The 57,671-nt window shown below is 66.0% G+C and carries 46 protein-coding genes (1 of these 46 running past the window's edge); 23 read left to right on the plus strand and 23 right to left on the minus strand.

Features of this window, described 5'->3' with window-relative positions; genetic code table 11:
- The 4 genes from WAL33_RS11055 to WAL33_RS11070 form a co-directional block, all read left to right on the plus strand.
- Nucleotides 1-338, plus strand: a 338-nt coding sequence (locus tag WAL33_RS11055) for a DUF305 domain-containing protein (RefSeq protein WP_422181342.1), incomplete at its 5' end; no start/stop codon positions are given.
- Nucleotide 339: 1 nt separating this feature from the next.
- Nucleotides 340-1,785 carry a YncE family protein gene (locus WAL33_RS11060; RefSeq protein ID WP_422181344.1) on the plus strand — a complete coding sequence of 482 codons (1,446 nt, stop codon included), beginning with the start codon at nucleotides 340-342 and terminating at the stop codon, nucleotides 1,783-1,785.
- Between the two features lie 30 nt (nucleotides 1,786-1,815).
- The gene (locus WAL33_RS11065; RefSeq protein ID WP_422181453.1) at nucleotides 1,816-2,334 is read left to right on the plus strand and encodes a sigma-70 family RNA polymerase sigma factor; all 519 of its coding nucleotides are present in this window, start codon (nucleotides 1,816-1,818) and stop codon (nucleotides 2,332-2,334) included.
- Complete coding sequence (locus WAL33_RS11070) at nucleotides 2,331-3,107, plus strand: anti-sigma factor family protein (protein WP_422181346.1); 777 nt, start codon at nucleotides 2,331-2,333, stop codon at nucleotides 3,105-3,107. The genes WAL33_RS11065 and WAL33_RS11070 overlap by 4 nt, the downstream gene beginning before the upstream one ends.
- 789 nt (nucleotides 3,108-3,896) lie before the next feature.
- Here WAL33_RS11070 and WAL33_RS11075 read toward each other — a convergent pair.
- A complete protein-coding gene (locus tag WAL33_RS11075; protein ID WP_422181348.1) occupies nucleotides 3,897-4,118 on the minus strand; it encodes a hypothetical protein in 222 nt (73 codons plus the stop codon).
- On the opposite strand from WAL33_RS11075, the gene WAL33_RS11080 reads away from it, so the two are divergent.
- The 6 genes from WAL33_RS11080 to WAL33_RS11105 all read left to right on the plus strand — a co-directional run bounded on the left by WAL33_RS11080 (nucleotide 4,111) and on the right by WAL33_RS11105 (nucleotide 10,961).
- Nucleotides 4,111-7,125 (plus strand): autotransporter outer membrane beta-barrel domain-containing protein, encoded by a 3,015-nt coding sequence (locus tag WAL33_RS11080; RefSeq protein ID WP_422181350.1) that lies wholly within the window; start codon nucleotides 4,111-4,113, stop codon nucleotides 7,123-7,125. The two genes, WAL33_RS11075 and WAL33_RS11080, sit on opposite strands and share 8 nt — an antisense overlap.
- A gap of 74 nt (nucleotides 7,126-7,199) precedes the next feature.
- The gene (locus WAL33_RS11085) at nucleotides 7,200-7,667 is read left to right on the plus strand and encodes an invasion associated locus B family protein (RefSeq protein ID WP_422181352.1); all 468 of its coding nucleotides are present in this window, start codon (nucleotides 7,200-7,202) and stop codon (nucleotides 7,665-7,667) included.
- Between the two features lie 8 nt (nucleotides 7,668-7,675).
- On the plus strand, nucleotides 7,676-8,620 hold the full coding sequence (locus WAL33_RS11090; RefSeq protein ID WP_422181354.1) for a tetratricopeptide repeat protein: 945 nt from the start codon (nucleotides 7,676-7,678) through the stop codon (nucleotides 8,618-8,620).
- Nucleotides 8,621-8,634: 14 nt separating this feature from the next.
- The gene (locus WAL33_RS11095) at nucleotides 8,635-9,762 is read left to right on the plus strand and encodes a tetratricopeptide repeat protein (RefSeq protein ID WP_422181455.1); all 1,128 of its coding nucleotides are present in this window, start codon (nucleotides 8,635-8,637) and stop codon (nucleotides 9,760-9,762) included.
- A gap of 143 nt (nucleotides 9,763-9,905) precedes the next feature.
- Nucleotides 9,906-10,346, plus strand: a complete 441-nt coding sequence (locus WAL33_RS11100) for a VOC family protein (protein WP_422181356.1) — start codon at nucleotides 9,906-9,908, stop codon at nucleotides 10,344-10,346.
- Nucleotides 10,347-10,487: 141 nt separating this feature from the next.
- Nucleotides 10,488-10,961 (plus strand): GatB/YqeY domain-containing protein, encoded by a 474-nt coding sequence (locus WAL33_RS11105; RefSeq protein ID WP_422181358.1) that lies wholly within the window; start codon nucleotides 10,488-10,490, stop codon nucleotides 10,959-10,961.
- Between the two features lie 237 nt (nucleotides 10,962-11,198).
- Here the strand turns inward: WAL33_RS11105 and WAL33_RS11110 are convergent, their stop codons facing one another.
- Nucleotides 11,199-12,104: a cupin domain-containing protein gene (locus tag WAL33_RS11110; RefSeq protein WP_422181360.1), complete on the minus strand. Its 906-nt coding sequence runs from the start codon at nucleotides 12,102-12,104 to the stop codon at nucleotides 11,199-11,201.
- Nucleotides 12,105-12,194: 90 nt separating this feature from the next.
- Between WAL33_RS11110 and WAL33_RS11115 the strand changes: the two genes are divergently transcribed.
- The gene (locus tag WAL33_RS11115; RefSeq protein ID WP_422181362.1) at nucleotides 12,195-12,938 is read left to right on the plus strand and encodes an SDR family oxidoreductase; all 744 of its coding nucleotides are present in this window, start codon (nucleotides 12,195-12,197) and stop codon (nucleotides 12,936-12,938) included.
- A 431-nt stretch (nucleotides 12,939-13,369) separates the two neighbouring features.
- Here WAL33_RS11115 and WAL33_RS11120 read toward each other — a convergent pair whose 3' ends face one another.
- Nucleotides 13,370-15,040 carry a carboxylesterase/lipase family protein gene (locus WAL33_RS11120; RefSeq protein WP_422181364.1) on the minus strand — a complete coding sequence of 557 codons (1,671 nt, stop codon included), beginning with the start codon at nucleotides 15,038-15,040 and terminating at the stop codon, nucleotides 13,370-13,372.
- Nucleotides 15,041-15,633: 593 nt separating this feature from the next.
- Between WAL33_RS11120 and WAL33_RS11125 the strand changes: the two genes are divergently transcribed.
- The 3 genes from WAL33_RS11125 to WAL33_RS11135 all read left to right on the plus strand — a co-directional run bounded on the left by WAL33_RS11125 (nucleotide 15,634) and on the right by WAL33_RS11135 (nucleotide 20,736).
- Entirely contained in the window at nucleotides 15,634-17,874 is a 2,241-nt protein-coding gene (locus tag WAL33_RS11125; protein ID WP_422181366.1) for a glycoside hydrolase family 3 C-terminal domain-containing protein, read from the plus strand.
- A gap of 274 nt (nucleotides 17,875-18,148) precedes the next feature.
- Nucleotides 18,149-19,093, plus strand: a complete 945-nt coding sequence (locus tag WAL33_RS11130; RefSeq protein ID WP_422181368.1) for a LysR family transcriptional regulator — start codon at nucleotides 18,149-18,151, stop codon at nucleotides 19,091-19,093.
- A 104-nt stretch (nucleotides 19,094-19,197) separates the two neighbouring features.
- Complete coding sequence (locus tag WAL33_RS11135; RefSeq protein WP_422181370.1) at nucleotides 19,198-20,736, plus strand: DUF6351 family protein; 1,539 nt, start codon at nucleotides 19,198-19,200, stop codon at nucleotides 20,734-20,736.
- A 113-nt stretch (nucleotides 20,737-20,849) separates the two neighbouring features.
- Here WAL33_RS11135 and WAL33_RS11140 read toward each other — a convergent pair whose 3' ends face one another.
- The 9 genes from WAL33_RS11140 to bdcA form a co-directional block, all read right to left on the minus strand.
- Nucleotides 20,850-22,049 (minus strand): alpha/beta hydrolase, encoded by a 1,200-nt coding sequence (locus tag WAL33_RS11140; RefSeq protein WP_422181372.1) that lies wholly within the window; start codon nucleotides 22,047-22,049, stop codon nucleotides 20,850-20,852.
- Between the two features lie 99 nt (nucleotides 22,050-22,148).
- Nucleotides 22,149-24,401 carry a beta-glucosidase gene (locus WAL33_RS11145; protein ID WP_422181374.1) on the minus strand — a complete coding sequence of 751 codons (2,253 nt, stop codon included), beginning with the start codon at nucleotides 24,399-24,401 and terminating at the stop codon, nucleotides 22,149-22,151.
- Between the two features lie 30 nt (nucleotides 24,402-24,431).
- Nucleotides 24,432-26,027, minus strand: a complete 1,596-nt coding sequence (locus tag WAL33_RS11150; protein ID WP_422181376.1) for a carboxylesterase/lipase family protein — start codon at nucleotides 26,025-26,027, stop codon at nucleotides 24,432-24,434.
- A gap of 84 nt (nucleotides 26,028-26,111) precedes the next feature.
- Entirely contained in the window at nucleotides 26,112-28,982 is a 2,871-nt protein-coding gene (locus WAL33_RS11155) for a TonB-dependent receptor domain-containing protein (RefSeq protein WP_422181378.1), read from the minus strand.
- 421 nt (nucleotides 28,983-29,403) lie between these two features.
- Nucleotides 29,404-31,386 carry a 3-hydroxybutyrate oligomer hydrolase family protein gene (locus WAL33_RS11160; RefSeq protein ID WP_422181380.1) on the minus strand — a complete coding sequence of 661 codons (1,983 nt, stop codon included), beginning with the start codon at nucleotides 31,384-31,386 and terminating at the stop codon, nucleotides 29,404-29,406.
- Nucleotides 31,376-31,702, minus strand: a complete 327-nt coding sequence (locus WAL33_RS11165; RefSeq protein ID WP_422181382.1) for an AtuA-related protein — start codon at nucleotides 31,700-31,702, stop codon at nucleotides 31,376-31,378. Before WAL33_RS11165 ends, WAL33_RS11160 begins: the two co-directional genes overlap by 11 nt.
- On the minus strand, nucleotides 31,699-33,054 hold the full coding sequence (locus WAL33_RS11170; RefSeq protein ID WP_422181385.1) for an acyclic terpene utilization AtuA family protein: 1,356 nt from the start codon (nucleotides 33,052-33,054) through the stop codon (nucleotides 31,699-31,701). Before WAL33_RS11170 ends, WAL33_RS11165 begins: the two co-directional genes overlap by 4 nt.
- A complete protein-coding gene (locus WAL33_RS11175) occupies nucleotides 33,054-34,352 on the minus strand; it encodes a CitMHS family transporter (RefSeq protein WP_422181387.1) in 1,299 nt (432 codons plus the stop codon). The genes WAL33_RS11170 and WAL33_RS11175 overlap by 1 nt, the downstream gene beginning before the upstream one ends.
- 432 nt (nucleotides 34,353-34,784) lie before the next feature.
- Complete coding sequence (gene bdcA, locus WAL33_RS11180; RefSeq protein WP_422181389.1) at nucleotides 34,785-35,498, minus strand: SDR family oxidoreductase; 714 nt, start codon at nucleotides 35,496-35,498, stop codon at nucleotides 34,785-34,787.
- A gap of 154 nt (nucleotides 35,499-35,652) precedes the next feature.
- On the opposite strand from bdcA, the gene WAL33_RS11185 reads away from it, so the two are divergent.
- The gene (locus WAL33_RS11185) at nucleotides 35,653-36,150 is read left to right on the plus strand and encodes a TetR/AcrR family transcriptional regulator (protein ID WP_422181391.1); all 498 of its coding nucleotides are present in this window, start codon (nucleotides 35,653-35,655) and stop codon (nucleotides 36,148-36,150) included.
- A gap of 300 nt (nucleotides 36,151-36,450) precedes the next feature.
- On the opposite strand, the gene WAL33_RS11190 is transcribed toward WAL33_RS11185, so the two are convergent.
- The 5 genes from WAL33_RS11190 to WAL33_RS11210 form a co-directional block, all read right to left on the minus strand.
- On the minus strand, nucleotides 36,451-38,754 hold the full coding sequence (locus tag WAL33_RS11190) for a TonB-dependent receptor domain-containing protein (RefSeq protein WP_422181393.1): 2,304 nt from the start codon (nucleotides 38,752-38,754) through the stop codon (nucleotides 36,451-36,453).
- Between the two features lie 137 nt (nucleotides 38,755-38,891).
- Nucleotides 38,892-39,881 carry a FecR family protein gene (locus WAL33_RS11195; protein ID WP_422181395.1) on the minus strand — a complete coding sequence of 330 codons (990 nt, stop codon included), beginning with the start codon at nucleotides 39,879-39,881 and terminating at the stop codon, nucleotides 38,892-38,894.
- Nucleotides 39,882-39,993: 112 nt separating this feature from the next.
- A complete protein-coding gene (locus WAL33_RS11200; RefSeq protein ID WP_422181397.1) occupies nucleotides 39,994-40,521 on the minus strand; it encodes an RNA polymerase sigma factor in 528 nt (175 codons plus the stop codon).
- Between the two features lie 167 nt (nucleotides 40,522-40,688).
- Nucleotides 40,689-41,879: an LptF/LptG family permease gene (locus WAL33_RS11205; protein WP_422181399.1), complete on the minus strand. Its 1,191-nt coding sequence runs from the start codon at nucleotides 41,877-41,879 to the stop codon at nucleotides 40,689-40,691.
- An 18-nt stretch (nucleotides 41,880-41,897) separates the two neighbouring features.
- A complete protein-coding gene (locus WAL33_RS11210; protein ID WP_422181401.1) occupies nucleotides 41,898-43,148 on the minus strand; it encodes a glycosyltransferase family 4 protein in 1,251 nt (416 codons plus the stop codon).
- Nucleotides 43,149-43,337: 189 nt separating this feature from the next.
- Between WAL33_RS11210 and WAL33_RS11215 the strand changes: the two genes are divergently transcribed.
- Genes WAL33_RS11215 through WAL33_RS11225 form a run of 3 tightly spaced genes read left to right on the plus strand, consistent with a single transcriptional unit; the run spans nucleotide 43,338 to nucleotide 46,313 of the window.
- Nucleotides 43,338-44,513 (plus strand): glycosyltransferase, encoded by a 1,176-nt coding sequence (locus WAL33_RS11215; RefSeq protein WP_422181403.1) that lies wholly within the window; start codon nucleotides 43,338-43,340, stop codon nucleotides 44,511-44,513.
- Between the two features lie 14 nt (nucleotides 44,514-44,527).
- On the plus strand, nucleotides 44,528-45,451 hold the full coding sequence (locus WAL33_RS11220; RefSeq protein ID WP_422181405.1) for a hypothetical protein: 924 nt from the start codon (nucleotides 44,528-44,530) through the stop codon (nucleotides 45,449-45,451).
- The gene (locus WAL33_RS11225; protein WP_422181407.1) at nucleotides 45,444-46,313 is read left to right on the plus strand and encodes a glucosamine inositolphosphorylceramide transferase family protein; all 870 of its coding nucleotides are present in this window, start codon (nucleotides 45,444-45,446) and stop codon (nucleotides 46,311-46,313) included. Before WAL33_RS11220 ends, WAL33_RS11225 begins: the two co-directional genes overlap by 8 nt.
- A gap of 400 nt (nucleotides 46,314-46,713) precedes the next feature.
- On the opposite strand, the gene WAL33_RS11230 is transcribed toward WAL33_RS11225, so the two are convergent.
- The 4 genes from WAL33_RS11230 to WAL33_RS11245 all read right to left on the minus strand — a co-directional run bounded on the left by WAL33_RS11230 (nucleotide 46,714) and on the right by WAL33_RS11245 (nucleotide 51,837).
- Nucleotides 46,714-48,480, minus strand: a complete 1,767-nt coding sequence (locus tag WAL33_RS11230) for an oleate hydratase (RefSeq protein ID WP_422181409.1) — start codon at nucleotides 48,478-48,480, stop codon at nucleotides 46,714-46,716.
- Between the two features lie 78 nt (nucleotides 48,481-48,558).
- On the minus strand, nucleotides 48,559-49,587 hold the full coding sequence (gene adhP / locus WAL33_RS11235; protein WP_422181411.1) for an alcohol dehydrogenase AdhP: 1,029 nt from the start codon (nucleotides 49,585-49,587) through the stop codon (nucleotides 48,559-48,561).
- A 60-nt stretch (nucleotides 49,588-49,647) separates the two neighbouring features.
- The gene (locus WAL33_RS11240; protein WP_422181413.1) at nucleotides 49,648-51,039 is read right to left on the minus strand and encodes an NAD-dependent succinate-semialdehyde dehydrogenase; all 1,392 of its coding nucleotides are present in this window, start codon (nucleotides 51,037-51,039) and stop codon (nucleotides 49,648-49,650) included.
- 408 nt (nucleotides 51,040-51,447) lie between these two features.
- A complete protein-coding gene (locus tag WAL33_RS11245) occupies nucleotides 51,448-51,837 on the minus strand; it encodes a hypothetical protein (RefSeq protein ID WP_422181415.1) in 390 nt (129 codons plus the stop codon).
- Between the two features lie 396 nt (nucleotides 51,838-52,233).
- On the opposite strand from WAL33_RS11245, the gene WAL33_RS11250 reads away from it, so the two are divergent.
- Nucleotides 52,234-53,220 carry a helix-turn-helix domain-containing protein gene (locus tag WAL33_RS11250; RefSeq protein ID WP_422181417.1) on the plus strand — a complete coding sequence of 329 codons (987 nt, stop codon included), beginning with the start codon at nucleotides 52,234-52,236 and terminating at the stop codon, nucleotides 53,218-53,220.
- Nucleotides 53,210-53,584: a hypothetical protein gene (locus WAL33_RS11255; RefSeq protein WP_422181419.1), complete on the plus strand. Its 375-nt coding sequence runs from the start codon at nucleotides 53,210-53,212 to the stop codon at nucleotides 53,582-53,584. The genes WAL33_RS11250 and WAL33_RS11255 overlap by 11 nt, the downstream gene beginning before the upstream one ends.
- A gap of 90 nt (nucleotides 53,585-53,674) precedes the next feature.
- Here the strand turns inward: WAL33_RS11255 and WAL33_RS11260 are convergent, their stop codons facing one another.
- The gene (locus tag WAL33_RS11260; RefSeq protein ID WP_422181421.1) at nucleotides 53,675-53,872 is read right to left on the minus strand and encodes a hypothetical protein; all 198 of its coding nucleotides are present in this window, start codon (nucleotides 53,870-53,872) and stop codon (nucleotides 53,675-53,677) included.
- Complete coding sequence (locus WAL33_RS11265) at nucleotides 53,835-55,154, minus strand: hypothetical protein (RefSeq protein WP_422181423.1); 1,320 nt, start codon at nucleotides 55,152-55,154, stop codon at nucleotides 53,835-53,837. The genes WAL33_RS11260 and WAL33_RS11265 overlap by 38 nt, the downstream gene beginning before the upstream one ends.
- 619 nt (nucleotides 55,155-55,773) lie before the next feature.
- Here WAL33_RS11265 and WAL33_RS11270 point away from each other — a divergent pair.
- The 3 genes in view from WAL33_RS11270 to WAL33_RS11280 are tightly spaced (at most 10 nt apart) and all read left to right on the plus strand, a layout consistent with a single transcriptional unit that may run on beyond the window.
- Entirely contained in the window at nucleotides 55,774-56,208 is a 435-nt protein-coding gene (locus WAL33_RS11270; protein ID WP_422181425.1) for a multiubiquitin domain-containing protein, read from the plus strand.
- Nucleotides 56,209-56,211: 3 nt separating this feature from the next.
- Complete coding sequence (locus WAL33_RS11275) at nucleotides 56,212-56,598, plus strand: E2/UBC family protein (RefSeq protein ID WP_422181427.1); 387 nt, start codon at nucleotides 56,212-56,214, stop codon at nucleotides 56,596-56,598.
- Nucleotides 56,599-56,608: 10 nt separating this feature from the next.
- Nucleotides 56,609-57,671 carry the 5' portion of a ThiF family adenylyltransferase gene (locus WAL33_RS11280; RefSeq protein ID WP_422181429.1) on the plus strand. Its footprint extends 314 nt past the window's final position, so the window shows 1,063 of its 1,377 coding nt (coding positions 1-1,063); it begins with the start codon at nucleotides 56,609-56,611; its stop codon lies beyond the right edge, outside the window.

Genomic DNA, 57,671 nt, shown 5'->3' on the forward strand with positions numbered 1-57,671 from the left:
CCACGCCGCACAAGGCGTTCATGAGCGCCAACGAGGCGGCCATGATCAAGATGATGGCGGACATGGACATCAAGCCGTCAGGCGACGTGGACCGTGACTTCGTGAACATGATGATCCCCCACCATCAGGGCGGCATCGACATGGCCATCGCCCAGCTGCGCTACGGCAAGAACGAGCAACTGCGCCGGCTGGCCCAGGAGATCATCGTCGCCCAGCAGCAGGAGATCGCGGCCATGCGCCTGGCCGTGGGCCAGCCCCTGCCGCCTTCCAGTCCCTCCCCGACGACACCGGCCCCGCACCGCTCGACGACCGCTGCGCATCATGGCCAGGAGCACTGAGATGAAGATCGCCCTCCTGCTGGGCTCGGCCCTGGCGCTCTTGGCCGTCATGCCTGCAACCGCCGGCCAGCCGCCCAGAAAGGCTCACGACCCGGACATCGCCATCTCGAGTCGCGATCGCGTCTACGCCGCCGAGCAGTTCTCCAACACCGTCTCGGTGACCGATCCCGTCGACAACCGCCTGCTGGGCTTCATCAAGCTGGGCGATCCGGCGCCGGGCAATCTCAGTCCGCTGTACAGGGGCCAACTGCTCGTCCACGGCCTTGGCGCCTCGCCCGACCACAAGACCTTGGCCGTGGTGTCGATCGGCTCGAACGCCGTCACCTTCATCGATACGGCCACCAACACCGTCAAGCACACCACCTATGTCGGGCGCTCGCCCCACGAGGTGTTCTTCACGCCCGACGGCAAGGAGGTCTGGGTCACGGTGCGGGGCGAAGACTACGTCTCGGTGATCGACGCGCGGACCTATGCCGAGACCGCTCGGATCGTCACGCCCGCCGGCCCCGGCATGACGATCTTCTCGCCGGACGGCCGCTACGGCTATGTGTGCTCGTCATTCAATCCCGAGACCGTGGTCATTGAGGTCGCCACCCGCCAGATCGTCGGGCGCGTGACGCAACCAAGTCCCTTCTGCCCCAATATCGCCGCGACGCCGGACGGCGCGCAGGTGTGGTTCACACTTAAGGACGTCGGCAAGGCCGTCGCCTTCGACGCACGTCCGCCGTTCACCGTGCTAAAGACCTTGGATATCGGTCCGATCACAAACCATGTGAACTTCGTCCGCACCGCCAAGGGCCAGTTCGCCTACGTCACCGTCGGGGGCAAGAACGAGGTGCAGGTGTTTCGAACCGACGATTTCACCAAGGTGGCGACCATCCCCGTCGGCAAATTGCCGCACGGCCTGTGGCCTTCGGGGGATGGCGCGCGGATCTATGTCGGGTTGGAGAACGCAGACGCGGTCGCCGTGATCGATACGGCGACCAACAAGGTCGTCGCCACCGTGCCGATCGGCCAGGCTCCGCAAGCGCTGAGCTACGTGCCCGACGCGGTTCCGGAAGGGCCCGGAACACAGAACCTGCAGCCGCTCGGCAAGGGCGGCGCCAGCGCGCATCTGGTGCTGGGTCCCACCGGCGGAGGCGGCGAGGAGCCCACCAGTGTGAGCCTGTTCGATCAGGGGCTGCTGCAGGTGCTGCAGGCGTCGGTCACGGGCCTCACGCCCAAGCAAGCCTATGTCCTGGCCTTGGCGCGACAGGCTGACGGCTCTGGTCCGCTCGAACCGCTCGCCAGCTTCATGACCAATCCGGCCGGCGCGGCGATCGTCAATGCGATCGGGCCCATCCGCCAGGTCGTGCAGGCGGCGAGCACGACGGATAGGCGCTATCTGGTGATCGCGCCAGGAACCGCCGACCAGCTCGGCGAGCCCGTTCAGGTTCAGGCCCGCTAGGGTGCGCCCCGGAGCTCCCCCGTGGACGACATGATCCGCCTGATCGAGCCATCAATCCCGAGCCTGCGACGCTATGCGCGCTCGCTGGTCCAGGACGCCGCCGAGGCTGACGACCTCGTGCAGGACTGCCTGGAACGGGCGGTCGGGCGCTGGAGCCAGCGCCGCGAGGCCAGCGACGCGCGCAGTTGGCTCTTCTCGATCCTGCATAGTCTGGCGGTCAGCCGTTGGCGCCGGTTGGGCCGTCGCGGGCGAGAGGTGTCCTTGGACGAGCTCGACGAGGCGGAACTGGCCGAGCGCGCCACCCAGCAGGATGGGGTCAACCAGAGCGACATCCTCAGGTCCCTCGCGGCCTTGCCGCGGGACTACCGATCGGTGCTCCTGTTGGTCGGGGTCGAGGATCTGTCCTACGCCCAGGCCGCCAAGGTGCTGGACGTGCCGATCGGGACGGTAATGTCGCGACTGTCGCGCGGTCGCGCGCGCCTCGCCCAGATCATGGCCGATGGTTCGGCCACCCAAGTTCGAACGCCGCATCTGCGGAGGATCAAATGAGCGCCCCGCGCCCCATCAGCGAAGACGACCTGCAGGCCTATGTCGATGAGGCTCTGTCCTCGACGCGTCGCGAGGAGGTGGAAGCCTATCTCGCCGCGCACCCCGAAGAAGCCAGGCGCATCGGGGGCTATGTCGCCGATCGCGCCGCCTTGCGCGCCGCCCTGGGGGCGATCGCGGAGGAACCGATCCCGCCGGAGCTAGGCTTGCGCGCCTTGATCGAGGCTCGTCGCACACGCCAAGCCTACTGGCGCCCCGCCATCGCCGCGGCGGCCGTGCTGGTGATCGGCGGACTGGCCGGATGGACAGCCAGGGGCGTCGTCGCCCCGCCGATCAACGGAGTCGGCGCCCTGTCGCGCGAGGCGGCCGACAACTACCGGGTCTATGCTTCGGATGCGCATCGGCCGGTCGAGATCGGTCCCGCCCAAAAGGCCGAGCTGGTGCGTTGGGTCTCCAACCGTGTCAGCAGCTCGGTCGAGGTTCCGGATCTCCAGGCGGCGGGTTATCGCTTCATCGGCGGTCGCCTTGTCTCCACGCCGCACGGCCCAGCGGCCCTGTTCATCTATGACGACGCCCAAGGCCTCAGGCTGGCGGTAATGGTCCGCCCCATGCGGCTGGAGAAAAACACCGCCATGTCCGAACACGCGGAGGACGGGCTTAGCGGCGTCTCGTGGGCTACGGATGGGATCGGCTACAGCTTGGTGGGCCCGACGCCCTCGGCGATGCTCCACCCCCTTGCCGACGATGTCCGACGCCAAGTCGAGCGCCATCTGTGATGCGGCGATCTCGGACGAGCATCCACAGCCATCAGGTTACGATCGGCAAACCGCCAGTCGATCGCAGATGGGATATTCGATGGATCACAATGAGTTAGACAACGTCCACGCTTCACGTCACGGCGTGCTCGCCACGGGTCTGAGCCTGATGGCGATCATCGCGAATTGGCCAGGGCTTCGCTGACGTTGGTGAAATCGTCGCTCTGTGTGCTCACCTCCACCGCATCGCTGCCGTGGGTCGCGCTGGTGGTGACGACGGTGAAGGCGGGCATGGGAGACTCTCGCAGGTGGGCGCCCAGCTAGCCCCGTTCGTTCAAGAACGGGACCACAGCCGTCCAAGCAACCGGGCTGAGCCCGCCGTACCTATCTGCGCCAGTTGCAGACATTGGCACGCTTCCACGAAGGCGACATTCAAGGCTGCGAGAGAGAGCATCGCCCCTTGCGGCCTTCACCAGTCCTAAATGGTCTCGCCATCCATTTCCCCGCCGCAGTTCGGGGCGCGGCGGCACTAGCTGATTTCCGAAAAATCGCGCCGGAGATGCGGGACCGTACAGATATCGTGAGACGCCTTCGGTGAAACCGTCTCACCGATCCGCGCTTAAACAGACTTCAGGACACGCCCGCCTTCAGGTCGAAATCTGTCGTTAAGGATCTTGTGGTTCCCATCGGGCATGGTGGGCGACCCAAATCTTGGCGCGCGCGCCTGCCCCTTGCCCTTCGCGGGAAACAGCCAAGCTCGGCGCCCTTTCGGGCGGGACGATAGGAACGCCTGCTTATGACGCCCCCCGCTCACATCTGCCGTTCCGCCGCCTTCCACCGGGTGCTCCTGGCGGGCACATCCGTGATGGTGTTGAACGTCGCGCTGCCGGCCATGGCGCAGACGACGACGATCAGCTCGGCGAGCACGACCTCGCAGACGATCGCATCGGGCGCCAGTCTGTCGATCACCTCGACAGGCAGCGTCGCGCCGACGGGGGCCGACGGCGTCGTGATGGCCAGCAACGTGTCCATCGGATCGATCTGGAACGACGGCGCGATCACCGTCGGTTCATCGAACAACGGCCTATACGGCCTAAACAACAACACGATCACGGGGATCACCAACACCGGGACGATCAGCGGCGGCGTCCGCGGCGTCCGCCTGGACGGCGCGCATGTGGGCACGATCAGCAACAGCGACACGGGCACCATTCAGGGCTCAAGCTACGCCATGCTGTTGCGCGCCAACACTACCGTCACCTCGGTCAGCAACGCCGGCTTGATCTTCAGCAGCGGCGGCTACGCCCTGTATCTCGAGACCGCCGGCTCGTCGGTCGGCACGCTCACCAACAGCGGCACGATCACCGGCGGCAACGGCGTCTACCTGGCCGGCGGCACGGTCGGCACGCTCACCAACAGCGGCCTGATCCGCGGCACCGCGACAGGCGGCACCGACGCCGCCGTCTATATCAACGCCTCGGCCGGCGCGATCAACTTCATCAACACCGGCACGATCGTCGGCGCGATCCGCAGCCAGCGCACCGGCGGCCTCACCATCACGGGCGGCTCGGGCTCCACCTACGGCACGCTGATGGGGACGACCAGCTCGACCCCCTCCACCATCGTGTCGCTCGGCGGGGTGACCTTCGCCGGCAACACCTACCTCGCCGACAACGTCACGGCGCAGGCGGGGGCGGGCACGGTCACCAACACCGGCGTCCTGATGACGCAGCGCGCGACGCAGGTCACCGGATCCTACAGCCAGTCGGGGGCGGCGCAGCTGGTCGTGCTGGTGACCTCCGGCGCCGCCTACGGCTCGCTGACCGCGTCGAGCGGGGTGACGCTGACCAACGGAACCATCGTCATGCAGGCCGCCCCGGCCGGCACGATCACGGCGGGCACCTACACGATCGTCAGCGGCAGCGTCACCGGCACCGACTATACCGGCGTCTCGGTCACCGCGACCGGCTTCACCGCGACCACCGCCACCACCATCGTCGGCTCCACCAACAAGCTGGTCGTCACCCTGGCCACGGTGGTTTCGCCGCCACCGCCGCCGCCGGCGACGAACACTGTCGATAACAGCCAGCCATATTTCACCTTCGCCGACTCAGCGGGCAGCGGCCAGACCGTCACCTTCAGTGGCGGCACGCTGCAGGTGGCGCAGAACACCACGACCGGACAGGATTTCGTGGTGCTGGCGACCGGCGGGGTCATCGACACCAATCGGAGCCAACTGGTCCTGAGCGGCAATGTCACCAACGCCGGCACGTTGCAGATCACGGGCGGCGGCCAGGTCGTCTCGAGCGGCGTCATCACCGGCGGCACGATCACGGTGGCCAACACCCAGCTCAGCCTCAATGGCACGCTCAACGGCGCCCTGCGGATCGGGTCGGACGCCACCCTTCGCGGCGTCGGCACGGTCAACGGCCCGGCCGCGATCGCCGGCACGCTGGCGCCCGGCAATTCGCCGGGAACCCTGATCTTCACCAATCCGGTCGACCTCACCGACACCGCCGTCCTGTCCATTGACATCGACGGCATGGGAACAGGGGCTGGCGCGGGCAACTACTCGCGCGTCATCGTCCGAGGCGCGCCGATCACGGTGGCCGGCACGCTGCGGCCGGTCCTGCGCGGCATCACCGGCGCCGCCAGCAACAGCTTCACGCCGGCGCTGGGCGATCGGTTCAACATCATTCACGCCGACGGCGGCGTGACGGGCGCTTTCTCGACCCTTGACCAGCCCGCCAGCGGCATGGCGGGCGGCACGCGGTTCGACGTGCTCTATCGCTCCAGCGACCTGGACCTGGTCGTGACGCCCGCCGCCTATGGCGACCTGGCGGCGCTTGGCCTGGGACAGACCTCCAACCAGCGCGCCGCCGGCCGCGCGCTCGACGCCCGACGTCCGGCGGCGGTGGAGATCGTCCAGGCCGGATCGTCGTTCGGCGCCCTCTACGGCCTGTCGCCCCAACAGATCGGTCCGGCCCTGGACCAGGTGGCCGGCGCGGTGCACGGCGAGTCCCTGCTGGCCGGCATGTCGGTGCAACGCCAGTTCTCGGCCATCCTCGACGACCGACTTTCGACCCTCCGCAATGGGCGGGTCGGTGATCTGCAGCAGGCCAGCCGGGCGGGCCTGGGCGGGGTGCAGTATGCCTCGAACGGCGAGCGCCTGCCCGCGTCGTCGGCCTTGGCGGCCCAGGATCGGCCGGTCTCCAGCGTTCGCGCCTGGGGCCAGGTCTTTGGCCGCATCGACGAGCAGGACGACGACGGCAACGCCTCGGAGGCCCACAACCGTCTCGGCGGCGCCGTGGCCGGCGCCGACGTGGCGCTGGACGGCGGAGCCGTGCTGGGCGCGGCCCTGGGCTTTGGCCACAGCGAACTGCGGACCAAGGCCGCGTCGCAGGCCCAGCTGGATGTCGTGAACCTGTCGCTCTACGCCTCGGCCCGTTTCGGTTCGGCCTTCATCGACGGCCAGGCCAACGGCGGCTGGACTCAGACGCAGTCGCGTCGCCGGATCGAATTCGGCGGTCTTGACCGCACGGCCACCGACACCTCTGACGGCTGGAATGGCGGCGCCTCGATCCGGACGGGCTTCGTGCACCAGGCCGCCACCTACAGCGTCGAGCCGTCGATCGGCCTGCGCTACGACCACATCGATCGAAACGCCGTGGGTGAAAGCGGCGGCGAGGACCTGGCCCTGCGGGCGACGGCCACCGACATCGACGCGCTGCGCTCGACCGCGATGGTCCGCATCCAGCGGGAGATGATGATCGGGACCACCACCGTCGCGCCGCGCCTGCGGCTGGGCTGGGCCCACGAACTGGGCGACCGCCATGCGGTCAGCACCAACAGCTTCCAGAGCGGCGGCGCGGCCTTCCTGGTGCAGAGCAACCGCCTGGACCGTAATCGCCTGCTGACCGGCTTCGACGTCTCGGCGACAGTGTCGGACAAACTGCGCTTCTACGTCGATTACGGCTTTGAACTGGGCGAGAACATCCAAAGCAATACACTTGCGGCTGGCCTGCGCTACACTTGGTAGGACGCGGTCCCGCCGCACTTGAAAGGCTTGTGATGCTCGCATCAACTGCGAAGGCAGCCCCAACCTTGCTGGCCATGATGCTTGTCCTTGCCGGCGGCGGCCCGGCCTTCGCGGCGCAGGACAAGCCAGACCAGGCCGCCGGCCCGCTGTGGAGCAAGCAATGCACCCGCGACGGCGCGGGGCGCGAGGTCTGCTATGTCGAGCAATATGCCATCGCCGGGAACACGGTGCTGCTGAACGTCAGCATGGCGTTCGCGGGGCAGGGCGGCAGGGCGCGGCTCATCATGACGGCGCCGCTCGGCGTCCAGCTGATCCCGGGACTGGTCATGACCATCGACGGGGGCAAACCCGTGACCCTGCCGTTCGAGAGCTGCCATGCCGGCGGCTGCCGCATGATCGTGGAGCTCGACGAGCAGAGCCTCGACCAGATCCGGCGCGGCGCCAGCATGACGGTGCGATTCGTCGCCGCCGACGGCAAGGCGCTCGACATCCCGGTTCCGCTGAAAGGGCTGGCGGCCGCCCTGAAGCAGCTCCAGTCGTAGGACGCCGCATGGTCCGCAAGCCGCCCCGGCCAGCTCCCGGCTCCCAGCCCGAGGCAGGACGGCCCGAGGTCGTTCCGGTGGAAACGGCCATCGACCTGGCCTACCGTCACTGGGAGGCCGGCCAGGCGCAGCAGGCCGAGACGCTGTGCCGGCGGGTGCTGGAAGTTTGGCCCGGCCAGGCCGACGTCCTCCATCTGCTGGGCTTGATGGCCCATGCCTACGGCCAGCACGACGCGGCGGTGGACTATCTGAAGCAGGCCTGCGCGGCGCCCGGCGCGCCGGCCAGCTATTTCAATAACCTCGGTGAGATCTGCCGCCAGCTGCACCGCCTGGCGGAGGCGGAGCAGGCCGCCCGCCGGGCTGCGGCGCTCGACGATTCCTCCCCGGCCGTCTGGAGCAATCTCGGCATCATCCTGCAGGAGGCCGGAAGCCTCGAGGAAAGTGCGCAATGCCTGCGGCGCGTGCTGGCCTTGGCGCCCGATTTCGCCGAGGGGCACAACAATCTCGGCAACACCCTGCGCCTGCTGACCCTGCTGGACGACGCCGCCGACTGCTACCGGCAGGCGATCCATCTCAATCCTGTCTATACCGACGCGCTCAGCAATCTCGGCAGGCTGACAGGCCAGCAGGGTCAGGCCGACGAGGGGCTGGCTCTGCTTCGCCGCGCGATCGAGATCGATCCTCATATGGGCGACGCCTACGCCTACGCCGCGATGCTGGAGGGCGACCGCGAGCGCTGGCCGCAGGCGCTGGGCTGGCTGGAGGCGCTGCGCGACTTCGCCCCGGATCACCCCAGGCTGCCGCTCGGTCTTTCCAGGGTCCTGCGTGAGCTCGGCCGGCTCGACGAAGCGCTGGCGATGGCCGACGCCGTCCTCGCGGCGGTCCCGGGCAATGCGGCCGCGCTGGAGGCCCGCGAACTGGCCCTGCAGGCGCAGGGACGAGCGGGTCAGTGACGGCCGAGGCCGAGGTGCAGGCTCTGCTGGCGGCGGGGCAGCCCGAACAGGCTGAGGCCCGCGCCCGGCAGGCAATCGCCGCGGGGGGCGCTGTTGCCGCCTGCTGGCAGGGGCTGGCCGTGGCGCTGCGCATCCAGGGGCGTATCGAGGAGGCTCTGCAGGTCTATGACCAGCTAGTCGACACCCTGCCCGGCAATCTCACTTTCCGCTTCGAACGCGGTGAACTGCTGCTGCTGCTGGGCGACTTCGAACGCGGCTGGCGGGACTACCATCACCGCTACGGCATGCCGCATACGGTCCAGCTCGAGCGGCGGGTGCAACGGCCGCGCTGGGACGGGCGGCCGATGCCGGGCCGGACCCTGCTGATCCATGACGAACAGGGTTTTGGCGACACCTTCCAGTTCATGCGCATGGTCGCGTGGGCGAAGGACCGCAGCCAGGCTCGCATCGTGCTGCAGATCAATGCCGACCAGGCCGCCTTCGCCCAGCGCCTCGCCGGGGTGGACGAGATCGTGTTGCGCGACGCCCTGCCGCCGCCCTTCGACAGCCATTGCGAGATGATGAGCCTGCCGATGGTCATGGGCCTGCAGCTCACCGACCTGCCGGGCCGCATCCCCTACCTCCGCGCGGACGCCGTTCGGCTGAAGCGATGGCGCAAACGGCTGGCCGGACTGCCCCGGCCGCTGGTCGGCCTTGTCTGGGCCGGGCGGCCGACCCACCTCAACGACGCCAACCGGTCCCTCCCCCTCGCCGCGCTGGCGCCCCTGGCCATGCCAGGCGTAACCTTCCTCGCCCTGCAGAAGGGACCGGCGGAGGCGCAGGCGGGCGCGCCGCCGCCCGGCATGCGGATCGAGCGCTTCGGCGACGAGATCGCCGATTTCGAGGACACCGCAGCCATACTGAGCCTTGCCGACCTGCTGATCTCGGTCGACAGCGCGCCGGTGCATCTGGCCGGCGCCCTCGGACGTCCGGCCTGGGTCATGCTGCCCCGCGTGCCCGACTGGCGCTGGTTGCTGGGCCGCGACGACTCTCCCTGGTATCCGAGCCTGCGCCTGTTCCGCCAGCCGGCCCGCGGCGACTGGTCTTCGGTCACGGCCGCCATCGCCGCCGAGCTCGCGGGGATGGCCCGACCGCCGCGCTGATCGCTGGCGCACCGCATGCGTCCGATGCGCCATAAGCAGACTCTCCTATCGGTCCAGAAATACGACATTCGTTTCACGAAGAGATCGGAGATTGTCTGGACCGCCCTTTGGCGCCCATGCTGCCTCTTCGTCGAGGAGGCGCCATGGCCAGAGTTGTTGGGATCGACCATCTCGCCATCCGGGTGAGCGACTTCGAGGTTTCGCGTCGCTTCTACGACCGATTGCTGACCTTCCTGGGTTTCGTGCGCGAGTGGGAGTTTGACCGCACGGTCGGATGGAACAACGGCGTGACCATGTTCTGGATCACCGAGGCAGACGCCGAAGGCCGCGCCCGGCCCCATCGCACCGGCGACATCGGTTACCATCACTACGCCTTCGAGCTCGGCGCCCGCGAGGAGGTGGACGAGCTCGGAGCCTTTCTCCAGCAGGAGAACGTCACCGTGGTTGACCCACCAGCCGCCTATCCAAGCTACGGCGAGGGCTATTACGCTGTCTTCTTCCTTGACCCGGACGGGCTCAAGCTCGAGGGCATGTACTTTCTGGAAAAGGTGAAACGCCACGGTCGTCCACCGCAAGGCATCTAGGCACAAGCACGCCCTGGCGCTCCTCGCCGGCGACTCCAGGGGTCCAGCGCGCCAGGAGCTGCCCTTGGCGTGCCTCCAGGATGTTGACGTTGCCACCCAGTACGGCGCAATCGAGGCGCAGTGAACTGGAAGGACGACGACATGGCTTTGCTCGACGAGCTCAAAGCTGACCAACTCGCCGCGCGCAAGCTGAGCGACCGTCTGAAGGCTGACCTGCTGACCACATTGATCGGCGAAGCTACGCAGATCACGACCGAAGAATTCAAGCGCGGCGTGACGGAAGTCACTGACGAAAAGGTCGTCGCAACCGTCGCTAAGTTCTTGAAAAACATGAAGCTGACGCTGGAGAACCTCGCGACCGAACGCGCGCGCCTGATCGAAGCGGGAGGCGATGCGTCGAAGGTGGATGAGCGGACCAGGGCGGCTGAAACGGAACTGGCGATACTGACCTCGTATGGCCCAAAGCAGATGACGGAAGCGCAACTGCGCGAGGTCATCAGCGACTTCAGGGCCAAGAACCCCGACGCCAACGTCGGAACGATCATGGCCCACCTGAAGACTAGCTTCGGCGGCCAGTATGACGGCAAGGCGGCCAGCGCGTTGGCCAAGGCTTAAATTGAGGACGACTTCGCAGTCTCGCGGCGGGACCCGGAGCGAGGCTGCGTCATTGGTGGACAATTGCTGAGAAGCCCGTCGCGATCATGGGGCGGACTCAGCGACCCAAGTTTCGATCCCCCCTCGCGGCCATAACCATTGGCGCACCTTCGGAAACTGGACGTTCAGCTCCTTGATCGAGAAGCCGCGCTGCCCTTTGGCAGCCATGGCGCATGGTCCTTCCCTCGTTGAGGGGCATCAGACTTTGCGTTGCTCGCGCGCATAGAGGATCGGCGGCGTGCCAACCGAGCGAGCGAAGGCGACGCTGAAGGTGCTGGCCGAGCTGTACCCGACCCGCTCGGCGACCTGAGCCACGCTAACCTTCTCGCGGCGCAGCAGATCCTTGGCCAGCGCCATGCGCCAGCCCAGCAGGTATTCCATGGGCGCGACGCCCACCTCTTGCCGAAACCGTTCGAAGAGGGTCGACCGGGACAGCGCCGCCTGTCGCGCCAGTTCGACTACCGTCCAGGCGTGGGTCGGCCGGTCGTGGATCAGCCGCAGCGCGACGGCGAGATGATCATCGGCCAGTCCTCGCAGCAGGCCCGGCGACGCCGTGGGGCCGGCCGAGGAGCGGAGGGCCTCGATCAGCAGCACCTCCAGCAGGCGCGTCAGGACCACGTCGCGACCAGGCCGGTCGGCGCGGGTCTCGTCGTTCACCTGTTCGACCAGGGTGGTCAGCCGTCCCTGTCCCCGCACGTGCACCAGTTGCGGCAGGAGCGAGACCAACAGCTTGGCGTCGGCGGCGACGAAGGCGCAGTGGCCCACCAGCATGCGCACGTCCGGCGAGGCGTCGAGGCCGCCGAGCCGGAACACGCCCGGGCTGACCTCGGTCCGCTGCGTCTCGAAGCCTTCCAGCGGCGGTTCAAGACTGGAGGTCGAAAAGTCGAAGGCCGCGGGCACCAGAACGAAATCACCCTGTTCGAGCGTGACCGGCGCCTGACCAGCGACCCACAGGCGGCAGGCGCCTTCCAGCATCGCGCAATAGAACGGCCGGCCGTCGTCGTCCGAGCGGCGCACGGCCCAGGGGCCCGAGGCGATGACCAGCTTGGAGAACGAGGCGCTGGGCTGCAGTAGGCCAACGACTTGGGTAAGAGGGTCGGACATTCGGACTTACGCCAATGAGATCTGGACTTAGGCTTGTAGCAGGTCCGCTCTTGCCCTCCTACCTGTCTGTCTCCCCCCAAAGGAGCTGTCATGAACACCATTCTCATCACCGGATGCTCGTCAGGCTTCGGCCTCGAGACTGCCCTCTATTTCCTCGAGCGTGACTGGACGGTCATCGCCACCATGCGCACGCCGAACCCGGACATCCTGCCCGCGTCGGAGCGGCTCAAAATCCTACCGCTCGACGTCACCGACCCGGGCAGCATCGCGCGCGCCGTCGACGCGGCCGGACCGATCGACGTCCTGGTCAACAATGCCGGCGTCGGCCTGCTCAACGCCGTGGAGGGCATCTCCATGGACCAGGCGCGCGAGGTGTTCGAGACCAACACGCTCGGGACCATCGCCATGACCCAGGCCTTCCTGCCGCAGTTTCGGGAGCGACGCGCGGGCGTGGTCGTCAACGTCACGTCTACGGTGACGCTGCGACCGCTGCATCTGCTATCGGTCTACACCGCCAGCAAGGCGGCGGTGAACGCCTTCACCGAGTCGCTGGCCCTGGAGCTGGAACCGTTCGGCGTACGAGCACGGCTGGTCCTGCCGGGGTTGGCGCCCGATACCGCATTCGGCGCAAACGCTCGCGCCCGCATGGGCATGGCCATTCCCGAGCCCTATGCCGAGATAGCGGCTCAGGTCTTCGCCGGGTTTGAATCGCCGGGGGAGGTCACGCGGCCGACGGACGTCGCCGAAGCGGTTTGGCGGGCGGCGACCGATCCCTCTTCGCCTATGCGTCTCCCTGCCGGCGCCGACGCGGTCGCGTGGGCTGCAGCTATCTAAGTCGCTTTTGTGAGGTCAGCGGTCGTTCTCATGCGAGTAACGACCGCTTCCCAGCCCTCCCGGACGGTCCACAAGTCCGGTTCATCGGCAACGCTGCGCCAAGAGCGGACATTGGACTGCCTCCAGGAACGCGATGTTCGGCGCGCGGCGATTCGAGACACCAACTCCTGCGGAGGCGTTGGCGGCACGCCTCTTGATCGGCGGCTCCTAGGCCATTCGCGCCTCGCAGCGCCACCGCTATGTCCCGCCCTCTGCCGAGGGTCGTCTTGCTGGCCACGAGCGTTGGGACGCCTTTCTCGGCGTCATCGTCCGCGCGTCGGTCACGCAGGCGGACTCCTGCTCGCCGTGCGCTCGTCGTTTGTCGAGAGCGCGACCGGAGTGGCAGTTGCTGAAGGCGGGGGCGTCGTGTCGACGCCCCCGCCTTCAGGCGATCACCGTGGCTTGGGCAGCGTCGCCAGTTCGGTATCGATTTGGTTCAGCTTCGCTTCCGTGAGCTGCTGCGGCAGATAGGCTTGAAGCGCCGCGAGCGTCAGGCCGCGCGCCATATTGATCTGGGGGCCGCTAACCACGTCCAGGATGTGGCGATCCAGCACCGCACGGGCCGCGGGATCATCAAGCAGCGCGCCAAGCGGTGTCGTCAGGCTATTGTAGCGCCCCGACGCCCGCGCCGCCGCCAGTCGAGCCACGCCCTTGTCGATCTCCTCGCCCCATGGGTCCTTCTGCGGCACGGCGGCGCCTTGCGCCGAAAAATCCATCAGCGCATCGGTCGCCGGATCATATTTGGGCCACGCAGGCAGACCAGCGCCGTTGGGATCGCCTGTCTTGGCGAAGTTGACGACATAGGCGCTGATGGTCTTGCCGACGGCGTCATCCTTGGGCGTGGTCTGGGCGCCGTATTTGATGGCGGCGTTGTCGAAGAAGAAAGGAACGTCGGTCGCGTGCTGCGCGCCGGGCTGACCGACGGATTCAGCGACATAGGAGAAGCGGTAATGCCAGACCGGCACGCCCTGTTTTGCGATCCTGGCCGCAGCGCTGCGTGCGCCGGCGATCATGAAGCCGCTCTTGCCTCCCATGTCGGCGCTGGTGGCGCCGATCACCATCGGGACATGCGTGAACCGTCCCGAGGCGTAGGCCTGCCCCTGATCGACGACGATCTTTCCATCGCGAACCGGCCCGCTAAAGGTTTTCGGCCCTGGCTTGGGCTGGAACAGTTGGATCATGCTGAGGTCATCGGTGACCTGCTCGGCGCTGAGAGCCCGCAGCTTTTCCATGGCCTTGGGGTCGTCGGGCGACACACCATTGGCTTTGGCGAAATTGGACAGGATCTGCTCGGCGTCCGCGAGCGATGGGTTCTCGCTGGTCTCGGCATTGCCGCCGGAGAGCACCATCGCCTTCTGGAAGAGTCCGCGCGCGAGCGGCGTCGTGACCAGGGTGTGGACCGAAAGCCCGCCCGCGCTTTCGCCGATGATGGTCACGTTCGAGGGATCACCGCCGAATGCGGCGATGTTGCGCTGAACCCACTTTAGCGCGGCGATCTGGTCGAGCATGCCATAATTTCCCAGCAGACCGTGATCCGGGTCCTGCTTGGTCAATTGGGGCAGAGCGAAGGTGCCGAAGCGACCGAGGCGATAGTTGAAGCTGACAAACAGCACGCCCTGCTTGGCGAGATTGGCGCCCGAGTAGGTGGGCGGCGAGGCGCCCCCATTGACGAAGCCGCCGCCATAGATCCAGACGACGACCGGCAACTTCGCCTTAGCCTCCGTGGGCTTCCAGACGTTCGCATACAGGCAGTCTTCGGCGGGGGTCGTACCAAGCGGCGCCGCATCGCCACCGAACGGCTTCTGCATGCAGTCGGCGCTATACGCGGTGGCCGGACGAACATCCGTCCAAGGCGCCGGCGGCTGCGGCGCGCGCCAGCGCAGCGCGCCGACGGGAGGTGCGGCGAACGGTATGCCTTTCCAGCTGGCCACGCCCTCCTCCAGCGTTCCGCTGATCTTTCCTTGCTCGACACTGATCACGGCCGAGGGAGCCTGGGCCAGGGCGGAAATCGGCGCACAGGTCAACGCCGCGACCATCAGAGTCTTGGAGGCAAGAGACTTCATTTTGTCTTCCTTATTCATAAGAGCCGCCGAAGGCCCTTCCTTTCGGCCGCGAGGCGGCGTCGCCAGTGCGCCGCCAGGCAAAAGCCGACGAGCGCGGTGTCTTAAGCATCGAAGCGCACAACCTTCAGAGCCCGGGCCCATCGTCACCCGATGGAACAGCCGCCCAAGCCCCCGTTAGGTAGCGTAGAGGCATTCGATCTAGAAAAACAATATACGACCACCCCATAACTTCGAGATATTTATCAGATGTTTGATATATTCAGATTTCCGATAGACCAATAAAGAATTTAGATTTGCCGTAAGCTTCTGCGGGCGGCACAATGAATGCGCGCGGGAGGTTGGGCAGACTTAGAGAGGGCGTGACATGCGCGGCGTAGGCGGCAGGACGGTGCGTCATGCGCCGATTACCTGGTGGGCCGCCGAACGGCTCGGGGACGCGCCCCTCTCCCACGCCGCGCCTTGACGTGGCGGCAACCCGTCTCACGCCCGCGCCGTGTAAAGATCGCTACCGACCCCGGCCTCTGGCCAACGCATCGTCACGCAAGGAGCCGGTCGAGCTTCAGCGTCAAAGTCGCATATTGAGGAGAGAAACAATGAGTCGTCGCACCACCCTGGGGATCGCGCTCGCCGCGAGCCTCACGGCGCTAATGGTCGCCGCTGGGCTAGGAACCGCCGCCGCGGCTGAAGATGCCCGCCCCTGGATGAAAGCGACGCTCACTCCCGAGCAGCGCGTTGCGGTGCTGTTGCCGCAAATGACCCAGGACGAGAAGCTGACGGTCGTGTTCGGGCAGTTCGCGACGGATTTCCCTTTCCGCAATAACCACAAGGCGCCGGCCGACGCGCGCGCGGGCTCAGCCGGCTACGTCCCGGGCGTCCCGCGACTGGGTATCCCAGCGCAATGGCAGACGGACGCGGGGATCGGCGTCGCCACCCAAGGCGGGGCCGCCCGCAAACGCGAGCGCACCGCTCTGCCCTCCAATCTCGCCATCGCCGCGAGCTGGGATCCTGATCTTGGCTTCCGGGGAGGCGCGATGATCGGCGCGGAAGCTCGCGCATCGGGCTTCAACGTCATGCTGGCGGGCGGCGTGAATCTGGCGCGCGAGCCCCGCAATGGCCGGAACTTTGAGTACGGTGGTGAGGATCCCTTGCTCGCGGGCGCTCTCGTCGGCGCGCAAATCGCCGGGGTGCAGTCCAACCACATCGTCTCAACGGTCAAGCATTTCGCGTTCAACGATCAGGAGACGGATCGCAACGCCGGCAACTCGGTGATCGACCCCGTCGCGGCGCGTCAGTCCGATCTCCTCGCCTTCGAACTGGCGATCGAACATGGCGATCCAGGCTCGGTCATGTGCGCGTATAATCGCGTCAACGGGCCGTTCGCCTGTGAAAGCCCATGGCTGCTGCGCGATGTGCTGCGCCAAGACTGGGGCTTCAAGGGCTTCGTGATGTCCGATTGGGGCGCGGTCCATTCGACCGCCCCGGCCATCGCTGCGGGCCTCGATCAAGAGTCGGGGTTCCCTTTCGACGAAAAGCCCTATCTGGGCGAAGAGCTGAAGAAGGCGCTGGCTGACGGAACCGTCACGACCGCGCAACTCGACACGATGGTGTCGCGGATCCTCTACGCGATGTTCCGCCATGGGCTGTTCGATCACCCCGTCACCAGCGCGCCGATGGACCTGCCCGAGGACACCCTCGCCAAGCACGCCGTCATCAGCCGGACGGCGGCGGAAGACAGCATCGTGCTCCTGAAAAATGAGCGTGGGTTGCTGCCGTTGGCGCCCAGCACCAAGCATATCGTGGTTATCGGCGGCCATGCGGACAAGGGCGTGATCGCCGGCGGCGGGTCGTCACTGGTTTATCCTCGCGGCGGCAACGCGGTCCCTGATGCCGAGCCCAAGTTCTGGCCCGGCCCGCAGATGTTCTATCCGTCCCCGCCGCTTGCGGCGCTTCGGCGACAAATGCCTTCGGCGCGGATTGAATATATCGATGGCCGCGACGCGGCCGCGGCGGCTGAGAAGGCAAAGTCGGCCGACATTGCTATCGTCTTCGCCACGCAATGGGCTGGCGAGGCTTTCGACGTCTCGTTGTCGCTGAAGGACGGACAGGACGCCTTGATCGAGGCGGTCGCCGCCGCCAACCCGCGCACCGTCGTGGTTCTCGAGACGGGCGGCGCGGTTCTGACACCTTGGTCAGGGAAGATCGCGGGACTCTTGGAAGCCTGGTTCCCTGGCACCGAGGGTGGGCAAGCGATCGCAAACGTGCTGACCGGCGAAGTGAACCCATCGGGCCGCCTGCCGATCACCTTCCCCGCCGCTCTCGACCAGCTTCCGCATCCCGAAGACCCCGCAAAGGGCGACGTGCGGTACACCGAGGGCGCGGCCGTCGGCTACAAGTGGTACGAGTTGAAGAAAGCCCAACCCGCGTTCGCCTTCGGCCATGGCCTCTCCTACTCGGACTTCGGCTATTCGAATCTGACGGTCAAAGCGGGGGCGGACGTCATCGTCGCGCGCTTCGATGTGAAGAACCGTAGCCGGGTCAAAGGCAAGGCCGTCGCGCAGGTCTACGCAGCCGGCGCTGGTTGGGAGGCTCCTCGCCGCCTGGCCGGCTTTCGCAAGACCGAGGTTGCGCCGGGTAGATCCCAGTCCGTGTCTGTGACGATCGATCCCCGCCTGCTCGCGACGTTCGACGACAAGGCGCGTTGCTGGCGGATGTCGCCCGGAAGCTATCAATTCGAGCTCGGAGGATCTTCCTCCGATACGCAAGCCACGACGAAGCTGACGATCTCACCCAGCCAAGTCCGCAGTCTGAAGGGACTTTGCGGGGTCGGGACCTAAGAAGCGCCCAGGGTGTCAGTCGCGCAATCAGGATCAATGCGTTCAGCACTCGATCCTGACACCCGGTCGGCCTGAAGCTAGCGTCACGCTCCGACCTTGGGCGTGGCGCTAGCAAGGGGGCGCGGCGATGATCACGGCATAAGGCGACCGTCATTATATCCAGCCGAACAGACGATGCCGTGACCCGACTGCGCAATGCTGACTAGACGGCCGCCGAACCTTCCAGTTCAATCGTCCCGTACCGGCCCAAAAGACGCCGGACGGGGGAAACAAGATGGACCATCGCGATACGCGATTGCTCAATGGCCTACGGATCACGTTCAGTCAGGTCCGGGGCTTTGTCACGGTCGCTTCGACCAACAGCTTCACGAGGGCCGCCGAGGTCCTCAATCTCTCCCAGCCAGCGCTAACGGGCCGCATCCAACAGTTGGAGGAGAGCCTGGAACTGCGCCTGTTCGATCGCAACACCCGCTCAGTCGAACTGACCGACGCGGGGCGAGAGTTGCTGCCGGTCTTCATGCAACTGGTCAACGATCTCGAGGGCGCGGTCATCAACGCTCGGGACCAGGCTGTGCGAACCGGTGGGACGGTCCGACTGGCCTGCCTGCCATCCTGCGCCGCAACGGTTCTCCCCGGGCTCATCCGCGCCTTCAGAGCCGATCGCCCCGACACCACGTTCGTTGTCGAAGACGCCCTGGATACGCAGGTCCGGGCGCGCGTGCGGGAGGGCGAGGTCGATTTCGGGATCTGCGCGCGCGGCGATAACGACCCTGACCTCGATTTCGAGGATCTCTTCCAGGACAATCTTCAGGTGGTGTTCCGGCCCGGCCATCCCCTTGCCAAGGTTGACCAGATCACCGTGCATGAGCTCATGAGTCATCCTTTGATCCTGACCAACCGCGCCAGCAGCGTGAGGATGGTGGTCGAACGCGCTTTCGCCGCTAACGGACTCGGTGTCACGCCAGCATGCGAAACGAGTTACATGTCCACCGCCGTCGCGCTTGTGCGAGCGGGTCTAGGCGTGGCGATCCTGCCGTCTACGGCGCTAGAGGCGAGAGACGCTGAGGTCTGCGCTAGAGTGATCGACGATCCAGGTTTCGCCCGCACGCTGGTTCTCGCCCGACGTCGCGGCGTGCCGATGCGCCGGATCGCGGTCGCTTTCGTCGACAGCATCCGTCAGGCGCATCTGGGGAGATCGCCGTTTCCGATCGCCTCATAAGAAGTCTCGAATGGCGGCCGCCAGGAAGGCGCGGTCGAATGGCCCCTCGTGCTTCGGGAGGCGCTGTGACTCATCCAAGTTCATGGATTTCCGCGACCGCGCTCGTGCTCGCCGCCGGAATTTTGACGCCTGTCGATGCGAGCGCCGCGACCCGTTGCGAGACGCTTGCAAAGGCCTTTACCGGCGGGGACAGCGTCGCCACCGCACGCGAGATGGACGGCGCCTGTCGGCTCCAGGCCGTCACACGGCCCCGGCCAGACTCGGAGATCGGCATTTCCGTCTGGCTGCCGGCCGATCGCTGGAATGGACGCCTCTTGGTGCTTGGCAACGGCGGCTATAGCTCGGCCCTGCCGGAACCGGCCATGAACGCCTATCTCAAGCGCGGCTATGTCGTGGCCGCGACCGACACTGGGCACAAGGGCGACGATCCCGACTTCGCGGCCCAGCGTCCGACATCGATTGACGATTGGGCGCGCCGCTCGGTGCACGAAACCGCCGTGCGCGCCAAGCGCGTGTCGTCGGCATTCTATGGCCGCCCAGTCTCCTTCGCCTATTTCCAGGGCTGCTCGACCGGCGGCCACCAGGCCTTCATGGAGGCTCAACGCTACCCTGGAGATTTCGACGGCATCGTCGCGGGCGCGCCCGGCTTCAATCGAACGCGTCTGAACGCCGGCTTCCTCTGGCAATTCCTCCAGAACCACGAGGCCGACGATCCGTCCCGCCCGATCATCCCGGCCAGCAAGCTGGCCCTCATCACCAAGGCGGCGCTGACGCAATGCGGCAAGGCCAACGGCGGCGAAGGCGGGGGCTTGCCACAAGATCCTTATCTGAACGCGCCGCAAGCCTGCGCCTTCGACCCCTCGCCCCTTCGTTGCGTCGGTGAGGAGACAGACAGCTGCTTGACCGACAAGCAACTGGATCGCCTGCGCCGCATGTCCGCGGGGGCTCGCAACGCCGACACGGGAGAGCGGATCTATTTCGGCTGGCCGCCGGGCAGCGAAAGTCCCGCCGGCGCGTATGGCGGATGGAGCCTCTACTGGGCCAATCCCGTAAAGCCACGCGAGCCGGCACGGGCCAGTTTCTGGCGGATTTGGGCGGGCCTGGGCGACGGCTGGCAGCCCAGCCTTGTCAATTTCGCCAAAGACACCGACCGCGCCGACAGCAGGCTTGCCAGCCGTATCAATGCGATGAGCGTCAAGCTCGACGCGTTTCGCCGTCGCGGCGGCAAGATGATCCACTGGCATGGCGGAGCCGACCCGGTCGTGCCGGTGCAGGATTCGATCGTCTACCATGACCGACTGACCAGCCGCGAAGCGCGCGCGGGGCGTGACGCCAGCGTCTTCTATAGGTTCTTCATGGCCCCCGGCGTCGAACACTGCCAGGGCGGCCGGGGCCCCGCCCCGCTGGACATTCAGGCGTCGATCGAAGCCTGGGTCGAGCGTGGTCAGCCACCCGCCACGTTGTTGGCCACCCTGGCGCAGGGCGGCTCGACAGGACACGGCTTCGCCCGCCCGCTCTGCCCCTACCCGCTCGTCGCTCGGTTCGATGGTCGCAACGCACCCGATGCGGCGTCGAGTTTTGCCTGCGCACCACCGGCCGGCAGCACGAAGGTCGTGCCTCCCGCTCGGAAGTATCTGCGCTGAACAGATGCCTGAGGCGTTTCACGGCCTGACGGCGGCCCGTTCGAGAGGTCGAGTCCCCCGTTCCGCCACACCTGTTCGCGCGAGCGGATTGAAGCGATCAGCTCGGAAAGGGCCTAGCGGAACAGGCGCGGCGCGAAATCGGCCAGGTAACGGCGCCAGTTGATCCAGGTGTGGCCGCCGCTGCTCTCGTTGTAGACGTGAGCGATGCCGTACTTGTTCAAGGTGGCGCGGGTCGGGGCGACGGTCCCGTACAGGAAGTCGTCCTTGCCCATGGCGTAGTAGACGAGCTTGAAGCTCTTGGCGCCGGTCTTGAGGGCGGCCTCGTTGCGGGTCGCATAGTCGGCGGCCTGCTGCGGCGACTGCAGGCCCATGCTGAAGATGCCGATGTAGTGGAACAGCTCTGGATGGGTCAGGCCGTTCTGGATGGTGTGCGCCCCGCCCATCGAGAGCCCCGCCATCGCCCGCGCGTCGGCCTTGGCTATCGTGCGGTAGTGGGCGTCGACGTACGGGATCAGGTCCTGGAGGAAGTCGTCGCGGAAGTCGGTGTTGGTCAGCATGTCCGCGCCGGGCCGGTCAGGCGTGTGGCCGGCGGGCATGACGATGATCATCGGCCGCGCCTTGCCCGCCGCGATCAGGTTGTCGAGAATGTACTGGGCGTGGCCGACGGAGGTCCAGCTGTCGTCGCTGTCGCCTGCGCCGTGGACCAGATAGAGCACCGGATAGCTGCCCTTGCCCTTCTCGTAGCCGGGCGGGGTGTAGACGTGAGCGCGGCGGCGAACGTTCAGCGCCCCTGACCAGTACTCGACCGTCGACACCACGCCGTGCGGCACGGCCTTGTCGAAGGTCTGAAACGCGCCGGCGGGCCCCGTGACCTCGAAGGTGCTGTTGACGCCGGCGCGCTCTTCCGAGAACCGCGTGCCCTGAGGATCGGGCACGCGCGCGCCGTCCACATTGAAGTTGAAGCGATAGGTGTCGGCCGCGACCGGCTTGTCGGTCGTGACGCTCCACAGGCCCGTCGGGTCCTTGGTCATGGCCAGGCCGCGCGGCCCGCCGCCGAAACCCATCGGGATGACGTCGGCGTTGTCGGTGCTGGTCACCATGGCGGCTTGAGCCTCGGGCGCGCATAGGCGGAAAGTCACTCGGCCGTCCGGCAGTTGCTCCACCGACCTGTAGGCGGCCGGTCCGGCGAAGAAACCGCGCGGCAGGCAGCTGGCGGCGTCACCCGGGGCTGAGGCCGGAGCCTGAGCCAGGACCGGGAAGGGCGCGAGCAGCAGGACGGCGGCCGCCGTGCCGATGAAATGGCGCTTGGTCATGTTACTCGGCCTCCCGCCGATGGTTGAAATGTGATCGCAGTCTGGTTCTTGGCCGCGCCGCCCGCCTGGACAGGCGCGGCCAAGGACCGCGCTCATCCATTAGGGCTTGATCGCCCCGGCCTTCACCTTGGCCGAGGCCTTGGCGTCCAGGGCCGTGGCCGAGGCGCCGACCGCGACGTCGTAAGTCCCGGCGTCGATGCGCCACTTGCGAGCCTTGACGTCGAAGTCGGCCAGCAGGCGGCGATCGGCGGTGACGGTCACGCGCTTAGTCTCGCCCGGCGCGAGCTCGACCCGCGACCAGCCCAGCAGACGCTGCTCCGGCGCGCCCGAGCGGGCGGTCAGATAGACCTGCGGCACATCCGCCCCAGCCTTGGCGCCGGTGTTGGTCACGTCGAAGCTGGCGGTGATCGTGTCGCCGCCGGCGACCTTAAGGCCGCTGTACTTGAAGCTGGTGTAGGACAAGCCATACCCGAAGGCGAACAGTGGCTTGAAGCCCTTGCGCGCGTACCAGCGATAGCCGATGTCCGAGCCCTGGGGATGGGGTGCGTCGAAGCCCTTGCTCTTTTCGGCGACAACCTCCGGCGGGTCGCCGAACCCAGGACCGACATAGCCAAAACCGGCGATCTGGCGGTTAGGCAGTTGGTCCTCGGAGGCCGGGAAGGTGATGGGCAGGCGACCCGACGGATTGACGTCGCCGAACAGCACGTCGGCGATCGCCTCGCCGCCCTTGGCGCCTGAGTACCAAGCCTCAACCACCGCGCCGACCTGGCCAAGCCATGGCATCAGGACCGGGTTTCCCGTCTCGAGAACCACGATGGTGTTCGGATTGGCGGCGGCCACGGCGGCGACCAGTTGATCTTGCCCCTGGGGCAGGGACATGTCGCCTCCGTCGATGCTCTCCATGTTCCATTGGGTGACGAACACCACGGCGACCTCGGCGTCCTTGGCCAGGGCGGCGGCCTCGGACGGATAACGCCCGTCGGTGAACCGCACCTTGGCGCCTGGGGCCTTGTCCTTGATCGCCTTGAGGGGCGAGGACGGGTGGTAGACTTGGTTGGCCCAGGCCGCCATCGCCCCCTCGCCGCCCACCGGAATGGACGCAGCATGGCCAGCCCCGGTGGTGACCTGGGATGAGCCGCCGCCCGAGAGCACGCCCTTGTCGGCATAGCCGCCGACCACCACGATCGACTTGGCCGTCTTCAGCAGCGGCAGCAGGGACTTGTCGTTCTTCAGCAGGACGATGCCTTGCTGGGCCACCGTCTTGGAGGCGGCCGCGCCGGCGTCGTAGTCGATCGTTTGGCCCTTGCGCGAGGGGGTGTCGAACACCCCCACCGCGAACATCGAGCGCAGGATGCGGCGGGACATGTCGTTGAACCGAGCCTGCGGGACCTCACCCTTGGCGACGGCCTCCTTCAGCGGCTTGTCGAACCAGACCTGAGGGTCAAGCTGCGCGCCCGACTGCTGGTCCAGGCCGTTGATGGCGGCTCTGACGCTCGGGACCGCGCCCCAGTCGGACATCACCCAGCCCGGCCAGGCCCAATCGCCCTTCAGCACCTTGTTCAGCAGGAAGTCGTTGTCGCAGGCGTAGTGGCCGTTGATCTTATTGTAGGCGCACATCACCGAGCCGGGCTGGCCCCTCTCGATCGCGAACTGGAAGGCCAGCAGTTCGCCCTGCCGGAAACCCTGCTCGTCGATCGTGGCGTTGACGATGTTGCGGCCGGTCTCCTGGTCGTTGAGGGCGAAGTGCTTGATCGTCGAGATGACCTTCTGGTCCTGCGTGCCCCGCACGGCCTCACCGGCCAGGACGCCGGCCAGCAGCGGATCCTCGGCCAGGTATTCGAAGTTGCGGCCGTTGCGCGGCTCGGCGGTCAGGTTCATGCCGCCGCCCAGCAGGACGTTGAAGCCCTTCTTGGCCGCCTCCTCGCCGACGACCGCCCCGCCCTTGTAGGCCAGGGCCGGGTTCCAGGTCGCGCCAAGCGCCAGGCCCGACGGCAAGGCCGTTGCGATGTCGCCCTTGCGGACGTTCATCGGGTTGGTCACCCCCAGGCTGGCGTCGGTCTCGAACAAGGCCGGCACGCCCAGGCGCGGCACGCCGGCGATGTAGCCGGCCCCGGGGATGGCCTCTTCGGGGATCTTGGCGTTGGGGCCGAACGGGATCGGCATGATCCCGTGCAGCAGGCCGTAGCGCTCGTCGTCGGTCAGCGCCTGATCCAGCAGCTTGGCGCGTTCGTCGGCCGAGAGCTTGGGGTTCATCCACGGCTGATCGGTCGGCGCTGCCTGGGCCCAGGCCGAGCCGGCCAGGGCGGCGATCGCGCAGGCGACCGCGCCGTTCATCAAGGTCTTGCGAAGCATGACGCCCCCTCGTGTTCTTGTCGTTGATGCTTACTGGACCGCGGCGGCGGACGGCTGGGCGGAGGCGGCGGTGACGTCCATGCGCGCCTTCCAGGGCTCGGGCTTGGCCAGCGCCGCGCCGTCGGCGCCGAAATCCATCAGCACATCGGCCTTGGCGTCGTAGGCCGGCCATTGCGGCAGGCCCGGACCGTTCGGATTCCCGGCCTTGGCGAAGTTGGCGAAATAGGCGTTGGCCATCTTGGCGATCGCCGCGTCCTTAGGCGTCAGGGCGTCGCCATACTTGGCCTTCACCGTGTCGAACACGTACGGAATGTCGGTGGCGTGCGGCGCTCCGGTCTTCCACTCGCCCTGCATCGAGTCCGCGACGTACGAGAAGCGATACTCGTAGGCCGGGACGCCCTGAGCCGAGATCACCTGCGCCACGAAGCGCGCGGGCTCGACCATCATCTTGTCCATGGCCACGTTGTAGGCGACCAGGCGAACGTCGCCGTCACCCTTGGGGTCGTAGGCGGCCTGGGCCTCGGCCTTCAACGGCCCGAACGGATCGAACACCTGGTCCTTGTTCTGGGCGAAGCCGAAGCCGATGTCGGCGCTGGTGGCGCCGACCATGACAGGACCCTTGACCTGGGTTCCGGCGCGATAGGCCACCTCCGGATCTGCGACCACGATCTTGCCGTCCAGCATCGGACCGCCATAGGTCTGCGGACCGGAGGGATTGAACATCGCCGCCATGTTGAGGCCGGCCGTCACCTGCTCGGCGGAGAGCGCGCGCAGGGCCTTCAGGGCCTCAGGCCCGGCGCCTTCGACGCCAACCGACTTGGCGAAATTGACGCCGATGGTTTCGGCCGAGGGCGCGCCCGGCACATCCTGGCTGAGGCGGCGCGGGCCCATCAGGCTGCCGCGACCGCCGCCGGACATGATGGCGGCCTTCTGGAACAGACCCTTGGACTCGGGCGAGGTCAGCAGCATGTGCACAGAGCCGCCGCCGGCGGATTCGCCGAAGACGGTGACGTTGTTCGGGTCTCCACCAAACGCGGCGGCGTTAGCCTTCACCCACTTCAGGGCGGCGATCTGATCCATGTAGCCGTAGTTGCCCAGGCGACCGCCGTCGGCGTTGGCGGCGGTCAGCGCCGGGTGGCCGAAGAAGCCAAAGCGGCCGACCCGATAGTTGAAGCTGACGAAGACGATGCCCTGCTTGGCGAACTGGTCGCCGGCATAGACGGCGGGCGAGGAGCCGCCGTTCACGAAGCCGCCGCCATAGATCCAGACCATGATCGGCAGCTTCGCGGCCGCGGTTGCGGGCCGCCAGATATTGGCGACGAGGCAGTCTTCGGCGGGTTCAGCGCCGAGCGGCGCCGCATCGCTCGGGAATGGCTTTTGCATGCAGTCGTGGCCGTAGGCGGTGGCGGGCCGCAGACCGCTCCACGGCTTGGCCGGTTGCGGCGCACGCCAGCGTAGATCGCCGACCGGCGGTTGCGCGAACGGTACGCCCTTGAACGAGAGCACGCCGTCGGCCACCGCGCCCTCGATCTTGCCAGATGAGATCGTCGTGACGGTCGTGGGCGGCGCGGCCATCGCCGCCCCCGCGCCGAGCGCCATGCAGATCGCGGACGACGCCAAAAGCATTCTCATAATACTGATCCCCAATGGGGCCGCCTACCAGGCGGCCCCGTCTCTAAGGTGTTTGATGCGTAGCTCGTCACGAGCTGACTAGAAGGCCTTGTTGACCTGCAGGGTCCACTGGCGGCCCAGCACGTTGTGGACGCTCCCATCGAACGCCGAGCCCGTGGTCAGGACGACCGGCGGGTCCTTGTCGGCGAGGTTCTGGAGGTTCAGCGACACTCGCAGCCCGCGCGACCAGGCAGGCGCGCGATCTTTCAGCACGGAATAGGTCAAGCCCGCGTCGAAGGTGGTCCAGCTGGGCACCTTCGACTTGCCAACCGTCACGCCGCCAATGGTGAGCGGGATGGTGTTGGTGTAGTCGCCCACGTAGTTCATGAAGAGGTTCGCCGCCCACGGCCCTTGGTTCCAGCCGATATTGGCGCGGCTACGCAGGCTGACGGGGTAATAAAGCTCGTCGAGGCGGTTTGCTTCGGCGACGGATGGCGACGCCTTCACCTTGTTGTTGAGGATTTTGGTGACCGAACCGCCAACGGTCCAGCGCCCGACCTCGGTGTCGAACCCGTAGTTCAGAGAGAAGTCGAGACCATCCTGCAGGGTCGAGGCCAGGTTGGTCTTGCGCGAGTCCAGGATGACGTTGACCTGGCAATAGGTGCCAGTGACCGGCACGATGTAGTCAGCGATCCGGCCGGCAAGATAGTCGCGCAGCTTTGGATCATAGGTCGCCGGGTTTCCCGCCACGCAGGTCGTCGGGTTGTTGATCGGCGTGATGAATTTCCCGAACGCCGCGCGGTTGGCGGCGCTGGCCAGATAGAGGTCGCGATTGGGGCTGGTGATCTGATTGTGGTAGTCGATGCGATAGTAAGTGCCCGACACCCGCAGGCCGGCGATCGAGGGCGGGGTGATGTCGAAGCCGATCGATAAGGTGTCTGCGGTCTCCGGCTGGAGCGTGGAGTTGTTGCCGAGGATGACCAGCGCGCTGGTATAGCCCGGGAACAGGGCGCCGATGGCCGGATCACCTGAGTTGTTGATCGTCGGCAGACCCACGATCTCGGCGGAGAAGACCGTCGGGCTCTTGTCTGTAAGGGTGGGCGCGCGGAACGAGGAACCCGCCGAGGCGCGGAACGCCAAGGTGTCATTGACCTCCCAGGTCACGCCGATCTTCGGGTTGGTCGTCGAGCTGACGTCCGAATAGTCATCGTAGCGAGCCGCGACGTCGACCGCCAGGCTCTGAACGAAGGGCATGGCGTTGTTCGGCCCGACGATCGGCACGTAGATTTCGGCGAACACCGACTTCACCTTGCGATGCTCGTTGGACTGGTTGTCGATGGCGAATACGTTGCTCGCGCCGCGGTTGGCGCCGTTGCTCAGTGTCTGATGCTGGTCGGAATACTCACCGCCGAACGCCGCTCGGACCATGCCGCCCGGCAGGCGGAACAGCGGGCCGTTGAACTTGAGCACCGCGTCGTTCATCACGTTGCGGCTGTACTGGACGTTCGATCCGGTGAAGCTGGCGATTTGGGCCGAACTCAACGGCGTAGCGCTGAAGGGATTCAGCGTGCCGGCGTTCACCTGGGCCGCATAGGCGTCCAGGTTGACGTTTGAACCCAGGTTGCAGATGCCGCACGTGCGGTCCGCGCCGTTGGTGAAGTAGAGCTCGCTCTTCCAGCTGGCCGGCAGGCTGGCCGACAGCCCCACCGTCTGGGTGACCGCCTCATCCGGGTTCACCGTCTCGGTAACGCCGATATAGCGGTTGAAGTTGATCGAGTAGGTCTCGGCTCCGCTCGGACAGTTGGCGGTCGCTGTGCCCGGCGTGCCAGGCACACCCGACACGTAGTACGGCGTTCCGGTACAGACATTGATATTCGTACCCGTGTTGGGCTGGTACTGCAGCGTCGAGGTCTTCCGGTGAGTGTAGAAGCCCTCGTAGTAGGCCGACAGCCACGGCGTCAGGTCCTGATTGACGAAGAGCGCCAGCTGGCGCCGGCGAACATCCGGCAGATAATCGGTGTAGCGCGCTGAATCGACGAGGTTGGTCGTGGTCAGCTGGGCGGCGCTGAGGCCGGCGCCCCCGCCGGTCGGAAAGCCGTAGTATGTGTAAGCGCCGTTCTGATTGACGACGAGGTTGCCGACGCCGCCCGAAGACACCGTGCCGTTCAGAGCCCGATTGTCCTGGCCGCCGAAACCCCGCAGATCCTGCATCAGCAGGGCGCTTTCGGAGCGCTTGCCGCGCGTGCGATGCATCACATCGCCCGTCAGGATGATGTTGCCGTGGCCAAGGCTGTTTTGCCACTGCCGGCCGACCGTGAACGATCCTCCAATCTCTTCCGAGAAGCGATGCTTGGTGAAGCGCGTCGAGACCTCCTGGCCGTCGAAGTTCTTGCGAAGCACATAGTTGATGACGCCGCTCACCGCGTCGGCGCCGTAGATCGCCGAGGCGCCATCGGTGATCACATCGACGCGTTCGAGGGCGGCGATCGGCACTTGGATTGCTTCGGTGAAGGCGTCGGACGCTCCGCTCGGCGCCACCCGGCGGCCGTCGACGAGCGTCAGCGTCGCGCCATAACCCACGCCGCGAATATTCACTGCCGTGCCCTGCGTGGAGTTGCCCCCGTAGCCGGTCGTGCCACCTTCGACATAGTTCTGGCCCGAGCCTCCGGCCAGCGGCGTGCTCTGGATCTGCGGCAGCGTACGCAGGACCTTCTGAATGTCGGTGAAGCCGGTGGCCCGAATGTCCTCGGCCGTCATCGTGATCGTTTCGCTGCCGACCGCCTTGACGCCGGCGATGTTAGTACCGGTCGCCACGACCACGACTTCCTCGACCGTCGCGTCCTTGTCATCAGCAGGTTTCGGCGCCGCTGGCGCGGCCTGCTGGGCGAGCGCCGTGGTGGCCAGCATCAACGCCAGGCACGAGGCCCCGCTGAACAGACCAAACGTCTTGCGAATATCGGACCCGCGCATGGGCATTCCCTCCCCTATTTATTTTTTTGCTCTTCAAGGCCCCCCATCAGCCTCCGCGCCGTAGAAGCGGCGAGAAGGGACAGGGTCTGGGCTCGGACGCTAGGTCTGGGCCAAGGCCATCGAACCGACCAAGGAGATCGGCGTCGGGGCGCCTCTGCCCTCAAGCTGTCGGAAGAGTTTGCGTGGGGCTAAACGTTTTCTCCGATGAACTCATAAGCTTCCTCGAAGAATTGCGAGCACGGGCGGGCATGCAAAAAGACCCCTCGATCCGAGGATCGAGGGGCGCAGCAGGATGAGCCCAAGGGACAGGCGCGCCGACGCGAGCCCACCAGGCGTTATCTTGCTATCGGGTCGGCAAGCCCGGTTGAAATGGCAAATTCCGATCCATTGATCAGGCGGGCTGATCAATCGTCTCCTGTGTTCAGTCGGGCAGGATGACGATGCCTTGCTGCACCACGATATGGTCTCTGGGGCCGACCACCGATGCGATGGGCGGTATATTGTCCAGACTCAGAGGGGCGGCCGCGCCAAGCGCCCCGCCCCGTGGCGTGGTGCGGACGATCTGGCTGGGCGGTAGAGCCGCCGAGGTCGTCAGGTTCAGCCAAAGCCGGTCCAGAGCCTGGAGCAGGTAGTAGCCGAGCGGTACGAACCGGGTGTCGAAGCCCGGGCCCGCAAAACCGAAATGCTCGGCATGCTCCACCTCGATATATCGCAATCGACTCTCGCCGCCTTCTCGCAAGCTGTTGGTCGCCAGATAGGGACGCGAGCTGAAGCTTGGCGGCACCCGATTGTCGGCGCGGCCGTGCACGATGATCGCCGGCTTGCCATGCAGGTCGCCCTCGGCGCGAAACTCGGCGATACCGGCCTGGACGCGTTTAGCCCTGGCCGACCGCCCTACCGCCAGTTCGCGGATGCAGAGCGCGCCGTCGAGATTGTAGTCGGTTCGACCGGTGCTTTTCGAGCGCGACAGATCGTTGCGCCGCGGACCACCGGGATCATCGTCGTTGATCAGATCGATACTTCCGGTCGGCGCGCCGCCTGCGGCCTTGGCGAAGATTTCCGCGAATTCGGCGGGAGGAACAGCGCGCGGCCTGCCTTCGGCGTCGACCGACGCAAAGCTATAGCCGCATATCCGGTCCTCGACGCCAAACCGGCCATGATCGCTGGCGTATTTGACCGCGGTCGCGTCCGGCCCAACGAGATATCCGGCTGCGTTCAGCACGTCGGTTTCCGGGTCGAAGCCGTAGGCCAGCAGTTTGTCCTGCGCTTCGCGCGCCTGGCCCTCCAGCGTTGTCGCCGACAAGAGCTCTCGCTGCGCCAGCGACGCGCAGCGATCGGCGGCGTGTGTCAACCGCTCGACCCAGGGGGCGTCGGGCATGGCCAGGGCCGCGCAGGGTTCGTAGAGATTGGCGAAGCTGAAATAGTCCAGCAAGGTTCGCGCGCCGTTCGCCCGCAGCGCCCCTCCCCGCACGACCCGGACGCGGGCGTCACCGATCACCTGCACCTGGGGCTCTCCGGCGACGACGCCGTCGATCAGACCTTCGCGATCCTTTTCGGCCGCATAGAGGGCGGCTCCGCCCCCGTTTGAATTGCCCGCGACGATCACCAAAGTGTTGTCGCGGGTCCACCCGCCGCCGTCGCGCGCGTTAAGTTGCCAGAAGGCGTAGCGTATCGCCCGCAGGACATCTTCACCCCACTGGCTTTCGGGATTGTGCCGCGAGTGGGCGGCCTTGAAGGCGATGCGATGCGGGTATCGCGCGAGGAACCTCGCCCTCTCCTTCGCCGACAACGGCGCGGTGAAATGCGATCGCTCGCCTGCGGCGGCCGAGCTTGCGGGCGCGCCATCGAACTGGATGACGGTGTCGCTCTGGAGATCGTGCGCGCCGGTTCCATGGCCCTTGTCGGTATAGACCACCGCGCACCCATGCTGCAGCCCCCAGAAGCCAAGGGTCGAAATGTCGTGATAGAGGCCGAGCGAGCCCGACTGCGGCGTCGCCAGGATGCATCGTTGCTCACGGGAGAGATGAGCAGGAATCTGCAGGAGGACCGCGCTCCTCGCCCCGGAGGGGCCCTTCGTGAACGCTCTATATTCCTCGCCCGCGACACGCCCGTCGTTCGGGTACGGCTTCGTGGTCGTCGCGTCGACCGTGGGCCCAAACAGCCGTCCCCACCCTGACGCCTGGTCGAGCCTTACGCTCATCGTCGCGCGCCGGAGCTCAGCGAAGGTGGGGTGCAAGGGATCGGCATAGGGCCGGGGTTGGCCGACGAGCCCCACCAGGTCGTCCTGAACACCGTCATAGTGACGGTGGTCGAGCACGACGAAGTCGCTGGCCGCCGCGGTGGCGGCCAGCGTGAAGCCCGCTGTCAGCCCAAGGATAGCCGCAAGCCAGCGCCTAAGCCGCATCGCCGATTTCCGTCGCGTTGAGGTCCAGCTCGAGAAGCAGGCCGCTCAGGCACTTGCCATGGGCGTCCAGGGCCAGTGACCGCGTCACCCCGCCCCCCAGCGCACCGTTGAGCACGAAATTGAGCGCCAGCAGGTTTGGCAGGTCGAAGCGCCTGACCTCGCCACGAACGATACCCCGCAGGTGGCTCTTGACGCGCTCAGGCGTCAGGACCGCGCGGACTTGCTCATAACCAGCCTGATCGTAGGCGATGACGGAGATGTTTGAAACGTCGCCCTTGTCGCCGCTGCGGGCATGGGCCAGGTCGCGCAACTTCATGCTACGGCCTCGAAGATCACGCTTGGCTCGACCAGGTCCCGTTCGATCAAGGTCGAGACCACCCCGATCACCGGACTGACCGAACGCGTCGCCCCTCCGCCGCCCGCTGGTCCGTTGGTGTAAAGCGCCTCGACCTCGCGCCCGACGCGGTCCGCGTCATCGCGGGTCTGTGTTCTGGCGACGACACGGGCGCGCACTTCCATCGGCGCAAAGGCCGAGACCAGGGTCTCGGGCGCGACGGCGTCGACGCCGATGAGCTCAAAACGCGTCTCGTCCGGCGTCAGGCCGATCAATCGAAACCGCTCGGCGATGATATCCAACGCAAGTCGGCCCCGCGCGACCGCGGTCGAGCCGGCATAGGAAATCGCACCTTCCCCGATGAAGCCCTCCTTTCGGCCCAGCGACACCTTCAGGCGATCCGGGCGCGCCGTCCCGCCGCCGCCGACGACCGCGACGCGATCGGGGCCAATCTGACGGAACGTGACCGTGGAAAAGTCGGCGATGACGTCAGGCGTCAGATAACGGGCGGGATCGTGGAGTTCGTAGAGCAGTTGCTCGGTGCAGGTCGCCACATCGACCCGCCCGCCCGAGCCGTCGACCTTGGTGATCACCGCGGCGCCGTCCTCGGCCACCTCCGCCAGTGGAAAGCCCAGCCGCGCCAGTCCGGGCACGGTCTTGACGCCAGGATCGGCGAAATAGCCCCCCGTTACCTGGCCGGCGCACTCGAGCAGATGGCCCACGACCGTCCCACGGCCAAGCCGCTCCCAGTCGTCCATCGCCCATCCGAACTCATGGACCAAGGGCGCCAGGAACAACGAAGGGTCGGCCACCCGGCCGGTGACGACCACGTCGGCGCCGCGCGCCAGGGCGGCGACAATGGGTCTGCAGCCAAGATAAGCGTTGGCGGAGATCAGGCTGTCGCCAAGGCCGGCCACGTCGCCCTCGGTCTCCAGCAAGGCGCGGTCCGAACCCTTGAGAACTTCGAGCACATCGTCGCCGACCACCGCCGCGACCTTGACGCCTTTTAAACCCAGCTCCGAGGCCAGTTCGGCGATCCTGCGCGCCGCCGCCCGAGGATTGGCCGCCCCCATGTTGGAGACGATCTTCACCCGCTTCTCGACGCATAGCGGCAGCACGGCGCGGATACGCGCCTCCAGCAGAGGATCATAGCCGCCCGTCGGATCGATCAGCCGCGCACGTTGGGCCAAGGCGATCGTGCGTTCCGCCAGACACTCGAAAATCAAGTAGTCCAGCCGTCCTTCGCGAACGAGCTCGATCGCGGGCTCGATACGGTCGCCGGAAAAGCCTGCGCCGGCGCCGAGACGGATGACGGGAGAGGTCCGGGAAGACATCACAGCGGAAAAAGCCCTAGCAGGAGACAGGCCAGCGCCATCACCAGCGATGCGCCGTAGAGGAACGGGAAGGTGAACTTCTGGTGGGCGGACAGCTCCACGCCCGCCAGGCCCGCCACCAGGAACGTGGCTGGCGTGAGCGGGCTCACCGGAAAGCCGGTCGTCATCTGGCCGATGAGCGCGGCCTGGGCGACCTGGACCGGCGCCCCGCCAAGATGAGCATGCGCCTCGGCGATCACCGGCAGCACGCCGAAATAGAACGAGTCAGGATCGAAGATCATGCTGAGCGGCATCGCAACCAGCGAAAGGGCGAACGGAATATGCCGCCCGCTGTCGGGATGAACGTTGGAGACCGCCGCGCTGGCCATGGCCTCGAGCATGCCCGATCCGTCCATGATCCCCGTGAATGCGCCGGCGGCCAGGAGGATCGAGGCCATGAGCAGCGCCGACTTGGCATGGGCGTCGATCCGGGCGCGCTGATCGGCGACCTTTGGAAAATTGATCACGAGCGCCACGGCGAAGCCGATCATGAACACGGCGGCTGGAGCCACCACCCCGCTGACGAGCACGCCCATGACGGCGAGCGTCAGCGCGAGGTTGAGAAAGAACATCGCGGGCCGAATGGGAGGGCGCTCGGGCGCGTCGTTGGTGATCTCGGCCAGAAAGGCCTCAGCGCCCCCGTCCTTGAGCTGCAGGCGCTTTTCCTCACGCTTGCCAAGCCACCAGCTCGCCGCGAACACAAACACCAGACCCACCGCCTGGACGGGGATCATGGGGCGGAAGATGTCCAGAACCGGAATGTGAAGCGCCGACGAAGCCCGGACCATCGGACCTGTCCAGGGCAGGAAATTGACGCCCGCCGCGAGCGAAGCGACACACGCCAGGACGCGGCGATCCATCCCGAGCTTGTCGTAGAGCGGGCGCATCGCGGGGATCGCCACCAGAAAGCAGACGGCGCCCGAGCCATCGAGGTGGATCAGCAGCGCCAGCAAGGCGGTGCCGACCGTGATCCGGCTAGGCCGCATGCCGACCGCCTTCAGGATCCTGGCCACGATGGGGTCGAGCAGACCCGCATCGGTCATGACGCCGAAAAACAGGATGGCGAACACGAACATCGCCGCGATCGGCGCGATCTTGCCGACGCCTGTCAGCATCAGCTGCGGAACCGCGGGTCCAAATCCCGCGGCCAGGGCCGCGACGACCGGGATCAGGATCAGCGCCACGACGGGTGACGCTCGATTGGAGAGGATCGCGACGGTCAGCGCTATAATCGTCGCAACGCCGATGAGGGCGAGCATGGAGGCGTGTTCTTCCCAGACGCTGCGGTCAGCTTGTCTGGGAGTTATGGTACCCGACGCGCAAGCCCTGCAAACCGGAAGAACTGATCAACTCATAGCGATTGCCGATCAATAGGGTCGGCCTTCCCGCTAGCCTACGCCAGGGCGCCGGAGGTCTGGCAAAGAGACCCCCCGGGGGGGCCAAGAAGCGGACGTTCCCAGGTGCAGCAATGAGCCGGCGTGGCCGCTGATCTGAATGTCGTGTTCCTGGAGCAATGCCAAGGTCCGCATCCGGCGCGTTCACGCACAGCCAGTCGCGACCTCCAGCAGAAGACTCCGAAGCCAGCGATGGCCAGCATCGGAATCAAGGCGAGGAGTGGCAGGCTGCAACCAGGTTGTACGTCGCCACAAAAGGTTGTCATCCCGAGCGCGGGCCCGGGATGACAGGCAGGCCTAGGCGCCGAAACCGCCGTCGATGGTGTGCATAGCGCCGGTGATGAAGCTGCCTTCCGGTCCCGCCAGATAGGCGACCATGCCGGCCACTTCTTCGGCGCGGCCATGGCGCTTGAGGGCCATGAAGCTGTGCATCAGGTCCTTCATCGGGCCCTCGGCGGGGTTCATGTCGGTATCAATCGGGCCGGGCTGCACGATGTTGACGGTGATGCCGGTGTCGCCGAAGTCGCGCGCCAGGCCGCGCGCCATCCCCTGCAGGGCCGACTTGCTGACCGCATAGCTGGCCCCGCCCGCGAACGGCATGCGATCGCCATTGACCGAGCCGATGACGATGATCCGGCCGCCCTGCGGCATGGTCTTGGCCGCCTCGACGGCCGCGTGGAAGGGCGCGCGGACATTGATGTCGAAGACCCGGTCGATGATGTCGGGATTCTGGGTGCGGGGGTCGCCGAACTCGGCGACGCCGGCATTGACCACCAGCACGTCGAGCGGGCCGCTGGCCTTGACCAGGGCGATCACCGCGTCGCGGTCGGCGCTGTCGGCGCGAATGGCCTTGGTCTTGGTGCGGGCCGCCAGCTGCTCGGCCGCGTCCTTGGAGCCAGCATAGGAGAAGGTGACGTCGGCGCCGTCGGCGGCGAAGCGCTCGACGATCGCGGCGCCGATGCCGCGGCTGCCGCCGAGGACGAGGACGCTTTTGCCAGAGAAGTCGGTCATGAGGGTTGTCCTTGAGTTATCTGTAGTGGTCACTAAATAATTGGCTGCATCGCCCGTTCAAGGTCATTTTGTAGTGGACGCTAAAATAATATCGCGCGGGCGGGGACGCCCCCGGAGCTTCGATCTCGGCCAGGCCGTCCGGACCGGCCAGGCCTTGTTCCATGCCCGAGGCTATGACGGCGTGGGCGTGGCCGAGATCGCCCAAGCCCTGGGAGTCAGCCCGCCCAGCTTCTATGCGGCGTTCGGGGGCAAGGCGGCGTTCTTCGAAACGGTGCTGCGGGCCTATGACGCCACCGACGGGTTGCCGCTGGACGACATCCTGGCGCCGGGACGGCCCGTGGGCGAGGCCTTGACCGATCTGTTGCGCCAGAGCGCCGAGCGCTATGCGACCCAGGGCGACGCCTCGGGCTGCATGGTCATCGAAGGTCGCCACAGCAACGACCCCGAGGCCTGCGCCGCCGCCGATCGCCTCGGCGAGGCGGCGGCCGAACGGATCCGCGCTTTCATCGCCATCACCGATCCCGAACGCGCCCAGGCCTTGGCCGATTATGTGGTCGCCGCCATGACCGGCCTGTCGAGCGCCGCCCGCTCGGGCCTGGATACGACGCGCCTGAGGGCAATCGCGGACCTGGCGTCGCGGGCCTTTGCCTGACAGGCAGGGCTAGGTTTGTAGCGGCAGCGTCGGGCGTTTAAGGCCCGGAATCTGGAGTGACCCCAACAGCCGCTGTTGGCGCAACCAGGCGATGCCCGAGCTCTTCCGGCATTCACTCAGCGCAGCGGCCCTGTCCCGCTGAAGCCTGTCAACGCGCCCGCGGCTCGATCGTTTGAACGCGCACCTATTGCGCTGCTTGACCAAGGCGTTGACCGGCGTGATGAACGCTCGCGCCTCTCGCTACCTCGCCCATTTCGCGCCGGCCAGCTTCGTCAGGCCCTCACACTCCTCCGTGTGTCGCTAGAACCGTTTGCTAAACCGAAAGCTCACGGTGCGGGGGCGGGGCGGAGTGATGATCTGGTCTCGGCTAATCAGGTAGGGATTGCCGAACGAGAAACTGTTGGCGTGGCCGTTCAGCGGATTGTCCAGGATGGCGCTCAGCGTCCAGCCCGGCGTCGTCAGACTCGCCACGCCGCGCAGGCTCACCAAATCACCCATCTCGTGGGCCCTGTCGGCGCCAAAGGTCAAATAGGACGAGCCGACATAGGAGGCTTGACCTTGCAGACGCAGGGTCGGCCCCGCGGCCAGATCCCGATGATAGTCGACGCCGAGGCTGGCTGAAGCCTGGGAGACCCCGGGAAGGGCCGCGCCCTTACGTGTGCTGAAAGCGGCGTTGAATGTGGTGACTTCAGGATCGTTGATCAGGGCCGCGGCGCGCAGGTCGAGCCGCTCGCTGACGCGGAAGGCCGCCTCGACCTCGAAGCCCCGGTTGGCGCCGTCGCCGATATTGACGGTGTAGGCCGTGCCGTCGGCCAGATACTGATCGCTTTGGACAGACTCCCAGGTCGCGTAGAACACCGCCGCCCGGCCTTGAAGGCGGTCATCAAAGGCCCGAAACTTGGCGCCCAGCTCGTAGTTCCACAGCTCGTCGGCCGCGTAGCGCTGCGGCGGCGTTTCGGGCGCATCGAACATCTGGCCGATCCGCCCGGCCGTGTTGAACCCGCCTGGGCGATAGCCCTCGGCCGCCTGGGCGTAGACCAGCACCCCGGGGCGGACGTCATAGGTGACGAGCAGCTTTGGCGAGAAGCCGGTGGCTTCGGCCGATCGACTGACTTGGCGCTGGCCGGCCGGCTGGGTCGCCGTGGAATTGGTGTCGAAGCTGAAGTTGAACCAGCGCAGGCCGGCCGTGGCCGACAGGCGCACGGTGGCGTCGAAGGTCACTTCGCCATAGAGGGCCTCCTCGTTGATCTCGTCGCGCCGGCGCTCGGCGTAGACGGCCGGCGAGCGGGCGGGCAGGGCGTGCAGGCTGGAGGCGAGCCTGATCGAGCCGTCCGAGGCGAACGCCCCGACCAGGCCGTGCAGGCGGTATTCGCTGGGCGTGGAATAGGTGACTTCAACCACCGTCAGGTCAATGCCCTTGTCCTCGTCGAACGCCGCCGGAACCTCCGCCAAGCCGTAGAGCGTCGAGGCCGCGGTGGCGTCGTAGCGGCTGCCGAAATTGTGCGACAGGCGGGAGACCGCGCCCGTCACCCGGCCCCATCCGCCTTCGCCAGCCACGGTCAGGGACACGTGATCGAAGTCGCTGTCGTGCGGCTCGCGCACCAAGGAGTCGCGGATTTTAGGCCCCAGCCGCCGCAGCCCGTACTGGGTGTCCTGGTTGTCGTTAGACTGGTGGGTCACTCCGAGCGTCAAAGTCCAGTTCGGCGTCACCATCGCGCGCAGGCTCGCTCGCATCCCGACCTGGTCGGAGCCGTTGACGCGGCTCAGGCCTAGTCTTGGGTTGGCGATGTAGCCGTCCTGGGCCTCGCGATAGACTACCGCCCGCAGCGCCGCCCGGCCGCGGATGAGCGGCAGGTTGGCCACCGCCTCGAGTTCGCTGCCGCGTCCACCGCCCTGGGTGAAGCCGAGCCCGGTCAGCACGCTGGCCGAATAGCGGTCGAGGTCGGGCTTGCGGGTGGCGATCCGTATCACCCCGCCCAGCGAGCCGCCGCCATAAAGGGTGCCCTGCGGGCCGCGCATGATCTCGACGCGCTCGATGTCGGTAAGACGCAGGTTGGGATCCGGAGCGCTGTAGGTGATCGGCACGTCGTCGAGATAGAGCGACACCATCGACTGGGCCTGACCGGTAAAGGCCCCGTCCGACAGGCCACGCAGCAGCACCTTGTCGCGGCCAGGCCCAAGGTTGGTCACCGTCATGCCGGCGACCTGGCCGGTCAGGTCGTGGAGGCTGGTCAGCGCCTGGCGCTCAAGCCCATCCGCCGAGACCACCGAGATGGCGTAGGGCGTGCGGCCCGGAAGGTTGGGATAGCGCTGGGCGGTGATCACCACCTCGCCCAGGCCCATCGGCGCCGGAGCCGGAGCCCGCCGCACGGGAGGCGTGGACGCTGTTGCAAGGCGGTGGATGATCACCGTGCGCGGATCGGGCTGGCGGTAGCCGCAACCGCTGCCGGCCAGAATGCGGTCGAGCGCGTCCGACATGGAGAGGCGGCCCGTCAGGGCGGGAGCTTGGCCACGGCACGCGTCGAGATCGCCGCCCAGCGAGAGCTCGGCCTGAAGCGCGAACTCGATCAGCGCCGCACGGACAGGCTTGGCGGCGATCTGCAATCGGACGACGGGGGAGCTGCGGTTTGCGAACAGGCGCGGCGCGGCGTCTGAGGGAGCGCCGACAAGGCTTGCCAGGCCCGCGCTTAGGGCCGCGGCCCGGAGTCGGGCGCTGACGCGGTCGACCTGCCCCGTCACGATCAGCGGCGCGCCGGCTTGGCCTTGAGGATTACCTCGCCCGCCATCGTTTCAGAGACGATCGGGGCGAACAGTTCCAGGCGCCGAACCATGGCGGCCTCCTCGTCGATCAGCAGGACGCCCGAGACGGTCACCGAGGCAGCGCTTGGATCGACGCGGATCGGCGTGGCGACATACCGATTGAGGTCGCCGACCACCTCGGTCAGTGGCGTGCGATCATAAATCAGCTTGCCGGACTTCCAAGCGAACGCCGTATCCGGGGCCACCTCGCGCGTTCGCGCGCTCGCCCCGGGAAGTTGGACCAGCTGCTGGCCGCGCGCCAGCTTGACCGTCCCTTCCTGCCCTCCCGAAACGGCCACCAGGCCGCGGCGAACCGAGACGGCAAGGCGCCCGGTGTGGCTGAGGATGTTGAACTCCGTGCCGAGCACGCGCACCTCCCGCGCGCCGACTGCCACGACAAACGGGCGGTTCTCCAGATGAGCGATGTCGAAGCTGGCCTCGCCATCGACCAGGGTCACATCGCGCTGCTTGGCGCCAAGGCTGACCCGCAGGGTGGTGCTGGGGGCCAGGGTCAGGCGCGAGCCGTCGGCCAGGGCGATCTCGCGCGTCTCGCCGCGCCGGGTCGAATAGTCGGTGAAGGTGGGCTGAGTTAGGCGAGGTCCAGCCAAAAGCGCCACGATGGCGGCCGCGGCGGCGGCGCCAAGGCCGATCAGCACCCGCCGCCGTGGCGCGCCGGTCGCCCGGCGCAGGGGCGTGACATTGGCCGCGAGCGGCGCCTGGACGGCCGGATCTGGAACGGTGTCGTTGGCGGGCAGGTCTTCCAGGTCGAGCCATACCGCCTCGACGGCCTCATAGGCGGGCGCGTGCGCCGGGTCGGCTTCCAGCCAGGCCTGGAACGCGGTCCAGTCCTCCAGGGCAGGATCGCCCTGCAGCTTGGCGAACCAGTCGGCGGCCACCTGCTGGATCGGATCGTGATGGATGGACTCGGTCATCGACGGTTCGCGCTTCCTTCGCGCCAGGTCTGGAACGGGCGCTGCCTCATTGACGTCACGCCGCCGCAAAGTCCCCTGCACATCTCGGTAAAGTGAGGCATATCGGTCACAGTCACCGTCCCACCTTGCTGACGAGGTGGCCCAGGGCCAGGCTGACGTGCTTCTCGACGGCGCTGCGCGAGATGCCCATGCGTTCGGCGGTCTGGGCGTGGGTCAGGCCTTCGAACTTGTGCAGGCGGAAGACGCGCTGGGTCAATGGCGAGAGGGTTTCCAGCGCCTGTGACAGCTTCTCCAGCCGCTGGCGCGCGATCACCGCGCTTTCCGCGTCCGGGGTGTCGGCGACGTCCAGCACGCCGACCGTGGCGTGGTGCGTCCGTCGCCATTCGGTTTCGCGCGCGCCGGCGCGCCGGGTCTGGCGCAGCCGGTCCAGCATCAGGTTCGAGGCCAGGCGATAGAGATAGGCCTGCGGGTTGTCGATCGGCTCTTCCGTGACGGCCAGGACCTTCAGATAGAGCTCCTGGACGAGGTCCTCGACGTCGCCCCGGCCGCCCAGCCGCGCCAGGAAGAACCGCCGCATGTCCACGCGGCGTTCGAGATAGACCGCCGCCAGGGGCGAAAGGACAGGCGCGGCGTCGTTCATCGCGCGCGCGGGCCGAAGCGTTCGGGTGGCGGGGTGGGGATCTGGCTTTCGGCGTTCGTCGTCATCGCCAGGGTTCGGCTCGCTGAAGGAGTCGTTGGGGAGCCCAAGAGACATGACTTGACGGCATGACGAAGGCAAGTCGGCGGCGGACGCCGGCGCGTCCGAGGCTAGGCGGCGGCGCGGCGCGCGAACGCCCGGGCGATGGCGGAAAAGAACGCAGCAATGCGCTCGGTCACCCAGCTTACGGGGTTCTCGCCGGGGCGCTTGCGACTGGCGACCCAGGTTGCGATGCAGATGGCCGAAAAGCCGGCGGCCGGCAGGCCGACCGCTAGGATCGCCGGGAGGCCCGCGCCCGAGACCATCGCCTGGCCGAGGATCATCGAGGTCTCGAAGAGAAACAGCAGCACCCCGCCGGTGGCCATCGCCGAGCCCGCGCCGGCGCGCTTGGCGCTCAGGCCGAATGGAACGGCCAGCAGCGGCAGCAGGGGCAGGATCAGCGCCCGTGACGACCGGGCGTAGAACTCGGCCAGCAGGATCTGGCGGGGCAGGACGGTCGGGGTCTTGCCGAAACCCTGTCGCGCCAGTTCGACGAGCGTCAGTTCGCTGCCCTCGTCGCCGCGCGCCCGGAACAGCTTGCCCGACAACGACAGCGGCACATCGAAGGAGAAGGTCTCGAAGTCGGCGACATAGACCTGGGCGTCAGGCGTCGTGCTGACTTGGCGTCCATCGTGCAGTTCCAGCGTGACGCCGCGATCGCGCGCGTCCCTGCGTACGACCGCCGAGGCCGCCGTCAGGACATCTTCGCGGCCGTCCGGCTGGATCTTGCGGATGAAGACACGCTCCAGATGGCGCCCGCTGGCGTCGGTGCGATCGGCGGTCAGAATGACGGGACCGGCCGAGAGCAGCGCCTTGGGCCGCACGTCGCCGTTCCAGCCGGCCTTCTCGGCCGCGTGCAGCACGGCGTGATAGGCATAGCGGCTGTAGGGCTGGACGAAGCCGAACAGCAGAACGCTGAACGCCATCAGCAGGACGCCCAGGCCCACGAAGGGCGCGGCGAAGCGGCCCAGCGACATGCCGCTGGCCAGGATGGCGTCGATTTCCGAACTCTTGTTGAGGCCGTTGACCACCACGAACAGGCCGATGAAGAAGCCGCCGGGCAGGGTCAGGCCTACATAGTGCGGGACCAGATTGATCAGCAGCTCGCTCAGGTTCTTGAGGCCGTCGGTCGTCTGCGACAGCAACTGGAAGGAGCGCATCAGGCGCTCCATCAGGAACGCCACCATCGTGCTGATCAGCACGGCGGTCATCGGAGTCAGGGCCTGCCTCAGGAGATAGCGGTCTAGCGTCTTGTGGAGCATGGTCGCGCGCGAGGGCCCCTAGAGCGCCGCCAGGCCGGCGGCTTGCAGATCGGCCAACGCGCCGTGTCGGCGGGCGGCGAGCCTCCGCGCCGTCGCGGCCGCCCGCCCGCCCAGGGCCTCGACATAGACCTCGATCACCTCGTCGAGGATCTCCGACCAGCGATAGGCGGCGCTGCGTTCTAGCGCCTCTGCGCCCAGGCGCGCGCGGGTGTCGGGGGCGAGGATCAGCTCGCTGAGCGCTTCGGCATAGGCGCCGGGCTGGTCGACGCACAGCCTGGCGTTGCGACCGTGCCGCAGCAGGGCGCGGGTGTTGGGCGCGTCGGCGCAGACCATGGCCAGGCCGCAGGCCATGGCCTCGAGATTGACGTTGCCGAACGTCTCAGTGGTGCTGGGATTGAGGAAGATGTCTCCGCTGGCCAAGGCCGTGGCCAGGGCTTCGCCTGAGAGGAAGCCAGCGAACACCGCGCCCGGCAGGCGCGCCTCGAACCAGGCGCGGGCCGGGCCATCGCCGATGACCAGCACCTGCGGCGCGTGGCCAGCCGCCTCGATCAAGCCGATGGCCTCGGCAAAAGCGGCCAGGCCTTTCTCCATGACGATCCGGCCCAGGAACACGATCACTGGGCGATTGGAATCAAAGCCCTGGCTCAGTCGCCAAGCTTGGCTGCGGCGGCCAGGATTGAACAGCTCGGGATCGACCCCCCGCGCCCAAGTCCGGACAGGCGTTGAGGGGTTCTTGGCTCGCAGCTCCTCGCCGATCGCCTCGGTCGGAACCATGACGCAGTCGCAGGCGCCGTAAAATTTCCAAAGCTGTCGGCGCACCAGCGGTTGCAGCCGTCCCAGGCCGTAGTAGTCGAGATAGGTGTCGAACAGGGTGTGCAGGCTGGCGACCACCGGGACCTTCAGCTTCCGTCCGAATCTCAGCGCCGCCGAGCCCAGGAGGTCGGGGGCCGAAAGATGGATGAGGTCGGGTTTGAAGGTTTCGACGTCGCGGCGCACCGAGCGCGGCAGACCGAGCGCCAGTCGATAGTCGCCGCGGAACGGGATCTTCACCGACGGCACAGAGATGAGCTCGCCGGCCGGTTCGAAGGCGGCATCGGGGCCGGTCGGGGAATAAACCCGCACCTGCGCCCCGATCGTGTCCTGCAGGTGGCTGACCAGGCGGTTCAGCGACTTGTTCGCCCCGTCCAGGGTGTAGTTGTAGTTCCCCGAGAACAACGCAATCCGCAAAGGGCGCGCACCATTGGTGTGCGCCTGCACCTTGATATCCATGCTGGTCCTTCCACGTGTACGCCCGGTCCCAGCCGATCAAGACGTCGCGCTTTGCTCACCCCCACACGGAATTTCGAAAATCGGTGAGGCCCATGCGGGTCGACGTCGTCCTTTCGTGAAGGCGGCCACCGGCGTCACCGTCACGGTTTCGGACAAGCGGTGGCGGCGGGGCCTTTTCGAAGGAACACGATGCGGGTTGTGGAAGTCGCCGAGTTCTATTCGCCCAGTGGCGGGGGCGTGCGGACCTATATCGACCGCAAGTTCGAGGCCGCCGCGCAGCTGGGCCACGAGCTCTTCGTCATCGCGCCGGCGCCGCGCGACGGCTTCGAGATGCGCCCGGCGGGCGGCGTGATTCAGGTCCGCGCGCCCCGGCTGCCGTTCGACGCCAACTACCACATGTTCTGGGACGCCGACCCAGTGCACCGCCAGCTTGATCTCCTGGGCCCCGATCTGGTCGAGGCGTCCTCGCCCTGGCGGGGCGCCGGGGTAGTCGCCAACTGGGCGGGACGGGCCCCGCGGGCCATGTTCATGCACGCCGATCCGGTGGCGTCCTATCCTCAGCGATGGCTGGCGCCTGTCGCCACGCCTCAGCGGATCGACCAGATGTTCGGATGGTTCTGGAGCTATCTGCGCCGGCTGGCCGGCGGCTTTGGCTCCGTCGTTGCTGGCGGACCCTGGCTCGCTGACCGCCTGACGGGGCAGGGGGTGAGCGCGGTGGCGAGCGTGCCGCTCGGCGTCGATCGCAGCGCCTTCTCACCCAGCAAGCGCGACGCGGCGCTGCGATCGCGCTTGCTGACCGCCTGCGCTTGTTCCGACGACGCTAGACTCGTTCTCGGCGTGGGACGTTTCCATCCGGAAAAGCGCTGGCCGATGATGATCGAGGCAACGATGCGCGCCCGCGCCGATGCGCCGATAGGTCTCGTCCTGATCGGCGATGGCATCGACCGAGCACGGGTGGCCCGCGCCGCGGCCGGCAATCCTCACGTATGCATCCTGCCGCCGATCCGGGACCGCGGCCTGCTCGCGGCTTACCTGGCCAGCGCCGACGTCCTCGTGCACGGCTGCGAGTCCGAAACCTTCGGCCTTGTCCCGGCCGAAGCCATGGCCAGCGGCCTTCCCGTCGTCGGACCCGATCGCGGCGGCTTTGCGCATCTGGCCGAGCCTGCGACGTCGGAGATCTATCGCGCCGGCGACACAGGGGCCGCCGCAGCCGCCATCCGCCGCCTGCTGGCGCGCGATCCTGGCCTGCTGAGGGTCGCCGCCGTCGCGGCGGCCGCCAAGGTCCGTCGCGACATCGACCACTTCGCCGACCTCTTCGATCATTATGGGGCCGTCGCGGCCGGGGCGCGGGGACGAGGCGGGTGAAACGGAAGACCCTGATGGACGACGCGGCGCCGAATATCGCGGGCAAGGCCTCGCGGCGATGGGTCTGGCTGGGCGGCGTTCTGTCGGCGTGCTTGGTCAGCGCCATAGTGCTGCAGCTAGGCGGAGCCGGAGGCGAGGTGCTGAAGACGGTCCGCCAACTGCCGAACGCCGTCTGGCCGGTCCTCTTGCTGCTCTATCTGACACAGACGCTCTTTGACTATGCGATCTTCCGGCGGCTCTGGACCCTGCCCCTGACCGGCCTCGTGGCGCTGCTGCGCAAGAACGTCATCAATGAGGCCGTGCTCGGCTACAGCGGCGAGGCCTTCCTCTATGTCTGGGCGCGGCGCGCGGCCGGCGTCGCCGCCGCGCCCTTCGCCGCCATCAAGGATGTCAACATCATCTCGGCGCTACTGGGCAATCTTTTGACCCTGGCCTTGACGGCCATCAGCGCTACGCAGCTGCGCGAACTCGATTTCGCCCAACGGCTCGGGCCGGCCCTTTGGTCGGGGCTCGTTCCGGTGGCGATCTCCGTCGGCCTTCTGGTCTTCGGGCGTCGGGTGTTCTCGCTGCGTCCGAGGGAGCTGGTCTATGTCGCTGCGGTTTGCGGCCTGCGCCTGACCGTCTGGGCCGGGCTCACGGTCCTGGTCTGGAGACTGGCGCTGCCGGAGGTCGCGGCGGGGCAGTGGGTCGTGCTTCTGGCCATCCGTTTGCTGGTGTCGCGCATCCCGCTGATCTCCAACAAAGACCTGGTGTTCGGGAACCTGATGCTGCTGCTCTTGGGGGGGAATTCGACCGTCGCCGTGCTGCTGGCGGCGCTGGCGGTGATGACGCTGGGGCTGCACCTGCTCGTCATCGTCGGACTCGGCGCCGTCGATCTGGTGCGCGGCCTGTCGCGCGAGCCTCGCGCGCTCGCTCTGGCCGAGGCCTCGCGTGACTGACTGGACAACGCGTATCCCCGGGCGCGACATCTGGCGGGTCGGCCTGGTCAAGGCGCCGATCGGTGAGATCACGCGACGCGGCTTTTCGCCTGATCAGCCTGTCCACTGGCTGCCCGAGGAGGGGCGGCTAAAGTTCCTGGCCGACCCGTTCGGCGTCTGGCGCAACGGGCGGCTCCATCTGTTCGTCGAGGCCTATGACTACCGGACCCGCCACGGCGTCATCGAGCTGATCGAACTGGGCGCGGACTTCGCGCCGGTCCGGCGGGCGGTGGTGCTGCGCGAGCCCTGGCACCTGTCCTATCCGCAGGTCTTCGAGGCCGACGGCGAAACCTGGATGCTGCCCGAGGCCTATCGCTCGGGCGCGTTGACGCTCTATCGCGCGGCGGCGTTCCCGCACGTCTGGGAGCCGGTGGTCCGGCTGGCGCTGGACACCCCGGCCATCGACGCCACGCCGTTCCGCCACGACGGCCTTTGGTGGTTGGCCTATTCGCCGACCGGGCCGCAACGCTGGAAGCAGGGGCGGCTCCATTTCGCCTTCGCCGAGCGGCTGACTGGACCCTGGCGGACGCATCCGGGCAATCCGGTCCGCAACGATCTCTCCTCCAGCCGGCCGGGCGGCTCGGCGTGGCTTGAGAATGGTGTTCCACACCTGCCGGTCCAGGACTGTACGCGCACCTATGGCGGGGCCCTTCGTGTGCTCAAGATCCTGGAGCTCTCGCCCCGCCGCTTCGAGGCCGAAGCGAGCGCGCCCCTGGTTCCGCCGTCTAGCGCGGGCGCCTATCGCCAAGGACTGCATACACTGTCGGCCTGCGGACCGGTGACCCTGTTCGATGTTAAGCGCGTCGACCGGTCAGTGTGGTGAGGGCCTGAATGTCCGGAAGCTGACGGCGCGCCAAGGTCTGCTCATGGCGCACAGCCGATGTACGACGCGCCGTTCGAGTAGCGTGTCGCAGCACCCTACGGCCGCCTCACTAGACCATTGATTTTATTGGATCGGCCTGTCCACGCAACTCAAGCCATACAACTTAACGCAGTCCCTGGTGAGGTATTTCCAACTTAAGACAGTCCCTATTCTACGCCCCTGCTCCCCCGGTCTCTACCGCCTCGGCGAGCCTCGGTCGGCGGCGAGGTCTCGCTCTTTGAGCAACCGCTCCCCCTGCCCCGGTGACAACGACAAGGTCGTGTCGATCGTGAACTCCCACAGAAAGAAGGCTTAGGCCTCGCCGCTGACGCGACGCCAGCGGCGGAGCCCTGATCCTGTCTCACTCTGAAATCAAATGCGCGTCCCGGAGCAGGTCGCCGATCTCGGTGGCGTCGATCTTCTTCATCAGCAGATCACGGATGAACGCCGGTCCCGGAACATCGAGGGACTTGCCGTCACGAACGTGCCCGACGGCGGCGAGCAGCTTGCGCACGTCAAAGGTCGAGTTGAAGACCTCGGGAACGCCGCGCTCCACATTCAGCAGGGTGTAGACCGCCTCCATCGGCGTGCGCACCGAATATTCCGTGGTGAAGATGCAGTCGCGTTCGGCCGACTCGGCGAACTGTCCGATGAAGGCGAAATTGACCGCGCCCTGGGGCACGACGTCCGGACGGTCCCCCGCCTGCCGCGGCATGAAGAAGGCGGTGATGTAGGGCATCATCACCGGTACGGCCTTGGCGCCCGTCGCGGCCAGCTCGGCGATGTCCTCGACCGGCACGCCGAGGTGATAGAGCAATTCCTGGGTGATTTCCTCGCCCGTGCAGTCCTGCATCGGCTTCTTGACGAAGTCGCCGGGCGTATCGACGAACAGCGAATAGACCCAGACGATCACCTGGTCCTTCGGTTGTTGCTTGAAGTGCGGCTGGCGGCTGACGGTCCAGCTCATCAACCAGCTGGAATCCTTGACGGTGACGATGCCGCCGGTGACGACCGTGCCGCTGAACGGGTCGCGCTTGGCGATCTTCTGGATGTAGGACGGGATGCGGGGGTCCAGTGTCGTGATCGTCGCCGATTCCCACTTGGTCTGGGGAATATGGGCGCCGAAGACGTCGGGGCGACCGAAGGCGGGATCCTTGGCCGCGATATTGCGCCAGAGGTCCCAGGCGGGGGCCGGGCCCTGGTTCAGCCTCGCGGGCGTGTGGTGGTCGCCATTGTCGGAGTTCTCGGTCAGAGAGCCAATGGTCATGAAGACCAGATCGTCAGGGCCGAGATCGACGCCGCCCGCGACGCCCTCCCGCAGCCAGTGAATACGGGTGGCCTGCTTGCGTTCGGGGGTGATGTCGAAATCGACGTCGGTGACCTCCACGCCGTACTGGAACGTGACGCCGCGATCGGTCAGCCATTTATAGAGCGGCAACACCAGCGACTCGTACTGATTGCGCCGCGTGAACTTCAGAGCGCTGAAATCGGCCAGGCCGCCGATGTGGTGGATGAAGCGGTGGACATAGAGCTTCATCTCCAGCGCCGAATGCCATTCCTCGAAGGCGAACATCGTGCGCCAGTAGAGCCAGAAATTGCTCTTCAGGAAGTCCTCGCCCATCACCTCGTTGATGCGCTTGTTCTCCATCTCCTCGCGGGTCGCCAGGAAGAGCGCGATGAGGTCCTTCTGGGCCTTGTCGTTCAGGGTGAGGCGATCGACGTCCTCGATGGGCTGTCCCTGGTTCTGGGTCGCCCGTGACAAGGAGAAATTCGGATCGTCCTTGTCCAGCCAGTAGAACTCATCGAGCACGCTGGCGCCCTCGACCTCAAGCGAAGGGATCGAACGGTAGAGGTCCCAGAGGCACTCGAAATGCTCTTCCATTTCGCGGCCGCCGCGGATCACGAAACCCTTCTCGGGCTCCTTGATCCCGTCCAGCGCGCCGCCCGGCAGCGCCAGCCGTTCAAGGATGGTGATCTTGTCGCCGGCCATGTGCCCGTCGCGGATCAGGAAGGCCGCGCCGGCCAGGCTGGCCAGGCCCGAGCCGACGAAGAACGCCGTCTTGGTCTCCACGCCCTTCGGCTTGCGAGGCCTGGCGAAGGCCTCGTAATTTCCGCTGCTGTAGTACATGGCGACATCCTTTCTGGTGCGCTGAGCGCGTGGCGGATCTTGGGGCGCGTAAGCCGTGAGCGGCGCGCCCCCTGGGCCCTAGCGCTCAAAATCCAAGACGACCCGCCCTTCGATCTCGCCCCGCTGCATACGGTCGAAGATGGTGTTGATGTCCTCCAACGCGCCGGCTTGGACATGGGCCTTGACCCGGCCGTCGGCGGCGAAGGCCAGGGCCTCCTGCAGGTCCAGGCGCGTGCCGACGATCGAACCGCGCACCGTGATCCCATTGAGCACGGTGTTGAAGATCGACAGCGGGAAGTCGCCGGGGGGCAGGCCATTGAGCGACACCGTGCCGCCCCGGCGCACCATGCCCATGGCCTGGTCGAAGGCCTTGGGCGAGACGGCGGTGACCAGCACGCCCTGAGCGCCGCCGATCTCCTTTTGCAGGAACGGGCCCGGGTCGACGTCGCGGGCGTTGACGGTGACCGACGCCCCCAGCCGCTTGGCCAGGGCCAGCTTGTCGTCGTCGACATCGACCGCAGCGACCTTGAAGCCCATGGCCTTGGCGTACTGCACGGCCAGATGCCCCAGGCCGCCGATCCCGGAAATGGCCACCCAGTCGCCAGGCTTGGCGTCGGTGACCTTCAGGCCCTTGTAGACGGTCACGCCGGCGCAGAGGATCGGGGCGATTTCAAGAAAGCTGATGTTGTCGGGCAGGTGGCCGACATAGTCGGCGTCGGCGACCACATAGGGCGCGAAGGCGCCGTTGACCGAATAGCCGGTGTTCTGCTGGGCCTCGCACAAGGTCTCCCAGCCGCCCAGGCAGTGGACGCAGTGACCGCAGGCCGAGAACAGCCAGGGCACGCCGACCCGGTCGCCCTCGCGCACGTGATCGACCCCTTCGCCCACGGCCACGACGACGCCGACGCCCTCATGCCCCGGAATGAAGGGCGGCGCCGGCTTGATGGGCCAGTCCCCGTGGGCGGCGTGCAGGTCGGTGTGACAGACCCCGCAAGCGGCGACCTTCACCAACACCTGCCCGCGTCCAGGCTTGGGAATCTCGACCGTCTCGATGATCAAGGGCTTGCCAAAGGCGCGGACGACGGCCGCTTGCATGGTCTTTTCCATGGGGATCTCCGGAGAGGGAAAAACGGCCGCTGACGCGCGGTCGAAGAAGGACGGGTTGCGTTAGAACGGCGCGTCGATGTCGACGATGTCGATGAGCTTGTGGTTGACGAACTCCTTGATCCCCAGGCCGATGAGCTCGCGCCCGTAGCCCGAGCGCCGCACGCCCCCGAACGGAAGGTCGGCCTTGACCATCGTCGGGTGGTTGACGAACACCATGCCGGTGGAAATCTTCTTGGCCACCTCGGCGCCATGGGCGGGATCGGCGGTGAAGACCGAGCCGCCGAGCCCGAACGGGGAATCGTTGGCGATGCGTATGGCGTCGGTCTCGTCCTTGGCGCGAAACAGCATCGAGACGGGGCCGAAGAATTCCCAGTACCGCGCCGGATTGTCTTCACCGACCTCGGTCAGGATAGTCGGCTGCACGAAGGCGCCCTGGTTGGGAACCGCGGGTCCGACCGTCTCGGCGTGGGCGCCCAGCTGGATCGCCTCGGCGATCTTCGCCTTCACCTCATCGGCGGCGGCCTGTGAGGACAGCGGCGCAAGCGTTGTCTTGGGGTCGAAGGGATCGCCCGCGACGAGGCCCGCCACACCCTGGCGGTAGCGGTTCAAAAACGCGTCGTACACCGCGTCGACGATGATCATCCGCTTGGAGGACACGCAGACCTGTCCGCCGTTCCAGTGCCGGCCAAACACCGCCCAATCGACCGTCTTTTGGAGATCGGCGTCGGCCAGCACGACAAAGGCGTCCGCGCCGCCAAGCTCCAGGGTCGATTTCTTCAAGGCCTTGCCGGCCTGGGCCGCCACGATCGATCCCGCCGCCTCCGACCCGGTCAGCGCCACCCCGTGCACGCGAGGATCATTGAGGATGAGCTCGATCTGCGAGCGCGTGGCGAAGAGGTTCTTGAAGGCGCCCTCGGGAAGGCCCGCGGCCTTCATCAACTTTTCGAAAGCCTCGGCGCTTTGGGGGACGTTGGACGCATGCTTGAGCAGCATGGTGTTGCCGGCCGACAGTTGCGGCGCGATGATCCGCGCGATCTGGTAATAGGGAAAGTTCCAGGGCTCGATGCAAAGCAGCACGCCGAGCGGCTCGTGCGTCACCCGAGCCTGGCCTTCGGCCGCATGGGCGACGGGCAAGATCTCGTCGGCCAGCAGCTTTTGGGCGTTGGCGGCGTAGTACTCGAAGATCTCCGCCGAAAGCTCAACCTCCGCCTTCGCCTCGGACAGCAGTTTGCCCATCTCGGTCGTCAGGATCGCGGCGTAGGCGTCCGCGTCCTGGCGCAGGAGTTTGGCGGCGCTCCGCATCACCCTGGCGCGCTCGGTGAACGGCGTGTCTCGCCAAGTCAGGAAGGCGGTGTGCGCGTGCTCGATCGCATGAGACACCTCTACGTCCGTGGCGTCGGGGAAGGTCTTGAGCACCTCGCCCGTAAACGGATTGGTCGTTTGGTAGGCCACGATCGGTTCCTTTCAACTACGATCCAGGGCTGTCGGAAGACAGCGGGTCAGTCGCCGAGAGGGAGGATCGCCCACCTGCGCCGGTCTGGCGGCGGCTGGCGTCATCGCAACGCGGCCTTGCCACCCCAGGTTTCCTCAGGATCGATATCTTGTTGGTCATGAGCGAAGTCCGCGATGCGCGGTGTCGTCGCCGACCCCGTTGCTGTGGGCGCTCGCGGAGTGCGCGGCCTTGACACAGATCATCTCGCAGCGACTTTTCGCAGCGCATTTCGAACGCTGCGGGGTCGCGGGCAAAGGCTCACCTTGCCAGCTTCCGTTTTGGCTACGGTCGCGAGCCGCGGCGCCACATGGCGCGCTGGATCGCCGGACGCCCCAGCCTGGCCGCCGCGAACAAAAGTCCGGCGATGGTCAACCTAGCCTTATCCTCACTCCGCCTGCGGCGATGGCGAGGTTCATGCCCTGTCCCTGGGCCTTGACCTGGATCTCCACGCCCTTGGCGTTGCGCAGGACCGCGGTCGCGCCGCTAAGGACGATGAACGAGCCGCTCGCCCCCGCCAGGACATACACGCCTTCGAAATCGTCCAGGCTGCGAAGGTTGCGCACCTGGGCCACGCCTTTCACCCGCTCGGCCCCCACGCCGACGATCGAGAGCCCGACGACGGTGAAGTTGTGTTCGCGCCCCTGGAAGTTTAGCCGTCCGCCGCCCCAGCTATAGCCCGCCCCCAGCGCCACGGTCTGGGCGTCGAAGGTGGCCACCGCGTCCGGCGGGCGCGACGGCGCCGCGCGCACGGCGCCCATTGGCCCCCAGGTCGCCAGGGCCAGGCACAACAGCCCGATGAGCCTTCCAGAAGATAAGGGTCGCAATCGCGCCTCCTGCGTTCGCCCTATCCTGCCCGATCCCTCGCGCCTGAAATTGATCCTCGACAAACCCAAGAGGCTGGATCGCATCCAGACCTAAAGGGTATCAAACCCCAAGTTATCTGCGACCGCCTCGCATTATTGACGGTCTTAAGTTGCAAATGGGTACGCGTTAAGTTGCAACGACAACAGCCGCATGGCGGCCCGGAAGGGTGTCACGCAAGCCAATGAATTCAACGCGCTAACGTGTCTTACCCTCTCAAGTCGGGGGTTTGTTTTTATTGGGAGATTCGGCGCGCCGTCTAACCTCTTCAACCCCTCGCGGGGGGCCTAGGAATGGGCCTCGACGCAATCCGCTGGGCGTTCGAGACGCCGATCCAGAACCCGGGCGCCAAGTTCGTTCTGGTGGCCTTGGCTGAACACGCTCGCGACGAAGGCGAAGGCTGGACCTGCTTTCCCTCGATCAAGCGCCTCGGCCGGCGGACGTCGCAAGGCGAACGGACGATCGAACGCCACCTGAGCTGGCTGGTCGCTCAAGGCTGGGTTAGCCGCCGATCCAGGCGACGCAAGCGCGAGGGTGACAGCGCCTACTTCTACACGCTGCATCCGGCGCCCGGAGAAGACCGCGATGCCCCACCGACCGATATGGACGACGAAGCCGAGCGAAAATCCGCCAAGGCGGCGACTGGCCAGCGTCTCTATATCCGCCAATCCGGCGCGGATCGCCCGCCACTTTCGACACGATCGGCCGCCAAAACGGCATCCGCCTATATAGAAGAACCAGTAATAGAACCTGTAAATGAACCCAACGCGCCCGAGGCGCGGGACACCGGTGATCGCTTCGCTGAGTTTTGGTCGGCCTATCCGAACAAGGTCGAGGAACGGGGCGCCAAGGCCATCTTCCTGCGGCTGGTCCGCCGTCGAGACGCGACGCCAGACGAATTGGTGAGCGGCGCACGGCGGTACGCGGCGCTGGTGCGAGGACGTGACAGGCAATTCGTCAAGTCGCCGGCCAGTTGGCTTAGCAAGGGATGCTGGGCCGACGGCGCGCCGCCCATCGCGGAATCCGCCGTCGGTGGCGCAGCCTTGCCAGCGGCGTTCGAAGGTCCTGCTGACGTCTGGGCGTCCGTCACGACCCACAAGGGCCCGGCCTGGGCCACGAGCTACCTCGCGCCGTGCACCTGGTCGGCTGCATCCCGAGCGCTGCGACCGCGAACGGCGTATGCCGCGCGCAAATTGCGTGACGAACTTGGTGGCCTCCTCCGCGACCTGGCGGTGGCGATCATCGAGCCCACCAGCCTGGGAGGCGCACATGCATGCTGAAGATTTCGACGTCGTCGAACGGCTGCGATTGGCCGGGATCACGCTCAGCGCCTCGCTGGAGGCCCCAGGAGGGGGAGAGACCGTCATTCTCGACACCGAGCAGGCCTTGGCCTACCTCGCCGAGCCCACCGTGTTCTCGGCGGCCTACTTCGGGCTAAGCGGGGAGGATTACGAGGCCTGGCTGGACCTGGAGGGCCAAGCCATGTGTGGCGAGATCACGGCCTCGGGGTCCCGCTGCCGAAATCCATTGAGCGGACCGATCCAGCTAACTGCCGACGAGTGGAAGCAGCGCCACGGCGGGCGCTGTTCTGTCCATGGAGGCGAGATCGCAGCGAGGCGTAACAAAAGACCAGTTATGCCCTAGGGCATAAATTGCTGCATGTGCTCAACGCCATACGCTGCGAGATAACCCTAGCGGGTCGGTCGGTCGCCAATCTCAGAGTTTTCAGTGACTTCAAGCCGCTTCGGCACGACGACGCGCCTGGCGAACTTTTTCGTTCTGCCGCTCATAAATTTGATTCAGATCGCGCGAGAAATTTTCCACTGCGTCGCGCACGATCTGGTCGCCGGTTTTCACGCCCAGAAACACGGTTTCAAATTCGTCTTCGGCAGTTTCAGCGGGGCTTAGAGACCAAAGGTTTTCCTGGCTCATGACCGTTTTTTCTCCCCTCTGCGTTTCGGACAAAATATGCTGGGTTGAGGTTAGCGTCAAAGTAGTGCTTTCGACGAATCCATATGAAGCCCTCATTTCGCGTCAAAACCGCGACATCGATAGGGCCGCCAACGGTTTCCTGGTCATCTGAGAAACGTCGTTTCCGCGACGTTAGCTCCACGAGCGAATAAGCAATTTCTGCAAGCTCGCGCTTTGACATGAAGTTAACAACGCTTTTTAGCTTTTGCTCCGACTCCGATTTGAACTCACCAAGCGCCGTACGTACCGACGCAGACGCGGCGGACCTTATTTCGCTGGCAACCTCCCGGCTGTAGGTTCGAGGTTTGGCAGCGACGATCTGGTCGACAACGCCACCGACTATGCGCTCGATCCGGTTCTGGAGCGCATCGTCCAACCCATAAATGAACCGTTGGGGCATGTCCTTCTGAGCAAAAGGCACAATCGCGGCCGTTACGCCGCGTCTATCAATATCGATCGTCTCGTGAACCAACACCCGAACTTGATCGAAATAGACTCCATCCAACTCGACCGAATCCAGGGTTGGAAATAAGTCTTCCTGCCCAAATCCGCCAAAAACAAAGCCGGTAAAGCCACTCGATCGCGACCGGGAGCGTATGACAGCAAACATCGTGGCTTTCAATGCTCTAGCAAGGTCTTCAGACACATCAATGCCTCGTGCAGAAGCAGTGATGATTGCGTCAAGATGCGGTCCGTAACGCTCCTGAAACTGCTCTAGAAGGACATCGTCAAGATATCCGTCAAGCCGCTGTGCTTCCGCCTGTTGACGGTGGCGTCCGGCAAGATCGATCGCTAGCTCATCGAGATTTTTGAACGCTCGCCGCACTCGCCGCCCCCGAGAAAAAGATTCGGTGACCTGCGTGAAGTACAAACTGTTTGCACCTTCAAATATTCTATTGAATACGTTGAATGCAAACTGCGATAGGTGACGCGCCTCGTCGTCCACATCCTTTGGAAAATTCTCTAAGAATTTTAGGAAAGCAGGCCATACGTCAGTTAGACGTTCGTACCCACAATGAGGTTCTTGAGATTCACGGAACTTTCGAACTAGAACGTCGAGAGGAACGCCCATAAATTCGGCATTGTTGAAAACCATCAACGCGATCGGCTGCTGACGGCAAAGCTCAAAGATCTTCTCTGCAGAGTCGTACGTTTTGCTACCGCGCGGCCCGGAAAGCGTCGCGGCGCTATCGGCAGCAAATGCCAGCGCGGTACGGTTTAAGATAGCGATCTCAGCGGTCATGCCAGCGTTTCACTCTTGCAAGATCAAGGAGTGGCAAGATTCTAATGATGGTTGCAAGGGGCCACCGCACAGCCACTACTCGTCGCAGGGCGCGCGCAGATAAGCGGGACTAACCTCTTGCAATGAAATGCACAGTAACGATTGCAATCCCCGTCACAAACGATGTTTGGCGCGTCAGTCTTCCTTGAATTGTACATATGCCGCTGAGATGACTTGCATCAATGCTAGCCTGCCAGAGTCCGATAGACTTGGATCTGAACTTAAGTAAGTAGCTATCTGAGAGAGGGGTTCCGCCTTCGGCCGCTCCTTCCCTGACACGACGTAGGCGTCCGCGCTTAGCCCGGACCAAGCAAGCAGCGCCGCCAGACTATCGACATCCGGGCGTTTCTTCTGCGCGAGCCGCGTTAGCGTGGACGCGCTTACTCCCGATTGCTCAGCGACCTGTTTCCAATTCAAACGCCGCGCCGCCCGCGACGCATCCAAAGCCGCATAAAACGCGGTGGCGTCAAATTCCGCTCTCGGCATTCAATTTCACTCTTGCAATTATTTAGCTGGCTTGCGATATCGAGATCGCGATTTCACTTCTGAAATTGCCACGCGTTTGTGAAAGAGGCAAGCTATGAACGATCAGCGGCCCCACGGCCATGAAGACAAGATCACTATCAAGGACGACGACGGCGACGTCGTCGTCATCCGCGACCGTTCCGACGACGTCGCCGTCGAGGTCACCGTCCGCCATGAAGGCGGTCGTGAGATCATCGAGGTCGACATCGTCGATATCGAAGAGTGCGGTCGCGAAAACCGCTGCCCCCCCACCGCGCACCGTTACAAGGTCAAGATCGACGGCATGCCGTATATCTTCGACAAGCGTCATGTGACTGGCCGCGAACTGCTTGAACGCGCCAGCAAAACGCCGGTGGAACGCTACGAACTCGAAAAGCGCATGCACGGCGGTCACTACATCTCCGTCCCGCTGGACGAGCCGCCGGTCGACCTCGGCGAGCCTGGTATCGAAGTGTTCGAGACCTTCCCGCTCGACGAGACGGAGGGTTAAGCGGTGCGCCGAGATTTCGAACTCGGCCCCGATGACGTCCGGGCGCTTGATGCGCTCGGACGGAGTTGGGAAGCGGTGCGATCCAGTGAAGGCCCCCGGTATGTGATCATCCACGATCACCCGGTTCCAGCCGGATATAACCACTCCGCAGTAACGGTGGCGATCCGCTTGGATACCTATCCGCCCGGCCCACTAGATATGGCCTACGTCATGCCTTCGTTAGCGCGAGCCGACGGCAAGGTGATCAACAATCTCTCCACGCTGACTATTGACCAGCAAACTTACCAGCAGTGGTCACGTCACTACGCCTTTCGCTCAGGCGTCGACACTCTCGCCAGCCACCTGCGCCGCTTCGGGTCTTGGCTGACCCATGAATTCCGCAAACGTTGAGGAGGACACTATGAACATTCTGCGCATGACGGGTGATCAACAGGCCCGCCTCAAAGCCCACCTCTTCCCTGGGGACGGATTCGAAGCTGTTGCTGTCGCCCTATGTGGTCGCGCCCGTGGCGGTGGGCGTGAGGTGTGGACAGTCCACCAGATCGTCGAAATCGCGCACGCCGGCTGCATTCGCGGTTCCGATTTTGTTACCTGGCCAACTGCTTCGTTGCGGAAACTCCTTCCGGAGGCCGCCGCGAAAAACATGGCGGTTCTTAAAATCCACTCCCATCCGACAAACTACCGCCAGTTCTCGGACCGGGATGATCGCGCCGACGAGGAACTTTTCCGGGCAGTTCAGCGTCGCGTGCCTGGCCCGCATGTTTCGGCCGTGATGCTTCCCGACGGAGAGATTTTCGCGCGGATCATTGATGGCCCATTGCCAATGGTGCCGATCGACCGGGTCGCGGTGGTTGGATCGGATCTTCTGTTCTTCGACCATTCTTCGACCAGAAATGAACGAGATTTCGATCAACGCCATCGCCAAGCCTTCGGTGATCGCACGACGGATTTGCTCGGCGGGCTGACTGTTGGTCTGGTCGGGATTTCGGGCACCGGTAGCCCTACGACCGAGATGCTGACACGCCTTGGGGTCGGCCGCATTGTGCAGATTGAACCGGACATTGTGGAAGCGAAGAACCTCAACCGGATCTATGGCGCTACACGAGCAGACGTATCGGCCGGCCGCAACAAGGCGGAGATGATGGCCGCTTACATCGCGCGCATTGACCTCGGTACCGAGGTGATTAGTTTCAATGGTAGGGTCGATAATCCGCGAGCCATCGATCTTCTGGCCGGCTGCGATGTCGTCTTCGGTTGCATGGATTCCGTCGAGGGCCGCGACACTCTCAATCGCCTAGCGACTTTCTACACCCTGCCATATTTCGATCTCGGCGTGCGCCTGGATGCTGACGGCATCGGAGGCGTGAACAGCGTGTCCGGCAGCGTTCACTACCTGCTCCCAGGAGCCTCGAGCCTTCGGTCGCGCGGCGTCTATACGGACCAACAAGTGTACGCCGAGTACC

The sequence above is a fragment of the Caulobacter sp. genome, from assembly GCF_049283275.1.
Classification (GTDB): Bacteria; Pseudomonadota; Alphaproteobacteria; order Caulobacterales; family Caulobacteraceae; genus Caulobacter.

Bases quoted from the DNA above. Each gene is read 5' to 3' on its own strand.
- WAL33_RS11060 (WP_422181344.1), top strand. From the start codon at position 340: ATGAAGATCGCCCTCCTGCTGGGCTCGGCCCTGGCGCTCTTGGCCGTC.
- WAL33_RS11065 (WP_422181453.1), top strand. From the start codon at position 1,816: ATGATCCGCCTGATCGAGCCATCAATCCCGAGCCTGCGACGCTATGCG.
- WAL33_RS11070 (WP_422181346.1), top strand. From the start codon at position 2,331: ATGAGCGCCCCGCGCCCCATCAGCGAAGACGACCTGCAGGCCTATGTC.
- WAL33_RS11075 (WP_422181348.1), bottom strand. From the start codon at position 4,118: ATGGACACGTTGCTGGCCATCACGACGCCGTCGGCCCCCGTCGGCGCG.
- WAL33_RS11085 (WP_422181352.1), top strand. From the start codon at position 7,200: ATGATGCTTGTCCTTGCCGGCGGCGGCCCGGCCTTCGCGGCGCAGGAC.
- WAL33_RS11090 (WP_422181354.1), top strand. From the start codon at position 7,676: ATGGTCCGCAAGCCGCCCCGGCCAGCTCCCGGCTCCCAGCCCGAGGCA.
- WAL33_RS11100 (WP_422181356.1), top strand. From the start codon at position 9,906: ATGGCCAGAGTTGTTGGGATCGACCATCTCGCCATCCGGGTGAGCGAC.
- WAL33_RS11105 (WP_422181358.1), top strand. From the start codon at position 10,488: ATGGCTTTGCTCGACGAGCTCAAAGCTGACCAACTCGCCGCGCGCAAG.
- WAL33_RS11110 (WP_422181360.1), bottom strand. From the start codon at position 12,104: ATGTCCGACCCTCTTACCCAAGTCGTTGGCCTACTGCAGCCCAGCGCC.
- WAL33_RS11115 (WP_422181362.1), top strand. From the start codon at position 12,195: ATGAACACCATTCTCATCACCGGATGCTCGTCAGGCTTCGGCCTCGAG.
- WAL33_RS11120 (WP_422181364.1), bottom strand. From the start codon at position 15,040: ATGAAGTCTCTTGCCTCCAAGACTCTGATGGTCGCGGCGTTGACCTGT.
- WAL33_RS11125 (WP_422181366.1), top strand. From the start codon at position 15,634: ATGAGTCGTCGCACCACCCTGGGGATCGCGCTCGCCGCGAGCCTCACG.
- WAL33_RS11130 (WP_422181368.1), top strand. From the start codon at position 18,149: ATGGACCATCGCGATACGCGATTGCTCAATGGCCTACGGATCACGTTC.
- WAL33_RS11140 (WP_422181372.1), bottom strand. From the start codon at position 22,049: ATGACCAAGCGCCATTTCATCGGCACGGCGGCCGCCGTCCTGCTGCTC.
- WAL33_RS11145 (WP_422181374.1), bottom strand. From the start codon at position 24,401: ATGCTTCGCAAGACCTTGATGAACGGCGCGGTCGCCTGCGCGATCGCC.
- WAL33_RS11150 (WP_422181376.1), bottom strand. From the start codon at position 26,027: ATGCTTTTGGCGTCGTCCGCGATCTGCATGGCGCTCGGCGCGGGGGCG.
- WAL33_RS11155 (WP_422181378.1), bottom strand. From the start codon at position 28,982: ATGCGCGGGTCCGATATTCGCAAGACGTTTGGTCTGTTCAGCGGGGCC.
- WAL33_RS11160 (WP_422181380.1), bottom strand. From the start codon at position 31,386: ATGCGGCTTAGGCGCTGGCTTGCGGCTATCCTTGGGCTGACAGCGGGC.
- WAL33_RS11165 (WP_422181382.1), bottom strand. From the start codon at position 31,702: ATGAAGTTGCGCGACCTGGCCCATGCCCGCAGCGGCGACAAGGGCGAC.
- WAL33_RS11170 (WP_422181385.1), bottom strand. From the start codon at position 33,054: ATGTCTTCCCGGACCTCTCCCGTCATCCGTCTCGGCGCCGGCGCAGGC.
- WAL33_RS11175 (WP_422181387.1), bottom strand. From the start codon at position 34,352: ATGCTCGCCCTCATCGGCGTTGCGACGATTATAGCGCTGACCGTCGCG.
- bdcA (WP_422181389.1), bottom strand. From the start codon at position 35,498: ATGACCGACTTCTCTGGCAAAAGCGTCCTCGTCCTCGGCGGCAGCCGC.
- WAL33_RS11195 (WP_422181395.1), bottom strand. From the start codon at position 39,881: ATGACCGAGTCCATCCATCACGATCCGATCCAGCAGGTGGCCGCCGAC.
- WAL33_RS11200 (WP_422181397.1), bottom strand. From the start codon at position 40,521: ATGAACGACGCCGCGCCTGTCCTTTCGCCCCTGGCGGCGGTCTATCTC.
- WAL33_RS11205 (WP_422181399.1), bottom strand. From the start codon at position 41,879: ATGCTCCACAAGACGCTAGACCGCTATCTCCTGAGGCAGGCCCTGACT.
- WAL33_RS11210 (WP_422181401.1), bottom strand. From the start codon at position 43,148: ATGGATATCAAGGTGCAGGCGCACACCAATGGTGCGCGCCCTTTGCGG.
- WAL33_RS11215 (WP_422181403.1), top strand. From the start codon at position 43,338: ATGCGGGTTGTGGAAGTCGCCGAGTTCTATTCGCCCAGTGGCGGGGGC.
- WAL33_RS11220 (WP_422181405.1), top strand. From the start codon at position 44,528: ATGGACGACGCGGCGCCGAATATCGCGGGCAAGGCCTCGCGGCGATGG.
- WAL33_RS11230 (WP_422181409.1), bottom strand. From the start codon at position 48,480: ATGTACTACAGCAGCGGAAATTACGAGGCCTTCGCCAGGCCTCGCAAG.
- adhP (WP_422181411.1), bottom strand. From the start codon at position 49,587: ATGGAAAAGACCATGCAAGCGGCCGTCGTCCGCGCCTTTGGCAAGCCC.
- WAL33_RS11245 (WP_422181415.1), bottom strand. From the start codon at position 51,837: ATGGGCGCCGTGCGCGCGGCGCCGTCGCGCCCGCCGGACGCGGTGGCC.
- WAL33_RS11250 (WP_422181417.1), top strand. From the start codon at position 52,234: ATGGGCCTCGACGCAATCCGCTGGGCGTTCGAGACGCCGATCCAGAAC.
- WAL33_RS11255 (WP_422181419.1), top strand. From the start codon at position 53,210: ATGCATGCTGAAGATTTCGACGTCGTCGAACGGCTGCGATTGGCCGGG.
- WAL33_RS11260 (WP_422181421.1), bottom strand. From the start codon at position 53,872: ATGAGCCAGGAAAACCTTTGGTCTCTAAGCCCCGCTGAAACTGCCGAA.
- WAL33_RS11265 (WP_422181423.1), bottom strand. From the start codon at position 55,154: ATGACCGCTGAGATCGCTATCTTAAACCGTACCGCGCTGGCATTTGCT.
- WAL33_RS11270 (WP_422181425.1), top strand. From the start codon at position 55,774: ATGAACGATCAGCGGCCCCACGGCCATGAAGACAAGATCACTATCAAG.